The 57,671-nt window shown below is 36.6% G+C and carries 50 protein-coding genes (2 of these 50 cut by a window edge); 38 read left to right on the forward strand and 12 right to left on the reverse strand.

Features of this window, described 5'->3' with window-relative positions; all coding sequences use genetic code 11:
- From ACJJVZ_RS05535 to ACJJVZ_RS05610, 16 genes are all read left to right on the forward strand, one after another.
- Nucleotides 1–1,221 carry the 3' portion of a GspE/PulE family protein gene (locus ACJJVZ_RS05535; protein WP_405599098.1) on the forward strand. The gene continues 426 nt to the left of window position 1, outside the view, so only the last 1,221 of its 1,647 coding nucleotides appear in the window; its start codon lies beyond the left edge, outside the window; the stop codon is at nucleotides 1,219–1,221.
- A gap of 2 nt (nucleotides 1,222–1,223) precedes the next feature.
- The gene (locus ACJJVZ_RS05540) at nucleotides 1,224–2,420 is read left to right on the forward strand and encodes a type II secretion system F family protein (protein WP_405598784.1); all 1,197 of its coding nucleotides are present in this window, start codon (nucleotides 1,224–1,226) and stop codon (nucleotides 2,418–2,420) included.
- Nucleotides 2,420–2,854: a type II secretion system protein gene (locus ACJJVZ_RS05545; protein WP_405598786.1), complete on the forward strand. Its 435-nt coding sequence runs from the start codon at nucleotides 2,420–2,422 to the stop codon at nucleotides 2,852–2,854. The genes ACJJVZ_RS05540 and ACJJVZ_RS05545 overlap by 1 nt, the downstream gene beginning before the upstream one ends.
- Nucleotides 2,854–3,291 (forward strand): prepilin-type N-terminal cleavage/methylation domain-containing protein, encoded by a 438-nt coding sequence (locus ACJJVZ_RS05550; RefSeq protein WP_405598788.1) that lies wholly within the window; start codon nucleotides 2,854–2,856, stop codon nucleotides 3,289–3,291. Before ACJJVZ_RS05545 ends, ACJJVZ_RS05550 begins: the two co-directional genes overlap by 1 nt.
- Nucleotides 3,284–3,976: a Tfp pilus assembly protein FimT/FimU gene (locus ACJJVZ_RS05555; RefSeq protein WP_405598791.1), complete on the forward strand. Its 693-nt coding sequence runs from the start codon at nucleotides 3,284–3,286 to the stop codon at nucleotides 3,974–3,976. Before ACJJVZ_RS05550 ends, ACJJVZ_RS05555 begins: the two co-directional genes overlap by 8 nt.
- Nucleotides 3,973–4,872: a general secretion pathway protein GspK gene (locus ACJJVZ_RS05560; protein WP_405598793.1), complete on the forward strand. Its 900-nt coding sequence runs from the start codon at nucleotides 3,973–3,975 to the stop codon at nucleotides 4,870–4,872. The genes ACJJVZ_RS05555 and ACJJVZ_RS05560 overlap by 4 nt, the downstream gene beginning before the upstream one ends.
- Nucleotides 4,873–4,877: 5 nt before the next feature.
- Nucleotides 4,878–6,026 carry a hypothetical protein gene (locus ACJJVZ_RS05565; RefSeq protein WP_405598795.1) on the forward strand — a complete coding sequence of 383 codons (1,149 nt, stop codon included), beginning with the start codon at nucleotides 4,878–4,880 and terminating at the stop codon, nucleotides 6,024–6,026.
- Nucleotides 6,019–6,588, forward strand: coding sequence for a hypothetical protein (locus ACJJVZ_RS05570; protein WP_405598796.1), 570 nt, complete (start codon nucleotides 6,019–6,021; stop codon nucleotides 6,586–6,588). Before ACJJVZ_RS05565 ends, ACJJVZ_RS05570 begins: the two co-directional genes overlap by 8 nt.
- A complete protein-coding gene (locus ACJJVZ_RS05575) occupies nucleotides 6,578–7,156 on the forward strand; it encodes a hypothetical protein (protein ID WP_405598798.1) in 579 nt (192 codons plus the stop codon). Before ACJJVZ_RS05570 ends, ACJJVZ_RS05575 begins: the two co-directional genes overlap by 11 nt.
- A gap of 9 nt (nucleotides 7,157–7,165) precedes the next feature.
- Nucleotides 7,166–9,223 carry a secretin N-terminal domain-containing protein gene (locus ACJJVZ_RS05580; RefSeq protein WP_405598800.1) on the forward strand — a complete coding sequence of 686 codons (2,058 nt, stop codon included), beginning with the start codon at nucleotides 7,166–7,168 and terminating at the stop codon, nucleotides 9,221–9,223.
- Between the two features lie 427 nt (nucleotides 9,224–9,650).
- A complete protein-coding gene (locus ACJJVZ_RS05585) occupies nucleotides 9,651–11,348 on the forward strand; it encodes a hypothetical protein (protein WP_405598802.1) in 1,698 nt (565 codons plus the stop codon).
- Nucleotides 11,349–11,426: 78 nt separating this feature from the next.
- Nucleotides 11,427–13,328 carry a hypothetical protein gene (locus ACJJVZ_RS05590; protein WP_405598804.1) on the forward strand — a complete coding sequence of 634 codons (1,902 nt, stop codon included), beginning with the start codon at nucleotides 11,427–11,429 and terminating at the stop codon, nucleotides 13,326–13,328.
- A gap of 144 nt (nucleotides 13,329–13,472) precedes the next feature.
- Nucleotides 13,473–14,357, forward strand: a complete 885-nt coding sequence (locus ACJJVZ_RS05595) for a glycosyltransferase family A protein (protein WP_405598807.1) — start codon at nucleotides 13,473–13,475, stop codon at nucleotides 14,355–14,357.
- Between the two features lie 73 nt (nucleotides 14,358–14,430).
- Nucleotides 14,431–15,015 carry a sulfotransferase family 2 domain-containing protein gene (locus tag ACJJVZ_RS05600; RefSeq protein WP_405598809.1) on the forward strand — a complete coding sequence of 195 codons (585 nt, stop codon included), beginning with the start codon at nucleotides 14,431–14,433 and terminating at the stop codon, nucleotides 15,013–15,015.
- On the forward strand, nucleotides 15,005–16,261 hold the full coding sequence (locus ACJJVZ_RS05605) for a lipopolysaccharide biosynthesis protein (RefSeq protein ID WP_405598812.1): 1,257 nt from the start codon (nucleotides 15,005–15,007) through the stop codon (nucleotides 16,259–16,261). The genes ACJJVZ_RS05600 and ACJJVZ_RS05605 overlap by 11 nt, the downstream gene beginning before the upstream one ends.
- Nucleotides 16,251–16,916 (forward strand): sulfotransferase family 2 domain-containing protein, encoded by a 666-nt coding sequence (locus ACJJVZ_RS05610; protein ID WP_405598814.1) that lies wholly within the window; start codon nucleotides 16,251–16,253, stop codon nucleotides 16,914–16,916. Before ACJJVZ_RS05605 ends, ACJJVZ_RS05610 begins: the two co-directional genes overlap by 11 nt.
- Here the strand turns inward: ACJJVZ_RS05610 and ACJJVZ_RS05615 are convergent.
- Nucleotides 16,890–17,996, reverse strand: coding sequence for an acyltransferase family protein (locus ACJJVZ_RS05615; RefSeq protein WP_405598816.1), 1,107 nt, complete (start codon nucleotides 17,994–17,996; stop codon nucleotides 16,890–16,892). The genes ACJJVZ_RS05610 and ACJJVZ_RS05615 overlap by 27 nt on opposite strands.
- A gap of 449 nt (nucleotides 17,997–18,445) precedes the next feature.
- On the opposite strand from ACJJVZ_RS05615, the gene wecA reads away from it, so the two are divergent.
- The 15 genes from wecA (at nucleotide 18,446) to ACJJVZ_RS05690 (ending at nucleotide 38,359) form a co-directional block, all read left to right on the forward strand.
- A complete protein-coding gene (wecA, locus tag ACJJVZ_RS05620) occupies nucleotides 18,446–19,504 on the forward strand; it encodes a UDP-N-acetylglucosamine--undecaprenyl-phosphate N-acetylglucosaminephosphotransferase (RefSeq protein WP_405598818.1) in 1,059 nt (352 codons plus the stop codon).
- A gap of 15 nt (nucleotides 19,505–19,519) precedes the next feature.
- Complete coding sequence (locus ACJJVZ_RS05625; protein ID WP_405598820.1) at nucleotides 19,520–20,260, forward strand: WecB/TagA/CpsF family glycosyltransferase; 741 nt, start codon at nucleotides 19,520–19,522, stop codon at nucleotides 20,258–20,260.
- Nucleotides 20,261–21,310 carry a glycosyltransferase family 4 protein gene (locus tag ACJJVZ_RS05630; protein ID WP_405598822.1) on the forward strand — a complete coding sequence of 350 codons (1,050 nt, stop codon included), beginning with the start codon at nucleotides 20,261–20,263 and terminating at the stop codon, nucleotides 21,308–21,310.
- Complete coding sequence (locus tag ACJJVZ_RS05635) at nucleotides 21,307–23,355, forward strand: glycosyltransferase (protein ID WP_405598824.1); 2,049 nt, start codon at nucleotides 21,307–21,309, stop codon at nucleotides 23,353–23,355. The genes ACJJVZ_RS05630 and ACJJVZ_RS05635 overlap by 4 nt, the downstream gene beginning before the upstream one ends.
- A gap of 32 nt (nucleotides 23,356–23,387) precedes the next feature.
- Entirely contained in the window at nucleotides 23,388–24,356 is a 969-nt protein-coding gene (locus ACJJVZ_RS05640; RefSeq protein WP_405598826.1) for a hypothetical protein, read from the forward strand.
- A complete protein-coding gene (locus ACJJVZ_RS05645; RefSeq protein ID WP_405598829.1) occupies nucleotides 24,349–25,557 on the forward strand; it encodes a hypothetical protein in 1,209 nt (402 codons plus the stop codon). The genes ACJJVZ_RS05640 and ACJJVZ_RS05645 overlap by 8 nt, the downstream gene beginning before the upstream one ends.
- A 10-nt stretch (nucleotides 25,558–25,567) precedes the next feature.
- Nucleotides 25,568–27,985 carry a heparinase II/III family protein gene (locus tag ACJJVZ_RS05650; protein ID WP_405598832.1) on the forward strand — a complete coding sequence of 806 codons (2,418 nt, stop codon included), beginning with the start codon at nucleotides 25,568–25,570 and terminating at the stop codon, nucleotides 27,983–27,985.
- Nucleotides 27,986–28,302: 317 nt separating this feature from the next.
- Complete coding sequence (locus tag ACJJVZ_RS05655; RefSeq protein WP_405598835.1) at nucleotides 28,303–29,235, forward strand: LPS O-antigen length regulator; 933 nt, start codon at nucleotides 28,303–28,305, stop codon at nucleotides 29,233–29,235.
- On the forward strand, nucleotides 29,235–30,530 hold the full coding sequence (locus tag ACJJVZ_RS05660; RefSeq protein ID WP_405598838.1) for a WzyE family oligosaccharide polymerase: 1,296 nt from the start codon (nucleotides 29,235–29,237) through the stop codon (nucleotides 30,528–30,530). The genes ACJJVZ_RS05655 and ACJJVZ_RS05660 overlap by 1 nt, the downstream gene beginning before the upstream one ends.
- A 2-nt stretch (nucleotides 30,531–30,532) precedes the next feature.
- Nucleotides 30,533–31,771, forward strand: coding sequence for a UDP-N-acetyl-D-mannosamine dehydrogenase (wecC, locus tag ACJJVZ_RS05665; protein WP_405598840.1), 1,239 nt, complete (start codon nucleotides 30,533–30,535; stop codon nucleotides 31,769–31,771).
- 59 nt (nucleotides 31,772–31,830) lie between these two features.
- The gene (gene wecB / locus ACJJVZ_RS05670; protein ID WP_405598843.1) at nucleotides 31,831–32,943 is read left to right on the forward strand and encodes a non-hydrolyzing UDP-N-acetylglucosamine 2-epimerase; all 1,113 of its coding nucleotides are present in this window, start codon (nucleotides 31,831–31,833) and stop codon (nucleotides 32,941–32,943) included.
- A gap of 120 nt (nucleotides 32,944–33,063) precedes the next feature.
- The gene (locus tag ACJJVZ_RS05675; RefSeq protein ID WP_405598845.1) at nucleotides 33,064–34,230 is read left to right on the forward strand and encodes a nucleotide sugar dehydrogenase; all 1,167 of its coding nucleotides are present in this window, start codon (nucleotides 33,064–33,066) and stop codon (nucleotides 34,228–34,230) included.
- A 228-nt stretch (nucleotides 34,231–34,458) separates the two neighbouring features.
- The gene (gene galU / locus ACJJVZ_RS05680) at nucleotides 34,459–35,367 is read left to right on the forward strand and encodes a UTP--glucose-1-phosphate uridylyltransferase GalU (RefSeq protein ID WP_405598848.1); all 909 of its coding nucleotides are present in this window, start codon (nucleotides 34,459–34,461) and stop codon (nucleotides 35,365–35,367) included.
- Between the two features lie 248 nt (nucleotides 35,368–35,615).
- Nucleotides 35,616–37,541, forward strand: coding sequence for a methyl-accepting chemotaxis protein (locus tag ACJJVZ_RS05685; RefSeq protein WP_405598850.1), 1,926 nt, complete (start codon nucleotides 35,616–35,618; stop codon nucleotides 37,539–37,541).
- A gap of 344 nt (nucleotides 37,542–37,885) precedes the next feature.
- Nucleotides 37,886–38,359, forward strand: a complete 474-nt coding sequence (locus tag ACJJVZ_RS05690; RefSeq protein WP_405599100.1) for a peroxiredoxin — start codon at nucleotides 37,886–37,888, stop codon at nucleotides 38,357–38,359.
- An 85-nt stretch (nucleotides 38,360–38,444) separates the two neighbouring features.
- Here the strand turns inward: ACJJVZ_RS05690 and ACJJVZ_RS05695 are convergent, their stop codons facing one another.
- A complete protein-coding gene (locus ACJJVZ_RS05695) occupies nucleotides 38,445–40,232 on the reverse strand; it encodes a S8 family peptidase (RefSeq protein WP_405598852.1) in 1,788 nt (595 codons plus the stop codon).
- Nucleotides 40,233–40,555: 323 nt separating this feature from the next.
- On the opposite strand from ACJJVZ_RS05695, the gene ACJJVZ_RS05700 reads away from it, so the two are divergent.
- On the forward strand, nucleotides 40,556–41,740 hold the full coding sequence (locus ACJJVZ_RS05700; protein ID WP_405598854.1) for an NAD(P)/FAD-dependent oxidoreductase: 1,185 nt from the start codon (nucleotides 40,556–40,558) through the stop codon (nucleotides 41,738–41,740).
- Between the two features lie 108 nt (nucleotides 41,741–41,848).
- On the opposite strand, the gene ACJJVZ_RS05705 is transcribed toward ACJJVZ_RS05700, so the two are convergent.
- The 5 genes from ACJJVZ_RS05705 to coaBC all read right to left on the reverse strand — a co-directional run bounded on the left by ACJJVZ_RS05705 (nucleotide 41,849) and on the right by coaBC (nucleotide 49,532).
- A complete protein-coding gene (locus ACJJVZ_RS05705) occupies nucleotides 41,849–42,475 on the reverse strand; it encodes a hypothetical protein (protein WP_405598856.1) in 627 nt (208 codons plus the stop codon).
- A gap of 948 nt (nucleotides 42,476–43,423) precedes the next feature.
- On the reverse strand, nucleotides 43,424–44,434 hold the full coding sequence (locus ACJJVZ_RS05710; protein ID WP_405598858.1) for a Fic family protein: 1,011 nt from the start codon (nucleotides 44,432–44,434) through the stop codon (nucleotides 43,424–43,426).
- A gap of 257 nt (nucleotides 44,435–44,691) precedes the next feature.
- Nucleotides 44,692–47,466 carry a prolyl oligopeptidase family serine peptidase gene (locus ACJJVZ_RS05715; protein ID WP_405598860.1) on the reverse strand — a complete coding sequence of 925 codons (2,775 nt, stop codon included), beginning with the start codon at nucleotides 47,464–47,466 and terminating at the stop codon, nucleotides 44,692–44,694.
- 173 nt (nucleotides 47,467–47,639) lie between these two features.
- Complete coding sequence (gene slmA / locus ACJJVZ_RS05720; RefSeq protein ID WP_077536070.1) at nucleotides 47,640–48,227, reverse strand: nucleoid occlusion factor SlmA; 588 nt, start codon at nucleotides 48,225–48,227, stop codon at nucleotides 47,640–47,642.
- A gap of 111 nt (nucleotides 48,228–48,338) precedes the next feature.
- Nucleotides 48,339–49,532 carry a bifunctional phosphopantothenoylcysteine decarboxylase/phosphopantothenate--cysteine ligase CoaBC gene (gene coaBC, locus ACJJVZ_RS05725; RefSeq protein WP_138584437.1) on the reverse strand — a complete coding sequence of 398 codons (1,194 nt, stop codon included), beginning with the start codon at nucleotides 49,530–49,532 and terminating at the stop codon, nucleotides 48,339–48,341.
- A gap of 143 nt (nucleotides 49,533–49,675) precedes the next feature.
- Between coaBC and radC the strand changes: the two genes are divergently transcribed.
- From radC to rpmG, 3 genes are all read left to right on the forward strand, one after another.
- The gene (gene radC / locus ACJJVZ_RS05730; RefSeq protein WP_077536068.1) at nucleotides 49,676–50,350 is read left to right on the forward strand and encodes a DNA repair protein RadC; all 675 of its coding nucleotides are present in this window, start codon (nucleotides 49,676–49,678) and stop codon (nucleotides 50,348–50,350) included.
- 274 nt (nucleotides 50,351–50,624) lie between these two features.
- Complete coding sequence (gene rpmB, locus ACJJVZ_RS05735; RefSeq protein WP_004335549.1) at nucleotides 50,625–50,861, forward strand: 50S ribosomal protein L28; 237 nt, start codon at nucleotides 50,625–50,627, stop codon at nucleotides 50,859–50,861.
- An 11-nt stretch (nucleotides 50,862–50,872) separates the two neighbouring features.
- Entirely contained in the window at nucleotides 50,873–51,028 is a 156-nt protein-coding gene (gene rpmG / locus ACJJVZ_RS05740) for a 50S ribosomal protein L33 (RefSeq protein ID WP_004335545.1), read from the forward strand.
- A gap of 286 nt (nucleotides 51,029–51,314) precedes the next feature.
- On the opposite strand, the gene ACJJVZ_RS05745 is transcribed toward rpmG, so the two are convergent.
- On the reverse strand, nucleotides 51,315–52,241 hold the full coding sequence (locus ACJJVZ_RS05745) for a manganese-dependent inorganic pyrophosphatase (protein ID WP_077536067.1): 927 nt from the start codon (nucleotides 52,239–52,241) through the stop codon (nucleotides 51,315–51,317).
- A 118-nt stretch (nucleotides 52,242–52,359) separates the two neighbouring features.
- Between ACJJVZ_RS05745 and ACJJVZ_RS05750 the strand changes: the two genes are divergently transcribed.
- Both ACJJVZ_RS05750 and mutM read left to right on the forward strand, forming a co-directional pair.
- Complete coding sequence (locus ACJJVZ_RS05750; RefSeq protein ID WP_405598864.1) at nucleotides 52,360–52,875, forward strand: hypothetical protein; 516 nt, start codon at nucleotides 52,360–52,362, stop codon at nucleotides 52,873–52,875.
- Nucleotides 52,875–53,684 (forward strand): bifunctional DNA-formamidopyrimidine glycosylase/DNA-(apurinic or apyrimidinic site) lyase, encoded by an 810-nt coding sequence (gene mutM, locus ACJJVZ_RS05755; RefSeq protein WP_193156245.1) that lies wholly within the window; start codon nucleotides 52,875–52,877, stop codon nucleotides 53,682–53,684. The genes ACJJVZ_RS05750 and mutM overlap by 1 nt, the downstream gene beginning before the upstream one ends.
- A gap of 51 nt (nucleotides 53,685–53,735) precedes the next feature.
- Here mutM and ACJJVZ_RS05760 read toward each other — a convergent pair whose 3' ends face one another.
- The 4 genes from ACJJVZ_RS05760 to ACJJVZ_RS05775 are packed head-to-tail and all read right to left on the reverse strand — an operon-like array spanning nucleotide 53,736 to nucleotide 57,252.
- Nucleotides 53,736–54,236 (reverse strand): DUF3299 domain-containing protein, encoded by a 501-nt coding sequence (locus ACJJVZ_RS05760; RefSeq protein WP_182701518.1) that lies wholly within the window; start codon nucleotides 54,234–54,236, stop codon nucleotides 53,736–53,738.
- Nucleotides 54,237–54,250: 14 nt separating this feature from the next.
- Complete coding sequence (locus tag ACJJVZ_RS05765; protein ID WP_405598869.1) at nucleotides 54,251–55,486, reverse strand: ABC transporter permease; 1,236 nt, start codon at nucleotides 55,484–55,486, stop codon at nucleotides 54,251–54,253.
- Nucleotides 55,483–56,169: an ABC transporter ATP-binding protein gene (locus ACJJVZ_RS05770; protein ID WP_405598871.1), complete on the reverse strand. Its 687-nt coding sequence runs from the start codon at nucleotides 56,167–56,169 to the stop codon at nucleotides 55,483–55,485. Before ACJJVZ_RS05770 ends, ACJJVZ_RS05765 begins: the two co-directional genes overlap by 4 nt.
- A gap of 9 nt (nucleotides 56,170–56,178) precedes the next feature.
- Nucleotides 56,179–57,252: a CDP-glycerol--glycerophosphate glycerophosphotransferase gene (locus tag ACJJVZ_RS05775; protein ID WP_405598874.1), complete on the reverse strand. Its 1,074-nt coding sequence runs from the start codon at nucleotides 57,250–57,252 to the stop codon at nucleotides 56,179–56,181.
- A 178-nt stretch (nucleotides 57,253–57,430) separates the two neighbouring features.
- Between ACJJVZ_RS05775 and ACJJVZ_RS05780 the strand changes: the two genes are divergently transcribed.
- Nucleotides 57,431–57,671 carry the start of a phosphoribosylaminoimidazolesuccinocarboxamide synthase gene (locus ACJJVZ_RS05780; protein WP_405598876.1) on the forward strand. The gene runs 872 nt beyond the window's last position, so 241 of the gene's 1,113 nt are visible here — the first part of the coding sequence; the start codon lies at nucleotides 57,431–57,433; the stop codon falls past the right edge of the window.

Consider the following 57,671-nt stretch of genomic DNA (forward strand, 5'->3'; position numbering starts at 1 on the left):
GATGACCTTGTCTCATCAGATGAAGAAGAAAAACTCCGAGAACTTGCTTCTGAAGCCCCTACAGTTAATTTACTAAATTCTTTAATTGGTAAGGCTTTAAGGCAAGGTGCGTCAGATATGCACTTAGAGCCATTTGAAGGAACTTACAGGGTTAGGTATCGAGTCGATGGTGTACTGCATGAAGTTGAGCGGTTAGCTCCTAAAATGCAATTGCCAATTGTAACTAGGCTTAAAATACTCTCAGGCATGGATATTGCCGAAAAACGCCGTCCGCAAGATGGCAAAATAGAGTTAAAAATTTCAAATCAAGAAGTTGACATTCGAGTATCTGCCTTGCCTCTTAATGATGGTGAATCCGTTGTTATGCGCTTTCTTCGTAAAGATAATGTACGTTATGACATGTCAGTTCTTGGATTATCTGATGATATAGCTGCATGTATTAAGGAAGATATTAAAACAACGTCAGGAGTTGTGCTTTTAACTGGACCTACTGGTTCAGGTAAAACAACAACGTTATACACGTTTCTTAATGCATTAAATAACGACGACGTAAAAATTATTACCCTTGAAGATCCCGTGGAGTATCAACTAGCAGGAATTAATCAAGTACAAGTTAACAGTGATATTGGTTTTGACTTTTCAACGGGCTTAAGATCTATTGTTCGTCAAGATCCCGATATTATAATGCTCGGTGAAATACGTGATAAAGAAACAGCACAAATAGCACTGCAGTCAGCTTTAACTGGTCATTTAGTATTTAGTACAGTTCATACAAATGACGCGGCAAGTGCATATACACGGCTACTTGATTTAGGCGTCGAAGAGTTTTTACTAAATGCAGCGCTTGTATCAATTGTTGCTCAGCGATTAGCGCGCAAAATATGTAGCCATTGCTCAGAACCTGATGAAGATGCAGCAATATTGATCGAAAAATATAAGCTTGATGATTTTATAAAGCGTTTTGATTTAGAAGGTATTAGTTTACAAAAAGGAAAAGGTTGTCAACATTGCTCTAATACAGGTTACAAGGGTCGAATGGCGGTAACTGAATATTTAGCATGTGATGATACTATCAAATCATTACCTAAAAATGCTGATTTTATCAATAAAGCCAAAGAGCATAACTATTCGCAAAAACGTAGGACTCTTTTAGAAGATGGACTTTATAAAGCGGTTCTCGGGCATACTACAATAGCTGAAGTATTAAGAGTTGCAGGTTAATAATGCTATACGAATATAAAGCATATGATAGTTCCGGCGCTAAAAGCGAAGGGCAAATAGAAGCTGAGAGTAAGCAATTAGCCATAGTTGCAATTCAGGCCCTAGGTCTATTCCCATCAGATATAAAAGAAGTAAGCTCAGATGGCGTTACTTTTTTTAAAGGAAATAGCATAACGTTAGCTGATTTAGAGTTTTTAACAGCAGAGCTGAGCTTGTTGTTAGAGTCAGGTGTCAGAATAGATAAAGGGATAGATATAATAAGGCGCACTAAAGCAAAGCCTATATTAGCCAAGTTGTTAGGTGATTTAAATAAAAAAATAAAAAAGGGTAATAATTTATCGACAGCCTGTCGAGACTATCCTGACGTTTTTGACGAGTTGTATTGTAACCTTATAGAGCTAGGTGAAGCATCAGGTACTTTAAGTGAAGTATTTGCAGATTTAGCTAAAGATCTTAAATTTAAACGTGACTTACGCAGTAAAATCATTGGTTCACTCACTTATCCTTGTGTTATTTTCGCAGTGTGTATTTTGAGCATTATCTTCATTTTTAATTTCATAATTCCTAAAATGTCTAGTATGTTTGTTGGGGCTGATAATCTTCCTTGGTACACATCGTTTATGTTAAGCACAAGTGAGTGGATGATACAGTATCAAACATTTTTATTGGTTGGCTTTATCGCATTTATATTTGCTTGTAGTTACGGTCTAAAGCAACCCAAAATACTCAAATGGTGGCAAGGTATATCACTAAAGCTGCCTATAGTAGCTAAAGCAATAATCACAATTGAAAGGATACGTTTTAACAGTGGTTTAACTATGATGCTTAAGTCGGGAATACCTATAGATAAAGCATTAGGACTTTCTGCTGGTAATATTCGCAATTCTCATTTACGTAGAGAGATTGAAATAGCTAAGCAGAAAGTAAAGCGCGGTAGTTCTTTGTCGCCAGCACTTCAGCAAACATCATTGTACCCTGCATTTTATGTATCTCTATTGGAAGTCGGTGAAGAATCAGGAAACTTAGAAAGAGTGTTTGACGAGATAGCGAACCGTTCCAGAATAGACTTTGAAAGCTGGACTCACAAAATGACGACGTTATTAGAGCCCCTAATGATCTTAATTATGGGAGGAATTGTGGGCGGTGTTGTTGTTGTAATGCTTTTAAGCATGGTATCTATGAATGATGTTGGTTTGTAATGTTCAAGTTTAAAGGCTTTACACTAATAGAATTAATGGTTGTAATGACAATTGTTGCCTTATTAATTGGTTTGGTAGGGCCAATGACAATTCAGCAGCTAGATAAGGCGCAAGCTAAAGCTGAGTTGTTGAATCTAAAGCGAGAATTAGTTGCGGTGAGTCAGCGCGCTTTTTTTTCTGGACAGCAATTAACGGCAAAATTATCAGGTAAAGAGTTTAAAGTTTATAAAACTGCTTTAGATTCAGCCCCTGTTATATACAGTAAAACCTTTAAATATATTTTTTTTCAACCACAAGAAGTTAACTTTCAAAAATCAGGGCTCATAAACGTATCTCTGATAAGAGTCAAATACAGAGATACCCCATTAAATATAGAATTAGACACGTTAATTAATAAACCTTATATATTCAATGAACTTATAGTTGAACCCTAATGTCTTACCCTAATCTGAAAAAACAAGCTGGCTTTACCTTAATTGAAGTATTAGTCGCAAGTGTTATTTTGTTCTCTTCGATTGCGATCGTTGGTGTTATTTATAAAGGAGTCATAATTGCTACTGTAAAATCTGAAAAGCAAGTTCATATAGCATCAGTTGTCCCAGAAAGTATAAAAAAAATACAAAAAGAACTGAGAAGTCAAAAAAATCAACAAGCGACAGAAAGCCAAGGCAGTCTAAGTCTATTAGATGTTAATGCTAAGTGGCATGCGGCACTCGTTAAGTCTAAGTTGCCTCCAGAAGCATATGACCCAGACTCAGGAAAAATGACTCAAATAGATAAAAAATATTACTTTTGGAAAGTTAACGTGCAGTTTGAGTTTAAAAATACAGTTCAAGAGTATAATTTTAATGAGTTCACTTGGGATGAGTAGAAATAAGCATGCTGGTTTCACTTTAATAGAGTTGTTAATTACGATGTCAATCCTAAGTGCGTTAATGTTTACTGGAACATTCAGCTATCAATTACTTGCAAGTAAATGGCAAAAAGAAGTGGGTACTTTTAACCAGACTCTAGAGCACGCGAAAGGGATTAGCTTGTTATCTCAAATTCTAAATGGGATATACCCGTATGTGGTAATGGACAATAAATTGCAAATAAAGAAACCAGGTTTTCTTTTTATAGGTACTAATTCGCGGTTACTCTCAGTTACACAACAAGGCTTATTTTCAGAGCACTACCCTGAGATATTTAGATTAACCCTTCAGCCAAATAAAGATAAATTTAACCTTGTATATCAGTCGGTAAGTACCAAAAGTGTCACCGTACTTACAGCAGATCAAAAAATAGAGTTTAAACATAGTTATTTATTACTTGAAAACATAGATTCGTTCAATCTTTCTTATGTTGGCTGGACAAATGTCAATACAATGTCAGACGAAAAAGAAAACAACCAAGCACCAAAGTTAAGTAGTAATTTTTCTGGTTTAGATAGGCAGATATTACCAGTAAATTTAACCGCAACGTTAAGTATTAACTCTAAAGTAATGTCAATTGAAGCAAACACTGAAAGAAGTGCGCTCCAACATATGACTTTATATTTAGGGTCGCCCCAATGAATAAAGTTAGAGGTGTTGCGTTAATTCAGGTATTACTTATAACTGCGCTACTTACAGTATTCGCACTTTTTTTGAACCAAGGAGCGCAAAGGCATGTTCACATCGCTTCACTAGCTAAACAAAGAGCTGAGGCTGAAGTGTTGATGCATTCAGCTCAAAGTAATTTATTTTATTTGTTACTAACAGAATCCCAGAGATATCCGACTCAGAATGAGATGCTGGAAAATGAAAGCAAGAGTGTAAAAGAAATTAAAAATCGCTGGAATTATCACAACCAGTTATTTGATGTTTCTGACTATGTATCAGCTAAAATTCAAGATCAGTCCGGCTTAATTAACGTAAACTTTATGTACTCATCTCAAGTGGAGGATCTTTTAACTTCCAATGGCGTACCTCCAAAGCGAGCTAAGCAAATTATTGATACCTTGTTAGATTGGCTTGATGCTGATAATATCGCCAGGGATTTAGGTCGAGACAGTTTTTTAGCGAATGATATACGAAACGGAAAAATAGCAGACATTACTGAAATAGAAAAAGTAATTCCCTTATCTGAAGATGAGAAAAAGCTTCTTTACACTAATTTAAATGTATTTTCTCGCGGTGATTTAAACATAATGTCAGCCAGCAAAGAGTTGATAGCATCTATGAGCTCTTTTGAAAAAGCACAATATGTTACTAAATTAAGAGATGAAGGTAAGCTTACTGTCAATGTATTTAAAGAGTTTACTGATATTACTGACCAAGATGGACTTAGGTTTTTTCCTTCACGTAGGCTTGCTATCAAAATATATGTTAATTACTACGATGTATCCTTAAGCAAAGAGTTTATTGTAAAGTTTTCACCTTACGCAAAATACCCAATCCTACCTTATGATTTATTATTAGAGCGCAATTAATAATTATGTTTTTTAAAGTTAACCTATTAAAGCAACAATTACGTCGTTTTCTACATTCATTATGGCGCTATGTTGGTTATTATGATGGGCGTTATTACCGTTTTGTTCATATTGAAAACAAGCTCACAATAGAGCCTATTGTTAATGGTAAAATCCCCAAAATACTAGTGATTGCGAGCAATGTTTATTCAGAGCAAAACTCTGCATTACCCGTTGTCGACAGCAAAGAGCTACGTAAATTATTAAAGTTGCAATCCCAGCCTAATCAGGCCGCGTTAGTTTGCGATGTTCAAACAGATAAAAGCGTTATTAATAAATGGCAATTTCCAGAGTTGGAGAGCAATCCTCTATTTATTTTTCCAGAGTCAATTCTACTAACAAAACAATGCATCAATACAGAAGTGTTAATCACTAAAAGTGATGCTGTTGACTCAATTTATGCAAAAGTTGGTTCGGTTACTTACAGTGGGCAGTTAAAAGGAGTTATTAATACAGAAAAACGTTTTGCAATGTCAATTGGTATGCAAATAGATAAAGTAACCACACTGAACAAAGATGAAAAACTAGCAAAAATAGAAAATGGGCTAAAGTATCTCACAGCGAAAGAAATTGCGGCATTTACATTTATGGACACCAACTGTAATTGGGGCCAATTACTTATTAAATTCTCAATGCCAGGAATAGCTGTTATTAGCGCATACTTACTAATAACGTCTTTACTTTTAACGAGTAAAACATATTATTTGGATTACCAAAACGAAAGTATTAAAGAACAAGCCAGTGACATACTTTTTTCTCAAACAAAAACAGAAAAAAAAGAGCAGCAATATTTAACGTACTTAAATATATTGCAAGAACAAACTGATTACAGTGGTTTACTGGTATCACTTGTGCCTGTATTTGAGCAAGTAAGGTTAACAAGTGTGATCTCTGAAAATGGCCGTTTTATAGTCCGCGGCGAGATAGAAAAAGCGTCGGCGATATTAGAGCAATTAGCCAATCAGCCAAATATACAAGATGCAAAGTTTGACTTCCCTGTGTTGCAAAGTAGAGCAAGAGAACGTTTTGCAATTAGTTTTGTATTAGAAGATAAATTAACTATTCCCAAAGTAGAAAAAAATACAAAGAGTGAGGAGCAAAAACAAAATGGCTGATTTAAAAAAGCATGCTTTGGCTTTGTACTTTGTAGGTGTACTCATTTTACTGAAATTTATATTTATTCCAATTATTGATTGGCAAGATACTGTTATTTCCGAGCAGCAACTCGAGCAAAGAAAACTAAATAAAACGTTAGCTTTGTTAAAAAATGAAAGTGCGATTACGATACAATTGAATAACCTCGATATGCTTTTAAAAGAGATTTCTCCACTTTTTTATCAGTGGCAAAGTGAGGCTGAATTTAAGCGTGAAGAACAGCAAAAAATAGAAGCTCAACTTATAAAATACGATTTAAAAAGTAAGCGTATCGGTTGGAAAGAGAGTTTTCCTGGCGAAGGTGCACCAGTTCTAAAGTACACTATTGAATACTCTTTTGAGGGCAAAGGTTATCAAGTTTTAAACTATTTAATTGATTTGAAAGCAGATAAACATCTAGTTGATACACCGCAAATCAACTTTTCATTTCGAGGTCAAAAGGCGGGTTCTTTAGGCATTGTGTCAATATTTATGCGCCGCAATTACTATATGCGATTAAAGGATGATACCGATGCCGAGTAAGCAACAATTTATTATGCAAATTAAGCACCCTGTCGCCATTATTGGATTTGTTGTCGCGTTGGTGTGGATAGTGCAAGATGTTAGCGAAAGGGTTTTTAAAGCCGTACCTGTCACAAAGTCTCAAAAAATAGCGGACATGCAGGGCATTAAAACACAAAACCTTAACTTAAGAGACGATCAAATAGCAGACATACTTTCTCTGTTTGAAGTATATAAACCGTCTTTAGAAGTAGAGAAAGAAGAAAAGCCCATCGGGCTCACTAAAGAAGAGCAATTAAAGCAATCGGGTGTGTTAACAGAAGTATTTATAGATAACAAAAAGTTAGTACTTAAAGCGATTATACAACCAAATGAAACACAAAATAGGGTTGCATTAATAAACGTTTTAAATACCGACAGTAGTGAGACAACGTTAGAACGCTTTGACGACAAAACACAAGTATTTGGTTTTGAGCTTCAAGTTTTAAATAATACACAAGTTAAACTTACGGCCAATAGAGAACTGCAAAAGCAGGAAATTATTTTATCTATGTTTAAAAACATTGAGCCATCAATTGAGAGTCAATAAAGGTCTATTATGAAGAATGCTTCCCTTTCTAGCGTGTGTATCATTACAAGCCTATTTTTAGTTGCTTGTACAAGTACACCTGAAAACAAAAAACATATTTTTAAACCAGCGAGTTCGTACCTTTTAGAAAACGAAAACGTTACAGTGGAAGGTGGGGAATTAGTTAGTCAAACTAAAAAAAATCAACTAAACAAGCAAGCGAGTGTTTTTAATTACGTTGACGCATTTAAGGTACAACAACAAAGAGCTGAAGTTACCGATGATGTAGTTGATCTGTTTAGTGATACACGTGAATTAAAAATAGCTTCTGATGGCTTAGGTTTAAGTGATTACTTACACCAAGTGCTTGGAGAGCAATTAAAAGTAAGCTACATTTTAGCTGACGAAATTAAAGATGATACACAAACGGTTACATTAAATATTCAGCAATCGTTAACGGAGCGCAAACTGTATTTGCTAACTGAGCAACTTCTTAGTGAGCGCGGCTATACAGTTCGTTTTAACGACAATATTTTTTATATACATAAGCAAGATAACAACACAGGTCAAAAAGATGTTACCTATGGTTATGGTAACCAAGTGTCGGATGTACCTGAAACATCTGGCGAAATAATACAGATGATCCCATATGAATACGGCTTGCAAATATCAATGAGCAACACGTTAAGACAAATGATAGGGGTCAAATCTACTACGGATACAGATCGTAATGGGATAAATGTATTTGGCAAACGAAACGAAGTGATTAAAGCCCTGGAACTTATACAGTTGCTTGATCGCCCTGCATTTGTGAATAGACGTATTGGCATTTATGAATCTACCTACATAAGCGGAAAGGACTTATTAGATAAATTAAGTGAACTTTTAAAACAAGAAGGCATTAAGTTTGGCACAGGTAACGATACCTCAAGTGCAATTACAGCCGTAAATATTGAAAAACAAGGCAAATTAGTTTTTTTTGCAAGCAGTAATGCATTAATAGAGCGTGCCGTTTACTGGGCAAAACAAATAGATAAGCCAATTGACAGTGCCGAAAAGCAATATTTTATATACCAACCACAATATTCTCGTGCTATTGATATGGGGGAAAGTTTAGAGGCGCTAATTGGTGGAGGAACATCTCGCATTAGTAGCTCAACGTCTGCATCATCTGAAAATAATGAAACGTCATCGCGTCGAGGGGCATTAAGTGCAAGCTCTGAAGATCTTAAAATGGTAATAGATGAACGCTCAAATGCTGTAATATTCTATACTACTGGCGAAAAGTACCAGCAATTATTACCCTTAGTAAGACGTTTAGACATTCTACCAAAACAGGTCATGTTAGAAGTGGTCATTGCTGAGGTATCGTTAACCGATGAATTTAAACAAGGCGTAGAGTTTAGTTTTAATAATGGCAGTTATGGTTTATCAACGAAAGGCGCCTTTATGGATGGCGGCTTTGGCGGGCTTTCTTATTTATTGAGCGGCCCTAGAGGCGATTTAGCCGTAAACTTATTTGAAAGTAACTCATTAGTTAATATCCTATCTAGACCATCGTTAGTTGTGCGTGATGGTGTAAATGCAACAATAACAGTAGGTACTGATATACCAATTGTAAGTTCAACTACAAACGATCCTTTAGATTTATCTGGACGTCAAACAACTAACGTAGAGTATCGTAAAACAGGGGTTGAGTTGGGCGTAACACCAACGGTAAATGCGCAGGGTGTTGTACTAATGGAAATAAAACAAAAAATATCAAATGAAGTTAAAAATGGTTCTACGCTTTCGGGTAATCCAAGTGTGTTTGAGCGTACTATTGATACAGAAGTGGTTGCTCAAAACGGACAGACAATTATTTTAGGTGGCTTAATTAGCGAAAATCGCACAACACAAGCGTCATCAGTGCCGTTCTTTTCGAGCTTGCCCATTATTGGGAACTTATTTAAAGCTGACACCAGAGATGGTGATAAAACTGAACTTGTTGTTTTAGTAACACCACGGGTAATAGAAAGTTCGTCTGAATGGGATGATATAAAAGAAAAATTTGAGAGTATGTTCGAAAACCTAAAGGTACAACCATAATTTATATTATCGTAAGTTAACCTTTAATTTTAATAACTTCTTTTTTATCAAGTGTTTGAGTTGGTTTTTGATGTAATGTTAGTGCAATATATTTAATGTAAGCTTTTATTTAGGCACGTAAATAAAGTATGAAATTAATTTAAACATTTATGTTTTATTTACTTAACACAAAGCTTGATAAGTTTATAAAAGTTAAGTAAAATCGCTAGGCTTATATAAGCATATAAGCCTACTTTGTTTTTTGTTGTTAAACATTTTAGTTGATCTAAAATTAACAGTGAATAATAATGAATTGACATTAAAGGGTTAATCTCTATACACTTTAATTGTTCGGTTGTTGCTTAGGTGACGGCCTAAGTATAATAATATTTGAGGTGGTGATAAGGTTATCTCACCTCGGTTTCATGAAACTTGGAGAATGGAAAAAATGTTTAAAAAAACTCTATTAGCACTTGCAGTAGCTGGTGTATCTATCACTGCTAATGCAGCTGTAGTTAAAACAACATCTGTAGTTGACACTACTTTACAAACTGCACTTGAGACTTCATTAAAAACTCAGCTAGGCGATGGCAAATCAGGCCTTGGCGCTGATAACGTTTTTGGTGGCGGTAATGATAACTGTGAAGACCTAGCTACAGAACTTAGCGCTGTAACTGAAGTTGCTACTTTCACTCCAGCAAATGGTGGTATTGATACTGCTACTTTCGGTACTGGTAACGATGGACTTGCTAAAAACTTAGTTCAGTACACTGCTGCTGATGCATGTACAGTATACTTAGCAGCTGACACTGGTGTTGCAGTAGCTAAAGACGGCGTTGAGTATTCAACTGTTAAAGCTATCGAAATCAAGCCAGTAGTTGTTGCTGGTATTGGTGGTTACAAAGACGAAGATACACTTACGTTCCAAATCTCTGGTGCTAAGCTTGATACTGCGTTAACTACAGCGCCTACTATTAGTGTTGGTGCTCTTGGCCAAGCCGGTGCTGGTGTAACATTTGACGTGTTAGACATTACTGATAGCCAAGTTCGTTTCACTGTACAAGGTGCTACAAGCCAAACTGATTTCGTTAAAGGTAACGCTGTACTTAAGCTTGCTGGTTTATTCTTAGATTCAACAGGCCTAGCTTCATCTACTTCTGTTAACGTAAACTCTTTTGCAACAAATACGTCAGGTACTAAATTTGACGAAGCATCTGCTGCAACAATCGTGACATTAGTACCACAGTACACTGCTGAAGTTACTAACGCGTTTGACGAAATGATTGATGTTGGTAAAGATCGTCAAGAATTTGCTAACGGCCCTTCAGATACACTTAACTTAAAAGTTGAGCAAAACACAAGCACTACTCCAGCTGGTTTAGCACTTGTACCAGACGTTGCTACTTTTGTAGTTACTGGTGATTTCTCTTGGATGCTTGATGACGACATCGACTTAAATGAAGATGGCGCATTAACAACTACTGAACTAGCAAAAGCTGTTACATACGCAGGTTCTGCTTCAGTAACTAAACTTGCACTTAATGCAGCTAAAACTCAACTTACTATCACTACTAAAGTAGCTGGTGGCGCTGTTGATGCTGCTCCTTCAATCACTTTCACAACTGCTGGTTTCGACCAAGGTAAGCTTGAAAATGCATTGATTGCAGTTCAAAGCTTCTCTGTTAGCCTTAACGTGTTAAGCGACAAGTCTGTTGGCGGCAAAACTGCTAACATGCAAGCTCTAGATACGTCTGCAGCTGGTGAATGGGAACTTAACGGTTCTGTAGTTGTTTTACCATACATCCCATTTGGTCCTAACACGCAACCAATCATCCGTCATACTAATGCTGGTACTCGCGTTGGCGACGTAACTATGCGTTACATGATCGAAGGCGAAGACGTAACATGGAAAGCACTTCCAGGTGGCGCAATTGCTGATGTTAAACCAGGTGTACGTAACTTACTTACTACAGTAACTAATGCTCTTAAAGCTGAAGGCTACGATGCTACTGATGCTGGCTTTAAAGCTGCAGTAGAAATCGTAACTAACGTACCTTCACGTGACGTTCACGTGTTCTCTGGTGCTAAAGTAACAAGTTCTGATTCTTCACGTATGAATCTTACAGCTGTAAAAACTAACAACTAATATTAGTTAATAGTTTAAATAAAAAGCGAGCTTAGGCTCGCTTTTTTTATGTAAAGTATTTAATTACAGAGTGTTGAAATGGCTATGAATTTAATTGATAATTTAATTACTAAAAAAAAATATAAAAAAGCACACCAGTTAATTAAGAAACAGGCCAAACAAGGTGAGTCGCTAAAGTTATTAGAGCAAGAAGTAATATGCTGCTTTTATTTAAAACAGCTGAAACAAAGCGTACTAATATATAAAAGGTTGCTGGGCTATAACATTGAAGCCAGCAAAAAAGTAGGGTTTCTAAATAATCTAGCCATTACTTATAATCGACTAAAACAACCAAACTTAGTTCAGGCAACTTACTTACAATCAATTAATTTAGATGCCAGTGCACACAATGCTTTTGCAAGAGAGCAGTATTGTATTGCTGCGATCCAAAATAGTGACTTTAGCCAAGTGCTTGAGCATGTAGAGCCTTTATTGGGTTTAGCTGCTTATTCAGATAATGCTCATGTAATGCAATTGGATGCCGCCATTTATCAGCAAAAACGACCACTGATAGATGCCTTGTTAAAAACACTAGCAGCAACATTGAGTCAGTTTAAAGATAAGCATGTAGCAATATTAATAAATGTATTAATAAAGCATAATTACAAAACACAATTAAAAACGTTATTTATTGCTAATGAAAATCGTTTTAAAGCTACAGTTTGGTATGACGAGCTTGTTAACCAATCCTCTGAAAAAACTCTTATTACAAACAATAATACACTGCCTGGTAAATGTGGCGTTGAGGGGAGTAATAAGGCGCTTGTAAACTCAATTAAGAAGTTGATAGATAGCAGTGAGCAAGCAGGAGCTTTTTTTAGTCCACTAATTAAAATAATGGCTAGTGATGCTGGTTTGTCTATTATCACGACTCAGCCTGTGGTGAAAAATACCCTATTACTTGATATACCTATCAGTTGCATGCCTTTATTATGTGATTACAGTTTATCAGTTGAAAACAATATACTGGTATGTAAAGCACACAAGCAGCAACATAATCCAAATGCCAATACGACAATGTCGCTTATGATAGACATATACAACCAAACAAATAAGCTAAAAGAATGGCAAGTTAGCTCGCCATTCTTTAGTTTAAGTGATTACCCAATGTTATTAAGTGCTCTTGTTGAAGGTAAGAAAAACACGTCTAAAGTAATAGATTTTTATAGACTTTCACAAGAGGGGAGAAAAGACAAACTACTTATAGAGAGCTTCTTTGGAGCCCGTGTATTTAGCTATAAGAACGAAAAGCTAAAGAACCAAGGAATTAAAAGCGTAAGTGAAACCGAGAAAGGGCTACTCTCTGTAATTGACTTTGTTAACCATAGAATAGGCTCAACCTACTATCGAAGTACTGAAAATGGCATAGGTCTAACTGCTCCGGCTAACCAGCTTATTGATAGTGAGTTGTTTGTTCAGTACAACTATTTTGATCCATTGGGGACTTTATTAATTTATGGCTTTGTTGATTTAAGTTCTCCATACCTGTTTAGCGTGCCTGTTAACATGCAATTGTCCGATGGGCGAGAAGCGCAGGTTTTGGGTAATAACCCGTTTGGCAATGAGACGGTGTCTGATAGCGGAAAACACCTAGCCAAATATGTGCCCAATATTACAAAAATAAACAACGGCATTACACTTGATAGTTTATCTATTCCGGATATAACGAATATAAACCAATTGCGGGATGTACTAACAACGGTAGCCAAAAGTGTAACCTTAAATGATAACTTAACAGACACTGCGTTGATGGCTGAGGTATATTCACTTGAAAAGCAATTATTGCAGTTAAACTTAAAATATTGGTATCATTTAGAGTGGCTATTTGAACAGCAAAATAATGTGCCTGTAATAGCAAGTGAGCAACTAGAGTCATTAATTGGTTTTGCTAAAAAACATATAAGCCAATATGCTAATCATTTTGGAGTCGCCCTGTTTTAAAAAGTAAGAAGTTGTTTAAGGCTGTGGCTTGTTTGCTATTTATAATAAACAAGCCCTAACCTTTATATTCGCTGCTCTTTAGTTTGTAGGCTGTATTGCTAAAGAGTATTTGATAATATACTGCTTTTGAGTAGGATAAAAAAAGTGTGGCAACGAGTTAAAAATTGGCTTTTCTCCAATCGGCATTTAAAACAGCAATTGACGTTCTTACATCAGCAGCTATTAATAAGTCAGCAGCGCTTACTAATTCAACAAAGTCTGACGCTTAACGGTAAAGGTTGCGAGGCTACTAATGTCGATTGTGTTGTTTCTTTAACAAGTTATGGAAAACGAATAGAAACACTGCATTACACCTTATATAGTCTACTGAACCAAACGGTTAAGCCAAAGCAAATTATTGTATGGTTAACACATGGTGAAGTGCTTACACTTGAGTTGAAAAAACTAGAAAAAAATATTTCATTTAAGTGGTGCGAGGATTTACGCTCTTATAAAAAGTTAATCCCTAGTTTACGTTTGCAGCTTAATGTACCCATTATTACTTTTGATGACGATATCATTTATCCCATTGATCAAATTGAGCAACTTTACAAACAGCACTTAGCTTACCCGAACTCTATTATTTGTCACAGAGCCCATAAAATTATCTTTTCCCCTGCGGGCCATATTGCCCCTTATGTGCAATGGCAGTTTGATAGCGATGAGCAACTACCGAGCCATCTACTTATGCCTATTGGTATTGGTGGTGTTCTGTACCCTGTTAATTGTTTTGACGATGAGGTAACTAATACTGAACTATTTATGGCATTATGCCCCACAGCAGATGATATTTGGTTTAAATTTATGGCTTTAAAATGCGGGTTTAATACTAAGCTTGTAACAGCTCGATTATCTTATGAGTCATATTTGCATGTTGAAAACATCGAGCAGGACAGCTTATGGCAGCTTAATCGCGTTGAAAACGATAAACAATTAAAAGCTTTATTTGATCACGATGCGAACCTACTTACACTTTTACCTAATGATTAAAAAAACGGCTAAGATGAAATTTAAAAGGCTCTTAAAGCGCTTTCCTTTTTGCGTATATCCCTATAAACCTTACATGCACAAACATAAATGTATTTTTATTCATATTCCAAAGAATGCTGGCTCAAGTGTCATGAAAGCGTTAGGTGATAGCGGAGGGCGTTTTCATGTTGAGTCTGGATATTACAGTGAGGTGAATGATTACTTTTATAAAAAGTATCATCGCTTTGCCATTGTAAGGCACCCATTAGAGCGATTATTTTCAGCATATAAATACAGCCTCCAAGGTGGGAATGGCTCGCAGAGTGATAAGCAGTTGGCAGATAAAATTAAAAGCAATAGCCATGACTTTGCCAGTTTCGTAGATGCATTATTAGATATGCATTTTATAATGCAGCACTTACTGTTTAGGCCTCAGTATTTATTTGTATGCAAAAGCGATTTAACCTCAAATATAAATACCGTTTTGCATTTTGAAACGCTAGGTGAGCAGTGGCCTGATTTTGCAAAAAAACATAGCTTGCCACAAAGTTTAGAGTTTATTAATCGCTCTCAAAAAATAAAATTGCCTAAATTAACAATTGCTCAGTATGAAAAAGTTAACCAATTGTATTCTTTTGATTTTGAGCTCTTCGGTTATACCCCAATTGATGTTAGTTAAATCTTTAAGGGTATTTATTGCCGGTTCTTTTTTTATTAAGTTACTTACTGCGCTTTCTAGCTTAGGGGTGTTTGCTCTTTTTGCGCAACAACTTGGCGTTAACGAATTTGGTTTGCTTGTTTTGTGCCTGAGTGTGTCGTTGTTAATGTCGGGCTTGGCAAAGTTAGGCTTAGAAAATTTAATTGTTCGTTTTGGTGCACAGTTCGATGATTTAAATTTGGGTAGACTATACGCATTAAGTCACATAATCGCTTTATCAAGCAGCGGCTTATTAACGCTTCTGGTTTTATCTTTTGATACGCAGATAGCTTTATGGTTTTCAGTAGAAATGCTAAGTGATTTACTGCCCTTTATTTGTATGCAAACCTTACTTTTAGCGTTACAAAGTATTAATTCGTCAATTTTAAATGCACGACACAAAATTATTCATAGCGTTTGTTTTTCTGGTTTTATTAGTAACCTGTTAATTCTATTAATCGCGCTGTTTTTAAAGCCAGATACAGCGTTACATGCATTTAATATAGTACTTGGTTGTACTGCTGTTAGTTTAATTTTTTCCTACGTGGCCTCTCTCTTTTATTGCACTCCAAGCTTTGATGGCCTAAAAGCGCTTCCGCTTAAAAAATTAAGAAAAGCGAATAAACATTATTTTGTAATTGCATTTTCAGCATTGCTCACTCAGCAACTTGCTAATTTATTGGTTGCCAAATATGCTAGTTTGGCTGATGTTGCAATGCTATCCATTGCTTTAAAAGTGGCAGTACTGTTTAGTTACCCCTTACAAGCTGTTAATGCCGTATGCAGCCCATACTATGCACGCTTTTTTAGTACCGGTAAATTTAGTAATATCAAACAGCTAGCAAGAGAAACACGTATTTTACTGACCATTATAGCGACGGCTGGAATACTCGTTGTTTATTTTTGTATTGATTTTATGCTTTCACTAATAGGTGAAGAGTATGTGCAAGCTGCAACGTACATAAAAATATTAGCCATTGGCCAATGGGTTAATTTAAGTTGTGGTTCAGCGGTTGTTATTTTATTAATGACAGGGCATGAGAGAATACACCAATATCAAAATTTATTTATAACCATTTTATTTTTATTAATGTTGTGGGTATTAACGCCTATTTATGGCGGTATTGCTGCGGCGTGCCTTGTTGCAGCTTCAATGATTGCGAAAAACCTAGTGAGTTTATTCGTTGTTTATAAACGAGTATTTAAGATGAGTACCGATGATTTCTAAATTTGATAAATGTTTATTTGTTCATATTCCAAAAGTAGCAGGGCAAAGTATTGAAAGTGTGTTTTTAAAGCGTGCTGGGTTTGAGTGGCATGAACGTGCTCCATTCTTACTAAAGGCTAATGCTAATAAGGAGTTAGGTCCTCCTAGGTTGGCCCATTTAACAGCAAATGAATTTGTTGAACTCGGATATTTGACTGAGGAGCGCTTTTCTGAATTGTATCGGTTTAGTTTTGTGCGTAATCCTTGGGAGCGTATTTTGTCTGAATATAAATACAGAGGCTATAAGTGCTCTTTTAAAGATTTTTTATTGAAGTCTTTCCCAACCGAGAACGATGATAACTATGCCTCTGGTGATGATCTGTATAGGCATGTGATACCGCAGGCTGAGTTTGTCTGTAATCGTCAGGGAGAGCTTTTGGTCGATTTTATTGGTCGTTTTGAGACGCTATCAAGTGACTTTGCTAAAGTGAGTGAGTCAATTACCGGCATGCCTCTTGCTCTGCCTCATAAAAATAAAACAACATCAAAATTCAAAAGTGTTTTTCAGCCTAAAGCAAAACATTATACGGACTATTATTGTGATATTACCGAGCGTTTTGTAGAGCGTTATTATGCGCAAGATATAGAGCTATTTAACTACTCTTTTGGTGCTTAGCTTTTGTTGAAATGGCTGCTCTATAAATTTATAGGTAATAGCCGAAATTAAGCATGTGATTAATATTATTGCCGTATTTAAAAAAGGTGCAGCAGATGTGTTGTATATATCCGCTAAAGGTGTATTGATGGGTAGGCCTTTTTTTGCAAAAAAGTATTGCCATATATTTATAATGATATTAATGATTAAGTAGTGGGTGAGGTATATTGAGTAGGATATTTTGCCTAAATGTTGCATAGTTTTTGTTTTAAGAAGCGTTGAAACGACTCCGTTTGATACGCTAAAGTAATAAATACTTGATGCAAAAACTAAAAATGTAGTTAGTTGGCCTAGTTTATATTTTGCTAAATAAGTGATGCAGCTTATTACTGCCAGTAACAGCAGAGCCTCTATTATCGAAACTTTAAGCTTTGAACTGTAGTTTAGTTCGGTTTTCTCTTTAATAATAAACACACTAACACCAAGAAAAAATCCTCCAACAGCCCTTATAAACCCTAGGTCAAATGTTCTTAAAAGTGTGATGGGTTTTAGAATATAAAGAGTTGTATATGCAAGAACAATTAAAAAAATTGCCCAGTGAAATAAGTTTTTAATTCTTATGCTCTTTGCGACTACAAAAAAAAGGAAATAAGTATAAAATTCGGCACCTATGCTCCAAGAAGGAGCATTCCATGTTAGCTGCTCATCTAAATTATGTGCGTTGAGGAGTAATAAATTAAGAATAAAAGAGGTGAAATCGTTATTTATAAAAGGGTCTGTATTTCCCAAGTTTAATTGGGTATAAAGTAAGTGTTTTAGAAACAGAAACATTAACCAGACTAATAATAACGTTAAATGTAACGGGTAAATTCGTGCAAAGCGATTTTGCATATAAGTTTGAAAGTTTAAACTATCGATTTTACTTTTGTATGCATGGGCAATGACAAACCCTGATAGTATAAAGAAAAAATCAACGAATATGTCGCTATTAGATATAAACGTTGTTTTGTGTCCGTAAAAAAAGGGGGAGTGGAATAATAAAACCAATAATGCAGCCAACCCTCTAAATGCATCTAAGTTAGTATATCTTTGCTTTTCCACTGGTATCCTTGTTGTAAAACTGATTAAGCTTTTTAGCAATATAAATTGGTAATTTAATTTCCTCCTATTCTAATTTAAAACTGAAATTAATAGTAGTGGACTTTGGTTTGCTAAGTATTAATTAAAATTTTCAAGTTTAAAAGGGGTTAGCTAATCTAGTGCTCATAAGTTACTTTTTAGATAAAAAATTAATGATTCATAGAAATTGATATAACCCTAATCAATTTATATTAGGTATAGCTTTTTTGTAATTTAGTAATAAAAAGTGTGTTTTTTTGTTTTTACTTATTCATCCCTATGAATTTGTTGGCCTTTTTGTTTGTTTTTGAATTTCTAATACTTATACAAAGCTATTTTTATTTATGTCTTAATCAACTATAATACATCGCCTGTTTGCTAGGTTATTATAAAAATGCGTCAAAAGCCCATGTATAAAAGGTTGAAAAATTGTGATTGTAAATAATTTAGGGTTGTTTTTATGCTCATTTTTGAGCCTCTTTATTTTTAGGAAAATTGCAATTTTTATCAACCTAGTTGATGAGCCTAACTCTCGAAAACACCACGCAGGTTCTGTTCCTTTAGTCGGTGGGTTGGCGGTTTTTGTTGTTGTTTTTTCTTATTTATTTGTTTTTCCCGAAACAATTTCCTCTTCAATGCTTTACTTAATTTGTGCGAGTATTTTGCTATTCATTGGTGTATTAGACGATTTATACGATATTAGTTTTAGATTTCGTTTGATCTTACAGATTTTTATATCCGCGTTAATGATGTGTTTTGGCGGATTAATTTTCAATGATATTGGTGCCTTGTTTGGTGGGACGAATATCAACTTGTCTTACTTTGGCTACATTATGACTGTTATTGTCGTTGTTGGCGCTATTAATGCTTTTAATATGGTCGATGGTATTGATGGGCTGCTTGGGGCTTTGGCAACAATAACATTTACCTCGTTGGGTATTTTATTTTATTTTAATGGGCAAAATGAGTTAATGGCCTTTTGTGCAGCCATTGTTGTTGCAACTGTTCCTTATATTTTAATGAACTTAGGTATCCCTTTAGGGCAGCGCTTTAAAATTTTTATGGGTGACGCAGGAAGCACAGTTATTGGTTTTACTGTTGTTTGGTTGTTACTTGAAGGGTCTCAATCTCAAGAGAAAAGTGCATTTAGTCCAGTAACCGCACTTTGGTTAGCGGCCGTTCCTATAATAGATGCAATTTCTACCATTGCCCGTAGGATTAAAAAAGGCCAGTCACCTTTTAAGCCTGATCGAGAGCATCTACACCACATTTTACTTAGACTGGGCTTTTCCAGTAGGCAAGCTTTAGTTGTAATTTGCTTTATATCGACGGTGTTTGCAACGATAGGTATTGTTACTGACATTTATAATGTACCTGACTACATTATGTTTTATTCATTTCTTTTGTGCACAATTATGTATTACTTTTTTATGCTAAGAATTTGGCGTATTAGTGTACATATTCGTCGTTTTTTTGGTACAAACCGCTAGAGTATTTGATGTTTTATGGAAGAAAGTAGTGTAGTAAATCAAATTTCCCCTATTCAGATAGGCGGTGTGAATGTTTTACCATTTGAATCAATGGAGCATGTCTTAACAACCATCTTTTCAGATGATGGCCTTATAAAGCCAGGTATGGCTGTTGCTGTAAATCCAGAAAAGGTACTTAAGGCTATTGATGATAGTGAAACAAAAAAAATTATTAATGAAGCGCAATTCCCATATGCAGATGGTATTGGTGTTGTAAAAGCTTTACAACAAAAAACAGGTAAAAAACTGTGTCGTATAGCCGGTTGTGAGTTATGGCTTAAGGTATTAAAACGCTCATCTCAGTTTAACTCTAGGGTTTTGTTAGTTGGTGCAAAACCTGAAGTGGTTGAAAAAACGAATACTTATCTAACTACTAATGGAGTAAATGTCGTAGGTTACATGAGTGGATACTTTAAAAACACGCAGGAAGTATTTGATTTGGCTAGTTCTGTTAAGCCAGATATCGTCATTGCTGCTTTAGGTTCACCCAAACAGGAAAAATTAATAAAAATGCTGATGTTAGAATACCCAAATACTTTTTTTATGGGGGTAGGCGGAAGCTTTGATGTACTTACTGGTAATGTTAATAGGGCACCTAAAGGCTGGCAAAAGCTAAATTTAGAATGGCTATATAGAATGCTGAAAGAGCCGAGAAGAATATTTAGACAAGCCAAGTTACTTAAATTCCTACAATTATATTTGTTGAAGAAGCTCTAAATGAAAGTGCTTGTTTTATCTAATATGTCTTTTAAACAGTCGGCTCCAATGCAAGGCGTTTTTGTTGATAATCAAGTTGATAGGTTGAAAGAAAAGGACTTAGACTTAGATTACTGTAAAATGAAATGGAACACAGATAGCTTTTTATGTAGGACTTTAAAGTATCCTGCTTTTCTAATGCAGTTTATTTTTCAATGTGTGTTTCGTTTTAAATGTTATGACGTGATCCACGTTCATTATTACTTTCCTACTATTATACTTGCCGCTGTTTATAAGTTCTTACGTAATCGCGATGTTAAAATAATTGTTACCTGTCATGGGAGTGATATTTATTTATATGATCCTCCTCGTTATTTATATCGAACGCTATCTAATGTAGTTAGCCATTGGGTTTTCACCTCTGAGCAATTACATAAAAAGTTTTATCGTCCAGTAAGCTCTTATTCAATATTATGTGCAGGCTACAATGATAATATTTTTCATACCAAAAATAAGCAATTGACAAAAAAGTATGATTTTCTTCAGATTTGCAGTTTAGATAAAAATAAAGGTATAGATCGCTTTTTATCTTTAGTTGCAATGCTGCCAGAGCAGCAGTTTGCGTTAGTTGGTGAAGGGCCTATGAAACAGAAAGTGCTCGCTGCCCAAGCGCAATTTTCAAACTTTAGCTATCTTGGAAAACAAAATCCTGAAGAGTTAGTCGATATCATCTATCAAGCGAAATTCATACTCTCTTTATCAAGAAATGAATCTTTTGGGTTAACACTTAGTGAGGCCCAAGCCTGCGGTATACCAGTAATTGCAACCTCTACAGATGGATCAAAAGCCCAAATCGATGATGTTAGCCGTTTCATTGAACAAAAGAATATCTCAGAAGAGCAGCTTTTAGCTAACCTCAAAGATTCAATGACTTTTAACTTAGAGCTCTCGTCAAAACAGTATGATTGTTTAAGTGTTACTGTTAGCAAAAAAGCTGAGTCATTCTCTTTGACACGTGTTATTGAGCAAATTGTAATTATTTACAATGCAGCATTTAAAGGTAACTTATGATTAAAGAGAGCCTGAGTGTTGGTATTTATATGCCAACCAAAAACCGCGTTGAGCTATTAAAAAAAGCGGTTAGTTCTGTACTGTCGCAAACATACCCTAATTTTAAGTTACTTATTATTGATGATGGTTCAAGTGATGGAACACATGAATATTTGAAGACGATTTCAGATCCTAGAGTCTCATTTATTCGAAACGAAATTTCAGAAAAAGCATGTAAAGCACGAAACAAAGCCATTAAAGCACTTGATACAGATTTAGTAACAGGGCTAGATGATGATGACGTGTTTTTACCTGAGCGCTTAGAGTGTTTGGTAAAAGCTTATGACCCTAAGTACTCTTTTGTTTGCAGTGGTTATTTTTGGGATTATGGAGCCCATAAAAAATCTTTATTTAATAAAGAAAAGATAATTTCATTATCTGCTGCACTCGATCTTAATCAGTGTTCAAATCAGATTTTAGTAAGTCGTGAACGTGTGCTTGAGGTGGGAGGCTTTGACCCTGACTTGCCTGCACTGCAAGATCATGACTTGTGGGTTCGGTTAATCGCTAAATATGGCGATGCTTATAGAATAAGTAAAGAGCTATATATAGTTAACGATGATCAAGAACTTGAACGAATCTCTTCAGTTAATAATAAGCTGCGTGCAATTGACCTGTTTGAAGCTAAACATAAAAAAATAATGAGTGTGCGAAATAAAGAAAACTTTGCTTTTTATCGTAAAAAGATAATGGGTGAAAAAGTGTCTTTTATGGAGCTGCTCAGCTCAAGTAAGCATGGCTTATTTACTATTAAAGCAAGGCACACCTTAGCGCAATCATTATCAAAGTTAGCCAAATACCGTTTGGATTATATGCACAATAAGAAAGTTGACCAACCACTGGTTAACTGGTTATTAAATGTGTTCGTTCCTTTATTGGCTACGGGTGGGCCAGGGGCATCTCGCGTTATTTTATTGTCATCCTGTATTTATTTTTTAGGTGCAATGGATACAGCTTCGTTTGGTAGCGATTTTTTTATCTTAATGCTGCTAAATACGATGTTTAGCCAAAGCTTTGGGTTTTTTATTTTAAAGCAAGACTATAGAGACTCTTTTACGAGTATATCTAAACAATCGTTAAGTGGATTGATTTGTGGGTTATGTATTCTAAGTGGTTTATTTTGGATGGGTGTCATAACCAATTTGCTCTACTGCATACCGCTGTTTGTTGTATTGCATTTTTATTACCTATTTAGATTTAACCGTGTTGCAAAACAAGGTTTTTTTCTACTCGCTATGGCTGAGTGCTTAATATCTATTATTTGTTTAGTGGCACCTGTTCTTATAAGTAGTTATTCAGGTGCTAAGCTTGATGCACCCTACATTATTTACTTAGTCGCTCTGTTATCAGGTTTGTTTTTTATTGCTCTTTTCGATTGGCAAAGCCTAAAAGCAAAAGCAACGGAAAAAATCCCAAATAGAAAAGTATTTAATATTGCAATATCAACCACTGCCAGTGTTTTTGCTTTATTTTGTTTTCCTTATACAGCAAAACTAATTTTTGAACCTGAGGTTTCGTCATATGTGGCTTTAACTATTTCATGTTTTTCTATAGCTATGCTAATTCCAAGGACTCAAGCTAATAAAAATATGCCTTTATTGGGAAGCCATAATCTTTCTCTCGACAATATAGTTTTAGTGAATAATAAATATTGCAAGTTGATTTTAGTAAGCTGCTTGGCCAGCTCAGTTATCTCGTTTATGTATCTTTATATATTGGGTGCTCCCAAGGTGACAGCATTTATGGCATCAATTGCAATTACATCTATTTTTATATCTTCACAGTATGGCTTTATTTTTTTAACGTCTTTGAGCTTGCGTGGAAAAGAAGATATTGTTGCTAAGCTCAACCTGCTAGTATTGGGCGCAACGCTGATAGCTATTAGTTTATTGGTATTTAAAGTTGTAAATTTAAACTCAATTGCCTATTTGTTACCATTTATTTGTATTGTATTTGCTTATAGAAATATCAAAGCAAAACAAGCTGTGGCACAATTCATACCATAGGTGCGTTAAATAATGATTAAGAGTAGTGTGTAATGGCAGATGTCAAAATTAATGTTGAAAAAGCTGAAGATAACCTTTCTGTAGAAAAGCTTGTGAATAGTAACAATAGTGACTTTTTTGCGTTTGTTGATTTAATCAAACAAAATTTCTTAAGTGTTTTTATTATAACATTTGTGTTTGGGTTGGGCTCTATTGCTTATTCATTAAGTTTATCTAATGAATACCGTTCGTTTTCAAAAATTGCTGCGGTTAGTGAAGATAAAACCTCAGGTTTAGGAGCTTTAGCTAGTCAGTTTGGTGGTTTAGCGAGTATGGCAGGTGTTTCTATCGGAGGTGGTGGAGATGTTAACGTTATTACAGAAACATTAGAATCTCGGGATTTCATCAAGCTCTTTATTGACCAGCAAAAAATTGCTGTTCCCTTATTTGCCGTCAAAGACTGGGATAGAGAAACTAATACGTTAATTATTGACGAGGATATTTACGATGAGTCGAATAAAAAGTGGGTCAGAGAGGTAGAGCCCCACCAATCACAAGAACCTTCATCAGAAGAGCTGTTTTTAAAGTTCAAAGAGATAATGAGTTTTTCTAAAAATAAGAAAACTGATTTGTTAACTATATCAATTACTTTCTATTCACCAGAAATCTCTAAGCAATGGGTAGAATCTTTATTAGTAACTTTAAGTGAATACCTTCGTAATAAAGAGCGTTTGGATGCTGAACAAAGTATTGAATTTATAGAAAGTCAATACACTAATTTAAATAATAGTGAATTAAGAATAACACTATCTCAGCTGCTTCAAGAGCAATATCAAAAATTAACCCTAGTTAATATAAAAAAGAATTTTGGCTTTGAAGTTAGGGATAGTGCATTTTTGCCAGAGGAAAAGTCTGGGCCCAAAAGAGTACTTATTGTTCTAGGAATTACTTTCATAGGCGGAGTAATTGCATTGTTTTTTATTTTCTTTAAAACATATTTAAGAATGCGCAATAATGATTGAAAAGTGTTCAGCATTAGCAGTAATGCTTGTTTTAATTTTTATTATGATCAAGCAAAACAGGTTGGTACAAGTTTACGTATCAAGCTTTGCCGTTTATTTCTTCTTGGGCTGGGTTTTTGCTAAACATGTTGGCCTATGGCAATTAACTTTTTATTCGCTTTCGGTAGTATCACTGCTGACAGCTGTGATTCTAAGTCGCTTATTTATTTCGATAAGTGAAAATCAAAACCAACCGCAACTAGAATCTATTCATATCCCGTCAGAGGGTGTGAGCTTTAACCCTATAGTAAACTTTACTCTTATACTGCTTGTTGTTGTTTCATTAGTGAGCTATGTAGTTCTTATTGTTATGCATGGCATACCTGTTTTAAATATTTCTGACAGAAAAGATGTGTCAGGCTTTTTTACATACCTAATCGGTCTTATTTGGATTTTATATCCATTTATGTATGTGTGGTTTTCTAAAAAAAAACTGCTGTACTTTACCGCTCTTGCCAGTATCATCATGTTAACTATGGGTTATAGAACTCCTTTAGTAGTTACTATTTTGATGTTTGTTTTTCTAAATGTAAAATACAACCGATTCTATATTTCTAAAAAGACAAAGGCATTTGGTTCTATTATACTCTTATCAATAATGACCTTATATCCTTTACTCCGATTTCAAGATGATCCTGAAGCTATCATTAAACTTTTAGCCAATTTAGACATGCCTCCAGAGCTATTTATTTTTGCACCATTTATTTTAGTCTTTGCCGAGGGTTCTATTGTTATAAAAGGTATAAACGCTATTTTACCCGATATCGGGCTTCAATATGGTCAGTTCACTCTAGCTGGATTCTCGACAATATTACCAGGGGAGCAAACTCATAGTAGGACTTTGCTGTCTTATTGGTTAGGACGCACAAACTGGCAAGAGTCTACAACTACCTCCTCGATATTGGGTCAATTTTATTTAGAATTTGGAACATATGGTGCGTACATTCTAAGTTTTTTTGTTGGTGTATTTATTACATTAGGAAGTCATCGTTTCTTGACTCAGAATAGGCCTATTGAGAGTGCTCCATTTTTAATTTGTTTTATACTGTTAACAATATCTATACACACAGGTATGCTAGACCCTTTAGTGTTGTATGTGTTGTTTATATATATAACAATGATAATTATAAAAAAAATGGGCGATGTGATTTTTAAAAAATAAGGATTTATGGATGAGAAACCTATTAATGGAAAAAATCTTTTTTATAGTGTTTATTTCAAGCTTTCTTTTTGCATGCAATGATAAATCAGGGAGTGGAAGTACCGATAATGAAACTGATGAAGTCAATATTAAAATTGCTCAAGATAATTTTAATATAAAAACAAATTCAAAATCTAAACTAAATGTTCTATCTAATGATGAAAACCTACCAGTAGTTTATCAGATGTCGGTAGATGAGCGCTCAAACGAAGGCGCAAAATTAACTATTGAGCAAAATAATATTGCTTACACCTCAGAAAACTCTTTTACAGGAGCTGATTTTTTTGAATATCACGTAACCATCGGTGACGATGTTTTAAGTGCACGCGTTGATGTTCTCGTTGAACCTGTAAATATCGTAAAGATAGAGCAGAGTTCTGACATAGCCATTGAAGGTGAAACAATAACTTTAAAGGTCGAATTTGATTCAATTATTTCACAAGAGCCTGAAATTGAGGTGTCCAATATAGCTCCAGCTTCAATTGATATTGAAAAGCTGAGTTCTACTTTTCATGGAAACCAGGTTATTTATGAATTTAAAGTGTTTGATGAAGAAGACTTTCTGAGAGGGGAAAGCTTAAAATTTAACTTTTTATTACCGACTTGGCTTGAGGGGAATAGTTTAATCAATTTTGATTATTATTCAAAACCTGACATGACTAAGCTAAATTGGCCTCAACGCTCTATATTTACTCGAGATTCATTAAAAGAGCTGCTAATAACAAAAAATGAAATTGACTTTTATTGGTTGAACTTTGGTTCATGGGAGGTTCCTGAAGACCCAACTTGGCATGAAAACCCAGTAGATAATGTCAGTTGGCAACTTTTTTATCATAGCTTAGGTTGGCTAACTACATATGGAGAAGTTTACAAAGATACTAATGAACAAGTGTGGCTAGATAAAATAAGCACTTATTTAGTAGACTATAACTCTACGTACCCTTACATTGAAAACGCGTTACCCTCAGTTGCATACAGAGAAGATGCTGTAGCTTTAAGAGTAAACCACTTACTGTATTTTTATTTAAATTTTTTTGAAGTGTTTAACAAGGACACACAAGTTGCATTATTAAGCTTATTAGATAAAGACTGGAAAATGCTACAGTTTTATATAAATGATCCTATTTACGATGATGAAAATCATGGTTTGATTCAAGCCAAATCTGCATTAAATCTATTTAGTGTTTTCGCCTATAAATCAAAAGCAGAAGAATTATTCAATACAACGATTTCGAGACTGCAAAATGCATCAAAATTGATGTTTGATGAGCAAAGTGGACAGAGCGTGGAGCAAGCATTTGAATATCACTTTACTGGTATATCAATGTTACTTGAAGCAAAAATACAGTTAGATAACTTGCAAATTTCTTCACCCAATATATTAGTGAAAACTTTATCAAAAGCAATTTCTAAAGGTCCTTATTTATTAAATGAAGATGGGACATCTCCTGCAATAGGTGACTCTTATAACAATAAATATTGGTTAGGTTATTTGAAAGGGTATTATGCACACTTTAAAGTGCGAATTCCTGAATTCGAAGCTTTTTTGGAGCGAGGGCAGATAGCTTTAGATGCATTAAATGTTAGTGAGGTTGAAGGTTTAGTAATAGCTAAAAGTGATAGTCCTAAAGGTGCGAGTAAAGTGTATTTTGACGCAGGACCTATCAGGATTGTCCATGGGCACTTTGATAATTTGAATATTGTTTATAATTTACATGGCGAAAATGTTTTGGTCGATTCTGGTGGCCCTTTTTCTTATAACAATCCAGGAAGACGAAATTTTTGGTCTTTATCAAATCACAATACTTTAGTCCTTGATGAATTAGAATCTAATTTGCAGTCAGCGCAATTAAATCAAGCTGAGCAACAGGGGAACTTACTCCTATTTGCAGGGAATCAGCCTATATCAAATACTCAAAAACATAGTAGGGCAATTGCGTTTAGTACAAATGAAAATCCTACGCTAGTTGTTATTGACAATGCAGTTGGCGCAAAAAAATATGAAGAAAACTGGCACTATGCCCACAGTAGTAATATTTATATGGAGTCTGATACTGAAACAAAAATAGCTCTTAAAAGTGGGAAAACAGTTTTTCAAAAAAGATGGTCTACGAGCTCACCAACGTGCAAAGTTGAAAAGGGTGTATTTGATGAAACAGGCACTCCCCTCCAGGGCTGGATCACTGAAGGATATAATACAGGTGTGGAAGCACCAGTTAAGGAGTGTACCACTCTATCAAATAGCTACTATACTGTTAATGTTTTCTCATTGGATAAAGAGCTTAAAATAGAGTTAAAAGATGTTAGTGAAAATACAGTTAAGATAACGGCCGGAGAAATAAAAATAATTTATGATAAAGTGAATAATATATTATCAATAACTCAATAACGGCCATAGATTTTTTATCGAAAATATAAACATAAGTTTTTAATATATTGTAAGTTTTAGCCTAAGTTCAAATAACAATCTGAGCTTAGGCTTTTTTATGAGTAAATATTTCATAATGCAAACGAGATGAGGAATGAACTCTTTTTTTGATGATATTACTTGCATATTAATTTTGACATTTAATCCTATAGTTAGGTTATACTGCCCAGCAATTTACCAGTTTGTATTGCATTCGTTTATAGAAATATCAAAGCAAAACAAGCTGTGTCATAATTCATGCCATAGGTGTATTAAATAATGATTAAGAGTAGTGTGAAATGACGGATGTTAAAGTTAATGTAGTAAAAGCTGAATATAATGATTTTTTTGAAATTGTTATAGGTTCAATCTTAAAGTATAAAATTTTTAACATATTGTTTGTTTTATCAATTGCTATTTTTAGTGTTTTTTTCGCACTTTCGATACCAAACCAATATCGCAGTGAATCTTTACTAACCTCTACAGAGTCATCTGGTGGAGGCGTTGCTGGTATGCTCGGTCAATTGAGTGGTGTTGCTTCATTAGCTGGTATTAGCTTAGGCGGAGGTGATGAAAAAGCGGTTTTTCATTTAGAAGAAAAATTAAAGTCTAGAGACTTTTTAATCCCTTTCCTGAAAAAGCATAATATTAAAATCCCTCTTTTTGCTGCTGAAGATTGGACACAAAGTTCGAATACGCTTGTTTATGATAGTTCTATATATGATTTTAATAATAATAAATGGCTTCGAGATGTAGATTATCCTCTATTACCAGAACCGACAAATGAAGAAGCATATAAGAAGTTTAGAGAAATATTTAAGGTAAGTTTCGATAGAAAAAAAGCGGTATTCAAGTTGTCTGTCGACTTTTATAGTCCTGAAATTGCAAAGCAATGGCTATCTTTACTCATTGAAGAGTTTAATGAGTACGAAAGAGAGCTTCAATTGCTAGAAGTAAACAATAATTTAAAGTTTTTAAATGGGTATTTGCAACAAGCAGAATATACGGAAGTAAGAGCTTCTTTGTATGATTTAATAGAAGATCAATTAAAAAAGATGATGGTATCAAAAACCAAAAAAGACTTTGCATTAAATGTTATTCAAGCACCTTATATACCAGAAGAAAAGCAAAGCCCTAAACGAGCTCTCATATGTTTAGGAATAACATTTTTAGGTGTGTGTATTGCATTACTAATTTCTATTATTAGGTTTGTGAATGCCAGGAATAAATAATGCAGTTTGAAATAGCAATAGTTTTTGTTGTCAGCGTTTCTCTGCTTCTTTTATCTTTAAAGCTTTCAAATAATAGGGTCGGCTTTTACCTCTTAGTAAGTTGCTTTATATATTTAACGAACTTTTCTTGGATCCCATTGAACTTAGCAGCTGGCTACTTTTTAGGCTACGAGATGTTGCCTGATGATATATTAACTGAGGGGTTGTGGTGGAGTACGTTTTTCTATAGCACATTTGTGATTCTTGGTTATTTTGGAGTTAGAAAAATATCGCCGGTGCCCTTAACTATATATGATGATAAATCACGACAGGTACTGATTACATCTAGTTTAGCTTTTTTTCTTATTTCAATTTTTGGGTATGTTTTTTTAAATGGAATGAGTTTTAGTGCCGGTAATTATGGGCATAGGTTATCTTCTAGCGCAGGTAACGGTATTTTCATGATTTTCTTTTTTCTATTTATTCCTGCCGCAATGTTAATTTTAATGGATAGAAAAAATTTTAAAGGTCTTTTTTTAGCCTTGGCGGTGAGCGTGGTTGGTGGGATGTTAGTCTACTTTACGTTAGGTGGTTCTAGAAATATTTTAGCTGCTGGTATAATAGGTGTAATAATTATAGGGCAAAGGCTAAGTTTAGTCTCTTTAAAAAGCATTTTCTTTGCGGCACTTTTACTTATTGGATTTATAAATTATTTAGCGTTTGTTAGATATGGACAAGGAATGAGTGACGATGTTATTGAACTCGGATTCAGGTACCTAATTGACAGTCTTTCGCCTTATGATTCATTTAATAAAATATTAGAATACTTTGGAAGTGGTGATGAGTATTACAAAGGCTTTGATTATGTTATGGCGCAATTTAACCCTCTTATCCCTAGAGCTTTCTGGCCAGAGAAACCCGTTATTCCATTAACAAATGCATTATTTTTTACAGAGTCGATTCTTGGAATCCACAGAGGAACTTACATTATCTCACCTACTCTCCTTGGTGGTGTTTATATAATGGGTGGCGGATTGGGAATATTTCTTGGATGCTTAGTTGTGGTATTTATAACCTGCGCTCTTGAGAGGATGATGTTTTGTAATAAGCCATTTTTAGTGCTTTTTTCATATACAATTTTACCCTTCTCGTTTTTTATGGTGCGGGAGTCTATTGAGTTATTTTTTAATAAGGCAATCCTGATTTTTTGTACATTTTTGTTTATTTGGCTAGCTTCAATGATGATCTTGTTCATATTTGAGCGAATGTCACAAGCCAATAAGCTTGATAAGTTAACCAAAGTTATTTCGGAGTAATAATGGAGTTTAAAAAAGTATCAGTAGTAGGCCTTGGTTATATAGGTTTGCCAACAGCTGCGGTAATTGCATCACGTGGTATCAAAGTGATTGGTGTAGATGTTAGCCAGCACGCTGTAGATACGATAAATGCGGGTAATGTACATATTGTTGAACCCGATCTCGATATGGTTGTACGCAGCGCTGTACAAGCTGGTAACTTAAAAGCGACTACCATAGCTGAAAAAGCAGATGCGTTCATGGTGGCAGTACCTACTCCTTTTAAAGAAAATTACGAAGCCGATTTAAGCTATATAGAGTCTGCCGCGAAAGCAATTGCGCCTGTACTTGAAAAGGGAAACCTAGTTATATTGGAATCAACTTCTCCTGTAGGTGCTACTGAAGAGCTTGCAAATTGGTTAGCAGAGTCACGACCAGATTTAACATTTCCACAAACACATGGCAGTGAAGCTTACATAAACGTAGCACATTGCCCAGAGCGCGTTTTACCTGGTCATGTTCTACGTGAATTAGTTGAAAATGATCGCGTTATTGGCGGCATGTCTGAGATATGCTCAAAAAAAGCGGTTGCTTTATATAAAACTTTTGTTAAGGGTGAATGTTTACTTACAAATGCGCGTACAGCTGAAATGGCTAAACTAACTGAAAACTCGTTTCGTGATGTCAACATTGCTTTTGCTAATGAACTTTCGATGATTTGCGATAAATTAAGCATTGATGTGTGGGAGCTTATTAAACTGGCTAACCGCCACCCACGTGTTAATATTTTAAATCCAGGTCCTGGTGTAGGTGGTCACTGTATTGCAGTTGATCCTTGGTTTATTGTAAGCTCAGCGCCTGATACAGCAAAGTTGATACGCCAAGCTCGTGAAGTAAATGATAGTAAGCCTCTCTATGTACTACAGCAAATAATCGATGCTGCTGATCAGTTTAAAAAGCCTGTAATTGCTTGTATGGGGATTGCGTTTAAAGCAGATATTGACGATTTACGTGAAAGCCCTGCACTTGATATAACAAAAATGTTAGCGCAAAAAAGCGATGCTGAAGTACTTGTTGTAGAGCCTAATATTAAGACTCTACCTAAAGTGTTAAGTGATTTAGGGGTCAAGTTAGTAACTGTAGAAGAGGCTTTAGAGCGCTGCAATACGCTTGCCGTATTAGTTGACCATAAAGAATTTAAAAATATTGCTCCTGAGCAAATTGCTAAAAAAGTAATTGTTGATAGCCGCGGTATTTTTTAAACCCAATATTAGTTTTTAAAGCCTGCCAATATGGTGGGCTTTTGTATATGGATACATAAATGAAAGTTTTAACAGTATTTGGTACTCGCCCTGAAGCGATTAAAATGGCTCCTCTTGTATTAGCTTTGGAAAATACCCCTGAGATAGAAGCTAAAGTATGTGTAACAGCGCAGCATCGTGAAATGCTTGATCAAGTGTTAGCTCTTTTTGAAATAAAGCCATATTATGATTTAAATATAATGAAGTCAGGTCAGGATTTATACGATATTACCAGTAAGATACTATTAGGCTTTCGCGATGTTTTAGAGGAATTTAAGCCTGATTGGGTTTTAGTTCACGGTGATACTACAACGACGTTTGCGGCATCAATGGCGGCCTTTTACAAACAAATTAAAGTAGGACATGTTGAAGCAGGTTTAAGAACCGGCGATTTGTATAGCCCATGGCCAGAAGAAGCAAACCGCACCTTAACCGGCGTAATTACCGCTAAACACTTTGCACCCACTCAAGCATCAGCAGATAACTTACTACGCGAACATGTATCTAAATCAGACATCGTTATTACTGGTAATACGGTTATAGATGCTTTATTGCAAATTAAAAATACTGTACTACCAATGAAGAGTACGCAAAAAATAATGACAGAAAGGTTTGCTAATATTATTACCAAGCCGTATGTATTAATAACAGGGCATCGACGCGAAAGCTTTGGTGGTGGTTTTGAACGAATTTGTGAATCTATTTCGCAATTAGCAGTTAAATACTCAGATTTTAATTTTGTTTATCCGGTGCATTTAAACCCTAATGTACAGGAACCAGTAAATAGGTTACTTGCCGATAAACCAAATGTAATGCTTATTGAACCGCAAGATTACTTACCATTTGTATTTTTAATGGATCGTTCATATTTAATTTTAACCGACTCTGGCGGAGTGCAGGAAGAAGCGCCAAGCTTAGGTAAACCTGTACTTGTAATGCGAGATACAACAGAACGCCCTGAAGCAGTAGCAGCAGGCACGGTTAAGCTTGTTGGTACCAATGTCGAAAAAATAGTTAGTTCAGTTAGCGAATTAATAGATAATGACAAAGTGTATAAAGCCATGAGTAAAGCGCATAATCCATATGGTGATGGCTTAGCTTGTGCGCGTATTATTAAAGGCTTACTAGAATAAGCTTTTTTGTAGACTTAATGAAACAATTAACTCTATTACTAAAAATGGACTAATATGGATGTTAACGAGGTTATTAGCCCTTGTGTACTCATTTATTTTATATTCTCCTAAAGGAAGCCTATGAAAATTGTTGTTGTAGGTACTGGGTTTGTTGGATTGTCAAACGCCATGTTATTAGCCCAAAATAACGAAGTGGTTGGTTTAGATATTGATGAATGTAAAATTAAATTGTTAAACAACAAGTCTTCTACCGTTTTAGATCCATTAATAAGCGAATACTTACTTCGCAATGATATTAACTTTATTGCTACCTCTGACAAAGTACATGCATACAATAATGCCGGTTTTATTATTGTTGCAACGCCTACTGATTACGATAGTGATACAAATAATTTTGATACTAGCTCTGTAGAAAGAGTAATTGAAGAAGTATTAGAAATAAACTCCGATGCAACGATAGTTATTAAATCTACTGTTCCTGTTGGTTTCACTACATCTATAAAAGATAAGTTTAAATGTAATAATATTATCTTTTCGCCTGAGTTTTTACGTGAAGGCAAGGCGCTTTACGATAACCTGTATCCGTCACGTATTGTAGTGGGTGAGCAAAGTGAGCGTGCTAAAGTCTTTGCTAAACTACTAGAGCAAGGTGCTATTAAGCAAAATATAGACATTTTATTTACTGGTTCAACCGAAGCTGAGGCGATTAAACTTTTTTCAAATACCTATTTGGCTATGCGGGTCGCCTATTTTAATGAGTTAGACAGCTATGCAGAGTCTCATGGTTTGGATAGTAAGCAAATAATTCAAGGTGTAGGATTAGATCCTCGAATTGGCACACATTATAATAACCCCTCATTTGGCTACGGCGGATATTGCCTTCCAAAAGATACTAAACAACTTCGTGCTAATTATGAAAATGTACCCAATAATATTATTGGTGCAATTGTTGATGCAAATACAACACGTAAAGATTTTATTGCCAACTCCATAATAAAACGTAACCCTCGCGTTGTGGGTATATACCGACTAGTGATGAAAACGGGCTCAGATAATTTTAGAGCTTCAGCTATTCAAGGTATTATGAAGCGTATAAAAGCAAAGGGAATTGAAGTTGTAGTGTATGAACCAACACTCAACGAAAATGAATTTTACCATTCTCGTGTGATTAAAGATTTAAACGAGTTTAAAAAAATATCCGATGTGGTTGTTGCAAACCGAATGGTTGAGGCGCTCAGTGATATTGTTGATAAAGTTTACACCCGAGATTTATTTGGTAGCGATTAAGCTTTAGGCGAGGTTTTATACCTCGCTTTTTAATGATTTATGCCATATCACAGGAGCAATGAATAAAGTGCTCCTGTAAGTCATATCAAACTCAATACTTAAATCACTCAGCGCTTTTGGCCTCGTAATCTGCTTTTAAACTCTCATTTACTCCCATTCAGCTTAGATCTATCTCACAACTGGTAACTTAATTTAATTGCTTATTTATTTTAAATCAAAGGACTACCTATGAAAGCTGTCATCCCCGTTGCAGGCCTTGGCACGCGAATGTTGCCAATGACTAAAGCGATTCCAAAAGAGATGTTGCCAATTGTTGATAAACCGCTTATCCAATACATAGTAAATGAATGCGTTGCTGCAGGGGTAAAAGAGATTGTGTTGGTAACGCACAGCTCAAAAAATGCTATTGAGAATCACTTTGATACGAGTTTCGAGCTTGAAGCAACACTCGAAAAGCGCGTTAAGCGCGTACTACTCGATGAAGTTCGCTCTATTTGTCCGCCGGATGTAACCATTATGAGTGTGCGACAAGGCGAAGCTAAAGGGTTAGGGCATGCTATTTTATGTGCTAAGCCAATTGTAGGTAATGATGATTTTGTTGTACTTTTACCCGATGTCATTCTTGATGCTTATACGGCAGATCAAAAAACTGAAAACTTGGCCGCTATGATCAAGCGATTTAGCGAAACTAAGGCGAGTCAGATAATGCTGGAGCCAGTCGCGAGCGATGAGGTTAGTAAATACGGTATTGCAGATATTAACGGTGTACAGCTTAGCCCAGGTGAAAGCGCTGCTATTATGGCAATGGTTGAAAAGCCAAGGGTTGAGCTCGCTCCTTCAAACTTAGCGGTGGTTGGGCGTTATGTGCTTAGCAAAAACATTTGGCCACTGTTAGCTAAAACACCGATTGGCGCTGGTGATGAAATACAACTGACTGACGCGATTGACTCACTCATGGCACAAGAAACCGTAGAGGCATTTCATATGAGCGGGCGTTCACATGATTGTGGAGACAAACTTGGTTATTTAAAAGCGATAGTTGAGTACAGTATGCGTGACGATAAGTTAGGTGAGGAGTTTTCTCAATTTTTATATAATACCAAACTGCATAAATCTTTGAGCAATTTAACGAATTAAATTGCACTATAACGTCGTTAAAAATTTTTTATTTAGAACAACTAGATACAAAAACTTTTGCCTAGTTCTAGCGTAATTTTCTTAACGTTAAATAGACCCCATATATAAGCAGATTGGTATAACCAAGTAAAATAAGCTTACAACACACTACTTTTGTTTTGTTTATTTTTCAGTTACAGACAAATGTCATTAAGTTGTCATAAATAGTTAATATTCTATGCGCGCATTCACTATAGGAACTTAGATTTATGCGCGTTTCATCCTTTACTCGGTTATTAGCAATATTGCTGGCTTCAGCAAGCGTTTTATTAGGTTCTACACTGTTTTGGGCGAGCCAAACATTACTTAAACTAGAGCAACAAGATACGGCCTACAGCCAGCTTAAAAATACTATTTTGGTCGATTTAGCTGGGCAGTTAGGTAACTACTTAGACCAAGGTGATAGTCAATATTTAAATTCCGCATCAAATTCAATTGAGTTAATAAAAACCAATCAGTTATCTATACTCCCCAATGACCTAAGCATTAAGCTTGAGCAGCAGCTAACTACACTCAACGATGATATAAACGGTAAGTATCGAGCGCTTGGCAAGCTTTCAGGCAACGAAACGGCCTTACTTGATAATGCATTGAGGCAAATGACGGGCTCTGCGTCAGCGCTTATCAGTTACGCTACAAAAGCACCACCGCAAAATAGTGATGCACTCAATTACTATACACTGGCCAGTGATTACTATAGCGAAGCTGTTAATTTATCTTTGTTTACTTATCAATTAATCCTTCAGTATGATGAAAGTACTTATCAAAGTTTGCAGCAAAGTGTTAATAATTTAAACCAAGTTGCCAAGTCTATCGAGCAACTACCTAACTTAGGTGTAATGAGTGATGTTGATGAGGATGCTTTATTTGTTGACGAAGAGGCCGAAGATTTAGCCGACGAAATAAAGTCAGAACTGCTGAGTTGGCCAAGTCGTTATCCGCGTGATTTATCAAGTACTCTAAAACAAACGCAGCAACGCGAAAGTGGTTTTAATAATCTGCGCGCACAAATTAGTACACTTTCAAGCACGGTTATAAATGCAGAGCAATTGTTAAAAGTAGAGCAGGGCACTTTAAAACAGCGTGTTTTTTGGGTGTTTTGTGTTGCTATAGGCACACTTGTTATATTGGCTGCAGGTGTTTATTTTGTGCAACGAAATCAAGTGCTCACACCATTGAGGCAGTTGCGTGATGGCTTTGCTTTTTTAATTGAGAGCAATGAACTTAAAAATATTGAATGCAAAAATGAAAAAACGGAAGTGGGCGAAATAGCGCAATATTTTAACCTATTAATTGATCGTCAGCGAAATGAAGCACAAGATCGTGCAAAAATGCTCGAAGTCGTTAACGATTTTATGCAGCAGATGAGTAATCATCTGCAAACGATCAGTCAGCAAACCTCATTAAGTCATGGGCAAGTTGAGCAAAACCAAAATTTGCTAAGCGATATTCAACACATAGGTGAGCAGGTTAATCATATTAACTCCCAAGTTGCTGATAACGCAAAAAGTACCTTTTCAGCAATGGAGCAAAGCCTAGGGTTTTCTCAAAATATGCTCAATGCCAGCTCTGAGACTCAAGAGCGTGTAGAGCATGGCATGCAAAGTATTCAAGAGTTATTAAATGGTGTTGATGGTGTAGGAAAAATAATTGAAATTATTCGAAATATTGCGGATCAAACTAACTTATTAGCACTAAATGCAGCGATAGAGTCAGCAAGAGCTGGCGAGCATGGCCGTGGTTTTGCCGTAGTAGCTGATGAGGTGAGGCAATTAGCGCGTCAAACTCAAGGATCGCTAAGTGACATAAACGATCAGCTCAATTTATTAACTGAAAACTCTCGGGTTGTCTCTGCACAAATATCGGCCTTAGCCGAAGGGGCTCAATCACAAACACAAAATGCTCAGGAGCTAAAGCTAAACTCTGAAGGGGTGGCTGATAATGCGCAAAGTGCAAATAGTGTTGCTTTTGAGGCTATGGCATTGGCTAAGCAGCAAAATAGTTTATTGGATAATTTTAGCCAATCGATGGAGAGTATGAAAGGCCAAGTAAGCGAGTCAAGTTTACTCGTTAACGATATTCAAAACCAACTGCAGCAACAAATGCAAACGATTAAAGGCAGCCTCAAATTTTAATTATGGAGACTATCTTTTGAGGTTAAATTTACAGCCGTGTATGTTGTTTTTAGGCAAAGCCTGTATGCTAGGCGTGTTGACCTTTCGAGGTTAAATTTGCAGCGAGTTGTTTGTTTTTCAGGCAAAGTAGAGACCATATAGTGTGGTTATTCCCCATACATAAGCGATAACGCAGCATAAATGTCAAACATGCGCAGTCCCTAGATAGAACAAATTTTAATCCACAAAGGTCAATAGACCCTGGTTACTCCTATCCCAAGTGTATTAAATTGGTGATTTATTTTACTTGTTAAAATGATCATATTTTTAATGAAGTGGGTACTACAATTTTTTAAGGATTTATGATGATTGAACAAGGCCAAGTACTCCCTGTAATTACTCTGTCGCAGTTAACCGATGGTGGTATGAAAACGCTGACTAATAATGATTTATTTGAAGGTAAAAAAGTAGTGTTATTTGCGGTGCCAGGTGCATTTACACCCACTTGTTCTAATGCCCACCTACCTGAATTTATAACGCTTGCAGATGAAATTAAAGCAAAGGGCGTTGATGCCATTTATTGTGTATCAGTAAACGACGCGTTTGTAATGAAAGCATGGGGGGATTCTCAAAATGCAGAAGAAATTTTAATGCTGGGTGATGGCGATGCTAGTTTTACTAAGGCATTAGGACTTGATAAAGATACTGCTGGTTTTGGTGGGATCCGTTCGATGCGTTACGCTATGATAGTTGAAAATAGTGTCGTAACGGGTTTGTTTGTAGAGCAAGACAAAGAATTTGCTATTAGCCGTGCAGAAACTATTCTAGAAAAACTATAAATTTAAATATTTCATGTGTTTGAGTAATATAAAACCCCGACTTTAACAATCGGGGTTTTCTTTTTATAATATTATTTTTAATTATTTATGGCTTATATTGGCCGCTAATTGTTAAACCAGAAACGCGACTGTATGCGTTAATGCTGATATGCCATTTACCGGCTTGCGGGCTGCTAAATGTGCATGTTTCTTCATTACCATCTTCATACGGGCGACAGTCATAATTTGAGGCTGTTGGCTGGCTAGCAAATTTAACATGTAAATCAGCATCTCCACTACCGCCTGAGGTTGTCACTGTAAATGTAGACATGTTAGCAGGGACATCTAATGTGTAATGTTTCCATTGACCTGCACTAATATTTACATCACTTACAGAACCACCACCTGCTTCCGGTTTAGTCGTATCTGTTCCGCCCGCAGCTGCAACGGCGGCGGCCGCATCAACAATACCTGTACCACAGTTAGTACAGCTTGCAGGGAATGAGCGGGTTGTTGATTTTAAAATATTTTCTATTTCATCAGGCGTCGCATTAGGCTTAGCTTGTTTAATAAGTGCAGCAACACCCGCTACATGTGGTGCAGCCATTGATGTGCCTTGCGAATAACTATAGCTGTCACGTGAAGGGCTTGATGAACCTGTATTGTAGGTAGATAAAACACCTTCTGAGTCGTTTGCAAAACTTTGCGCGCCGCCAGGTGCTGCAACATCAATATTGCTTCCGTAATTAGAGTAATATGCACGACCACCGCTGCGACCTACAGCAGCAACATTTATTACACCATTACAGTTACCTGGGTTGTAGTTTGCTGAATTATCATTGTCGTTACCTGCGGCAATAACAACCACTGCGCCGTTGCTTCGTGCCGCATTAATTGCGCTTTGAGTCGTAGAGCTACATGACCCGCTGCCACCTAAACTCATGTTAATAACATCGGCAGGGTTAGCGTTTGCTGGCACGCCAGATAGATTACCGCCAGCTGCCCAAATAATACCATCAGCAATATCAGAAGTTAAACCACCACATTTACCTAATACACGCACTGGTACTACTTTGGCGTCGTAAGCAACACCTGCAACACCTTCACCATTATTAGTAACTGCGGCAACGGTGCCGGCTACATGAGTACCATGCCAGCTAGAGCTCTTAGCATCATTAGTGCCACATTCATTTGTAGCAATCGCATCACCAGGATCGCGAGCATCGCTATCACGACCACCACCGTCATTTGCGACCGATAGATTTGAAATCATATCGTAACCTTGTAAAAGGTTTGCGTTTAAATCAGCATGAGGGCGATAGCCGGTATCAAGTACTGCCACAACCACACCATTACCCGTTGCGCTATCCCAAGCGGTAGGTAAATTTAGGCCACCTGCTTGCTCATAATAATGCCATTGATCATCAAAACGCGGATCATTAGGTGTTGAAAACGGCTGTAACATTTGGTCAACTTCAATATACTCAACATTACCTGAGCCAACGAGATCTTGCATAAACTCTTGTGCTTCTTCTGCGTTAAGCTTTTTATCTGCACGTACTACATGGTGGTTACTAAGTGCCATAGCGCGTACATATTTACCCTTTACTTTCCCATTTTTGGAAGAGAAGCTTTTAACAAAATTTTGTGCTCGCTTATTCATGCTTACAGAATCGGTATTTTCAGATGAAATATTTATCATGTCATTAGTGTTATGTTGATATTTAATAATGAACTGTGTTTCAGCGCTATTTTGGTTTTGTAACTTTGCTGATGTTTCAGCCATTGAAGGCGCAAGCGCTTGAGCAGGATTAGCCATACTTGATGTTGCTGTAAAGATTGTACTTACTGTTAATGCAATAACGCATTTTTTAAAGATTTTAGTTGTTGTCATAATTATCCCTAGTGTTATTAACTTTTACGCAGACTAAACCTGCGAGAAGGGAATTAAAGTAAACGATCTGTTAATTAAGTTAAAATATCATTTCATTATGTACCTGTTTAATTTGGTTATAACGAGAGTTTACAGTGCTTTTATAGTCATTTTGTTGTTTTAATACTCTTTTTAATAGTTTAAAAGTGCTGTTTATTTATACTTTTTTGCTTTTAGTGAGTTAAATACATTTAATTTGTTGTGTAATTACTAATAATTAATTCGATACGTTGGACATGTTTAAATTTGCTATAATCGAAAAAAATTTTTAGTGAGATAAATTAATGGCCCAAGTAGATGTAATAGTAATAGGCGCGGGAGCTGCCGGATTAATGTGTGCGGCACAAGCTGGGTACCGAGGTCGAAGCGTTACTGTACTTGATATGGGTAAAAAACCAGGCCGTAAAATTTTAATAAGTGGTGGTGGGCGTTGTAATTTTACAAACGAAAATGCGAGTCCAGATAACTACTTATGCAGTAACGCACATTTTGTTAAATCGTGTTTAAGTCGCTATACCCAGCATGACTTTATTGAGCTGGTGGACAGACATGGTTTGGCTTATCACCACAAAACTCTTGGCCAGCTGTTTTGTGATAATAACGCACAAGACATTGTTAATATTTTACTGACCGAATGTGACTGGGCTGGGGTAAATATCAAGCTACGTAGCGAAGTGATCAGCGTATCAAAAACTGATAATGGTTACTGCGTAGTGACCGAGCAAGAAACGCTTTACTGTGAGTCGTTAGTCATTGCATCGGGTGGTTTAACGATGCCTAAACTAGGTGCAACCCCCATTGGCTATAAAGTTGCTGAGCAGTTTGGGTTAAATGTATTGCCAACAATGGCTGCACTTGTGCCATTTACTTTGCATCAGCACGATAAAGATCGCTTTGAAGGGCTTTCGGGAATTAGTATCCCATGTGACGTTTCAAGCGAAGACGGCACTGTATTTAAAGAAAATATTCTTTTTACGCATCGTGGATTATCGGGACCTGCAATACTACAAATCAGCTCATTTTGGCGAGCAGGGCAAGCTGTAACTATAAACTTACTACCTGAAATAGACTTAAGACAGCAACTTGCCAATTGGCGTGAAACGCAATCTCAAAAGTCGTTAAAAAATAGCCTTGCGACTATTCTACCAAAGCGTTTTATAGAAATTCTTCATGAGAGTAAAGCTATTCCTGATTGTAATATTAACCAGCTTACACACGCTCAAATAGATGAGTTAGTAAATTACATTCACGCTTGGCAAATTAAACCCAATGGCACAGAAGGGTATAGAACAGCAGAAGTTACACTCGGTGGTGTAAACACTGACGAGCTAAGCTCAAAAACGTTTGAAGCTAAAAAAGCCAAAGGCCTATACTTTATAGGCGAAGTAACCGATGTAACGGGTTGGTTAGGCGGTTATAACTTTCAGTATGCGTGGAGCTGTGGTTTCGCAGCAGGGCAGTATTGTTAGCGGTTAAGCCATCATTCTAAAGTTACAAACTTTATTGTCGATGCACATAAGTGTAAAAATAAAAATGTTGAGGCTAAATAAATAGCCTGCAACATTTGGATGATGTTGCTATTTATTAATGTTTTCTAAATGAAAGCTAAATGCCGCTGCATTAGGTCCTGAACCACCGCCAGTCATCACAATGTCAGCATTTTGAATACCAAAGAGGTTAATTTCGGTATTTATTTGTTGAATAATTGCTGAATTTATTACTTCACCTTCTTCGACATGAGAGGCAACACCAATAAAAATACTTGGCTTAAATTGGAATCCCCCTTTTCGACTAGGTACAAGATTAGTTTTTGTCGCGAGTAATTTACCATCGCGATAGATGTTGCCACTGATTGCACCAGTACTTAAATTGTTTTTAATTTCAACTTCCTGTGGAGATACTGCAGGTGTTGACGATAACTGCAACACATCACCAGAGGTATTTTTGACCATTTCAAAGGATTGACCTTCATAGGCATTCAATTCTGGTGAATAGTTACCATATGAATCACTTGCACAAACTTGAAATTGCAACGAATAATTAAAAGGGTGGTTATCGTTACGGCCACAATTTTGAATAACTCGCCAAGCAACAGTTAGTTCGTCAAAAGTTGCCGCGATGTTTTTTTGGAAAATAACCACTTCACTGTTATTTATATCGCTAGAGCGGTTGATAAAGTTTAATTTAATTATTTCTTGAGACATTTTGTATTTTCTCTTTTTGAGTTCTAGTATTAAGCACTATTGTTTTGCAGCAGTACGTTTGGTATTTAGATAAGGCAGAGCCTATGTCGTGTGGTTATTCCCCATAAGCAGGCGATAACGCAGTATAAATGTCAAACATACGCAGCCCTTTGGGTTCTTTCTAGGGGCGATTAACTCTTTGTTGCTCGGCTTTTACTTAGCCCACTAGGTGGCAAGCCTCGCGCCGCGATTAAATCGCCCCTAGATTGAACAAATTTCAATCCACAAAGGTCAACACGCCCTAGCACTTCTGATTACCCCGTAATTCATGAGTTGTTTTATATATTCTTCTTTTTTAGGAAGGATTATCGCTATAATTCCACACTGCTCTTCCTATCGTTATGTTGAATTATAAGTCCGTTTAGTTTCACGGAAATAAACACTCTATAGAAGGAATTTTTGTGATGGTATTACAGAGTATTACAGCAAGGGAGATCATGAATAGTAAGACTAGTTTGAGTTAAAATTTAGAAACGTTTATTTTTACATTACCCTTAGTATTATGGGGTTTATAAAATTCACAGTGGCTGTGAGGTATTCTTATACATATTGTTACGGGTTAATTTTATTGTCGCTGAACATATGTGTACTTTTATAAAAGGTAAGCGGCTTAACTTTGTTTGATTATCATTCAACATATCGAAGTCATAATATAGTCAGCCTGAGTGAAATTAGGTCTATTGTAAGCATATTTATCTTTGTATCTTAGCGTATTTTTGTTGTTATTTTTACCGCCAGTAATGCGATTTTTATTAAACTATCGGTTGTACTGGCGGGTTAAATTATTCATTACTTCCTCATTTAATACCTTAGTATATGCTATAAATCATCTTTGTTCTTTCACGTTTTATCATTTAAAAAAAACTACTGCTGGCGCTTATGGCTGCATTATTTAAATGCTTATTTTTATTAAACTAACCTGTATTTTTGCAATTTGCTGTTTGGCTTATCAGGTATTGTCATTTCAATTAGCGCGGCATCTATAGCTGGTTTTAGGTAGCGTTCTCTAAAATGCTTTCTGTCTTTTAAATTTAGTTTTACTTGTAATTGCTTTCGATTTAAAGAATCACCCGCTTGGGAAAGTACGTTTATTAAGGCTTTAACTTGTGGGGTTTGTTGGGGATTTGCTGTTGTGGGGTTTTGTTGGGGGGTTGGTTTTTTGTCTAATAATGAATCATCAAATGTTAAAACTGCACATAAAACGTTTTCTAGTATGTATTCTATAAAGGCGCAAGAGTCACCTGTTTCGGTACTGTTACTTATTGCTGTGCGGTATTGTTCTTCACTTGTCGCGACGATGCCCTCTATTGGCATTAGAGCAAATAATGGGTTCCATTGCTTTAGCATTTGAGTTTGCCAAATACACCCAATCCGGCTATTACCATCAACAAAGGGATGTATAAATTTAAGCTCATAGTGAAACACCGAGCTTTTTATAAGAGGATGCTGGTTTGAGCTAGCAAGCCAACTAAACAGCTCTTCCATCATTTGTGGAATATGCAGAGCTTGTGGAGCCATTTGCAATCTTTTACCTTTATCGACATTGCTGGTTCGATAATGACCCGCATTACTTCCTCGCGATAGCATGAGGATTTTATGCGCACTTAAAAAGTCATTGCAAAGGTTTGTATCCCAATTATCTAATTGATTATAGGTGTTAGCTATGTCGTTTTTTTCTTGGGCGATTTCAGCCACTAAGGAGTCGTCATCACGATGTGGCGTATTTATATGCGGGCGGGTTAAATCACTGTCTTCAATTGCAAGAGTGTTTTGAATCTGATTTTTGACAATGTTTTCGCGGTCTTGATGTATATCGTTTTTATTATAAAAAACAGACAACTTACCAAGAGCTTCGGCAATATCAGAAATATAATGAATAATTTTTGCTGTAATCGTAAAGGGAGGTTGAAAATGACTCATGAAATAATAAATTTTAAGCTTAAACTCGATCTATAAGATACGCTAATCAAGCTTAAAAGTCAGCGCTATTGGTATAATTTAAAATTATTAATAAAGAGTAAAGCCTTACATCTATCCTATGTTTTTATTAAGTATTTGTAAGGTAAACAGCCCTCTTTACAAAGAGGGCTCAAAATGGCGTGTTTTTATGATTGTTAATAACAATACAAAATTACTTTAAAACCAAACACACGATTGCTAACAATAAGTAACTGCATTTATTCTTCAATAAATGCTTCTCCTTCAGTTATCCATTTGGCGGCAGGCTTGCCTTTTAAATGATGATCAAAGTACTGCATCATACGCACTGAAAAGTCGACCTGATTAGGGAATTTTTTCAAGTGGTGCGGTTCACCTTCATATTGTAAAAAGGTGGCGTCTTTGCCTGCGCGGCGTAGTGCTAAATAATACTGTACGCCTTCGTGCCATGGAACAGCATCATCTTTATCACCAAACATAATTAAGATGGGAGTGTTTACCTTATCTGCAAAAAACACCGGTGAGTTTTCAATGTAAAGCTCTGGTGCTTCAAATAAGTTTTTGCCAATACGGCTTTGCCCTGTTTCGTATTGAAATTGGCGTGCAAGGCCCGATTTAAGGCGAATACCACTGTAAGCACTGGTCATGTTAGATACAGGAGCCCCAGACACAACGGCTTTAAACATATCAGTTTGGGTGATCATAAAGGCGCTTTGATAACCCGCCCATGAGTGGCCTTGTAAACCTATTTTATTTGGATCAGCAATCCCTAAGTCGATTAGCTTTTGGGTGGCATTTATCATGGTTTGTGTTGATGATTTGCCTGGGTGGCCTATTTCAAAACGAATATCAGGTAAAAATATTGCATAACCGTTTGATGTGAACATAGGGAAGTTAGGGCGATGGTTTAATTCCATTTTTGGAAAATCAAACATGCGCTGGCTCATATAACGGTAAAAGTACACAACAACAGGGACTTTATCACCTTTTTTATAGCCTGCTGGTTTTATAAGCACGCCTTGCAAGTCTTCGCCATCAAAGCCTTTGTAGCTTATTAGTTCTGGCTTTTCACCCCAAGCAAAATCATTAATTTGTGGGTTTAATGTCGTTACTTTTTTTGGTGCACTAAAACTAAAGTCAGTGTGATAGAAATCAGGAAATTGACTGTAAGTTTGCGAGGTAAACACGTACTTGTCGGCATTTTTAGCTTTTTTGACCAGCTCAAAGCGTTTTTGTCCACTCAGTACTTTGGTGATCGTATTTGTAGTTAAGTCGAGTTTTGCAACTTCGCTTTGCTTAGTCTGTAGGTTTATAGCAGATAAAAGCAGGGTGTCTGCTTTTTTAAAGCCAATTTGGTCTTTATCAAGCTTAACAACGCGATATTGCGCATTACTTTGTTTTCCATCGGTTAAACGGGTTGCTTGCTTAGTTTGTACGTCAAATGCCCAGATATCGTATTTGCTGTAAGCAAGTACTTGGCTGCTGTCTTGCATCCAGCCGGCAAAGCCATAGCCTGGCTGAGTTGAAGGGTAGTCATGTTTATCGTCAGCAAAGGTGGCCTGAATTGCTTTAGTCAGTGGGGTTACTTGATTGTTTTTTAAATCTTTAAGCTGTATTTGGCTATTGCTAAAGTAAGCGGCAAACTCACCATTAGGTGCAAGGCTTGGCCTAAATGGGTAGTCATTAATAATAGCTGTTTGCTTGCCTGTATTTATATTTACAGCAAAGTAGTCTGCAAAAAAACCGCCGTACATTATTTTTTCTAGGTAGGGGATGTTAGATGAGCCAAGTAAAGACACATCTCGCTCAGAGTTTAGTGCAACCTCAGGCATATTAGTGGTACTTAGCTGTACCGCTTTTTGTGAATTAACGTGGTACACCGCGCTGTAATGGCGAGTTTTATTAACTTCGTCCCATTGTTGCTCTTCGCGCGGCTTTATTTGTGCATCGTTGTTATGCCATACATTTAAACCTTTGTGTTCACGTATGGTATCAAAATCGTAAAGTGATGCTTCGTCAGTGTATTCTTTTGCTTTTACTTTCGCTGCGAGTTTTGGCTGGTTCTCAAAGTATAAGCGCTCGCCGTTTTCAGACCATGTTAGCGTGGCTGTTTTACCTATTGTCCAATCTTTATTTGGCGAGCTTATTGTTGAAAGAAGTTCGTTTTTCCATAGCTGTAAACTGTAGTTGCGGCGGCGTGTATCGTCATTGACGTAATTTCCTACAGTAAACGCAACACTCGTATTTGTTGGATGCCAAGCTATTTTACTGGCTACTACGCCAGGCTCATCTATTAAGGTTGTGCTTTGAAAGTTATTTAAGTTTATAAGCGCTATTTGATTATTATTGCCATCACTGTAACTTTGGCTAACCAGTAATTGATCGTTAGTCGCGCTAATATCATAGCTAAATACGTTTTCTATTGTGTGGCTGCGTTTATCGGCTAAATTTATAATAACGAGTGAGTAAGTTTTATCTTTTTTATCTGGTGAAATTGCGCTCTCGTCTTTAATGTCGCCAGTGCTTTCACTTTTTTCTTTTTCGTCATCTTTTTTATCAGCGGCTTTATTTAAACGATAAGCAAGCCAAGCACCGTCATCTGACAGTTTATAATCTTTAACGTCAGCAAAGCTTTGTTGTTCGCCTGATAGCGTGTTTACGAGTACGACATTATTTTTTAGTGTGTCTTTTTTCTTGCTGGTTTCTTTTTCAAGCAAAGTAGGTACTTGCGTAAATGCGACCCAATTTGCAGCTTTATTTATAACGGGTTTAGTACCTCGCTCAACTTCGCTAATTAAACTATTACTGCTCAGTGAGTAAACTTGGCCAGTGGCATTACCACGATAAGGCGTTGCACTGAGTGACAAAATACTCCCGTCTTCAGATAACTGAGTACTTTTAGCTGATTTAAAATTAAATATATCTTTAAATTGCAATGCGTCTTTGGCGTTTATAGCTGTGCTCGTTAAGCTAATAATAAGCGCAGAACTTAATAAGGTGAGCTTTATTTTCATTATAGGTTCTCATTTTTTAACATTTATTTAGTGTAACGAGTTTGATTAATATTTCGAGTAGATCAGATAAATAGCAAGCAGGGACGATGAGTAACATGCAGATACAAAAAAACGACCAAAAGGTCGCTTTTTGTATCTGCTAATTATAAATTCAATTTGGCAAAGAGTCGCAGTTAAAGCCAGATTTTTTGTAACTCAGGCCATTGCTTTTCAAATTGAGTGCTTGGTTTTGCTTTAAAGTCACTGCGTACAAATTGGTTCATTTTACCTTCAACATAAGCAAGTAAAAAATTTGCAAGCGTCAGTTCATCGCTTTGAAAATTTCTACCTTCGCGTAGTTTTCGCTCACGCAATACTTGCTTAAACTGGGTTTCGAGTTTTTCAAAAAAGCTCTGCACACGTTCGCGTAAACGCTCTTGCTCACCTTGCAAAGCATCGCCCGTTAAAATACGGGTTATGCCTGGATTTTTTTCAGCGAATGTTAAAAGTAATAACAAAATATTATAAATGCGAGTTTGGCTTTCTTTTTCATTTTCTAAAATAAGGTTTATGCGCGATAAAAGAGTGTCTTCAATAAACTCTATCAGGCCTTCAAACATACGTGCTTTGCTAGGAAAATGACGGTACAGCGCGGCTTCCGATACGCCCACTTCAGCGGCTAACTTAGCTGTGGTGATACGTTGTCCTAGGCTGGTTTCTAACATTTGTGCGAGTGCTTGCAGTATTTGCTCTTTGCGATTGCTTTTTTTTGTCGCAGGCATGAACATTCCTTTTTTTAGTTATTTCTTAGTGGCACAGTTAAGGACCCTAGTCATTTTTTGTTCAAATGAATGGCTTATGTTAATGTTTTATTCAGTTTGTTTCCAGCCTTTTTATAGGTGTTTAGCGAGTTGCTCGATCACTTTGCGGGCAATTTCTACTTTACTGCTTTGCGCTAATTCTAACTGCTCATTATGCCAATAAAGCGTTAGCGCATTTTGATCAGAATTAAACCCCAAGCCACTTTGCGATACATCGTTAGCACAAATCATGTCGAGATTTTTGTTTTTGAGTTTGCCTTTAGCGTAGTTTTCTACATTTTGTGTTTCAGCGGCAAAGCCGACCGTGTAAGGGCGATTTTGAGTAAGGCCTGCAACTGCTGCAATCACATCAGGGTTTTTTACTAAGGTGAGGGTAAGTTCGTCACCTTGTTTTTTCATTTTTTGAGTCGCAACATTCGCAGCCCGGTAATCGGCAACGGCAGCGCAGCCAATAAATGCATCTGATTGTGGAGCGTAAGTAAGTGACTCTGCGAGTAGTTGCTCAGCGCTTTGTATATTAATTAAGTTTACGCCAGTTGGCGGCTTAATATTAACGGGGCCTGAAATTAAATTCACTTTTGCACCAAGCAATAAAGCGGCTTGTGCGAGTGCATAGCCCATTTTTCCTGAGCTGTGATTTGATATAAAACGAACCGGATCAAGTGGCTCACGTGTTGGCCCTGCTGTTATGGTAATTGTTTTACCTAAAAGTAACTGTGGTCGCTCTTTCGCAATGCATAACTCAACAAGTTCATGAGGTTCTAGCATACGACCAGCGCCTACATCACCACAGGCTTGTTCTCCTTTACCTGGGCCCCAAATAAGTATGTTACGTGCTTTTAACGTTGCTAAATTAGCTTGCGTTGCAGGGTGTGCATACATTTGTTGGTTCATAGCTGGCGCAACGGCTACTTTAGCTGGTGTAGCTAGCAGTAACGTTGTTAATAAGTCATCGGCAATACCGGTCGCCATTTTAGCAATAATGTTACAGGTTGCGGGTGCGACTAAAATTAGATCAGCCCATTTTGCAAACTCTATATGGCCCATTGCCGCTTCAGCAGAGGGGTCAAGCAATGAGTCTGATACCATTTCACCACTTACCGCTTGCATTGTTAAGGGGGTAATAAAGTGCTTGGCCGATTCGGTCATTACCACTTTAACTTCACAACCATGGTCTTTTAATCGTCTAACTAATTCGGCGCATTTATAAGCTGCAATACCGCCGGTAATACCCAGTACAATTTTTTTATTGGTTAAATCAATCATGGTTGTCTATAAGCCTTATTTAATATTGTGGCTAAAATAACAAATCTTTACCTGTACAGCTAAGTTTTTAATTTGAAATTATCAGGCTAATTTAAAAATTTGCATTACAGTTAAAAGACACTTTTGCTCAGCAAGGATGAATAATGCAATTAACATCGCTACCAAATTCACTTCGCCCACGTGAAAAGCTCATTGCCAAAGGAGCCAAAGCATTAACGGATGCTGAGTTGCTGGCTATTTTTTTACGCACTGGCTTACCTGGTATGAACGTAATAGAGTTGGCTCAGCATTTACTTAATGAAAATAAAACACTGCATAACTTGTTTAATGCCAGTATTGAGGAGTTTTGTTCTCAAAAGGGGTTAGGGACCGCAAAGTATGTGCAGCTACAAGCAGTTCTTGAATTAAGCCAGCGATATATGCAGGAACGTTGCCAGCGAGACGCTGTGTTTAATTCGCCAAACTCGGTTTACGACTATCTCACTCTTCAAATGCGTGGCTTGCAACAAGAAGTGTTTATGGTGTTATACCTCGACAGCCAAAATAGATTAGTGAAAGATGAAATTCTTTTTTACGGTACGATTAATTCAGCCAGTGTTTATCCGCGCGAGGTGGTAAAGGCGGCGCTTAAAAATAATGCTGCGGCAGTTATTTTTGCACATAATCACCCAAGCGGTATTGCAGAACCTAGCCAAGCTGACAAACTTATAACCAATAAATTACAACAAGCACTGCAATTGGTAGACATAAGTGTGCTTGATCACATCATTGTGGGTGGGGAAACCTGTGTTTCTTTTGCTGAGCGAGGCCTTATTTAGCTTTGTTAGGCACAGAAGTGTGTTAAAAATGAGCTGTTTAACGCGTTTTAGCAAATTAGTTTAATTTAAATGCAGTTTTTACTTTCCCTAAGGGCATTCGATCTTTATAATTAGCCGCTATCAAATTTACATATATGAGCTGATTGGATAGATCAGTGTTTGATCTTTGCCTGTAAAAGCTGTATAAAGAGCGCCCTTCGATTTATCTCTAGGGCGAAAATACACGGCCTTAGATTAAATTAAGCTCGAGCGAAGTTATTGGAGATATATAGACATGTCTAAAGTATGTCAAGTTACAGGTAAGCGTCCAGCGGTTGGTAATCACCGTTCACACGCGAGAAACGCGACTAGACGTCGTTTCCTACCTAACCTACAAACACACCGTTTTTGGGTTGAAAGTGAAAAACGTTTTGTAACATTACGCACTACTACTAAAGGTATGCGTATTATCGATAAAAAAGGCATCGACACGGTTCTTACAGAAATCCGTGCTCGCGGCGTTAAAGTTTAAGGATCTGAATCATGCGCGATAAAATCCGTTTAGTTTCAACTGCCGGTACTGGTTTTTTCTACACTACTGACAAAAACAAACGTAACATGCCTGAGAAGATGGAAATCAAAAAGTTTGATCCAAAGATTCGTAAACATGTTCTTTTTAAAGAAGCTAAAATTAAGTAATTTTAGTTCTTTTAGAATTTAAAAACCCAGCCTAGGCTGGGTTTTTTATTATTTAAAATATGGTTAATACCAAACTGCATAAATCTTTGAACAATTTAACGAATTAAATTGCACTATAAGGTCCTTAAAAACTTTCATTTAGAACAACTAGATACAAAAATTTTGCCTAGTTCTAGCGTGATTTTCTTAACGCTAAATAGACCCCATATATAAGCAGATCGATATAATATAAAAAACCTCGTTGGTATAACCAACAAGGCTTTTAAATCAATTAATGAAAACATTATTAGATTTTTGTGAACGCATCTTGTAATGGTGGCACAACTTGCTTTTTACGACTCAGTACACCATCTAACCATACTTTATCATTTTCTGGTTTTACACCATAAGCTTGCTCAACTAAGTTTGCATCGTCAGATACAATTAGCATTTCTGAGCCTTCTTTCATGATATCGGTAAGCAGTAAAAATACAGAATGGCGGTTGCCCTCTTGCTTTAGCTTAGCAATATCAGCAGCAAGATCTGCTTTAATATCATCAAAAACAGCAAGGTCGATTACTTCTAGCTGGCCAATGCCGACTAAATTACCGTTCATGTTGAAATCTTTAAAGTCACGCATTACTAAGTCACGCGCTGGTGTGTTTTCTACAGCAGACTTAACGCGGAACATATCCATGCCAAGCTCTTTAAAATCCTCAATGCCTGCAATTTCTGCTAGGGCTTCAACGCATTTAATGTCGGCAGTGGTACATGTTGGCGATTTAAATATTACGGTGTCGCTTAAAATAGCGCATAGCATAATACCAGCGATGTCTTTTGGGATTTCTACACTGTAAAAGTCGTACATCATTTTAATAATGGTGTTTGAACAACCAACAGGGCGGATCCAACATTCAAGCGGAGTCGATGATGTTAAGTCACCTAGCTTATGGTGATCTACCACGCCAACAACACGAGCTTGGTCGATATCATCGGGTGCTTGTGTTTTTTCTGTGTGATCCACAATGTAAACATCTTCACCAGCGTAGCTTAATTTTAGCTCTGGTGCTTCGAAACCAAATTTATCAAGGATAAACTGCGTTTCTGGTGAAATTTCACCAAGACGTGTTGGAATCGCTGGCTCATCGATTTGGTTTTTTAAATACGCGAGTGCAATTGCACCACAAATAGAATCTGAATCTGGGATTTTATGGCCCACTACATACATAGACATTGACGGAACTCCTATAAATTTGCCGATATTCTAACAAAGTATGTAGGGTTTAACATATAGACAGTGCAATTAAGTTTTAGTTACACTTTAAATTCTTGAATTAATTGGGTGTGTAAATATGCGACTGGGCCGCAAAGGTTGGAACAACGTTATTATATTTTCGATGTTGATTATGATCTTCTTTTTAAATGGCTGGCATAAACAACTTTTTAGTAATATCGATGCGCCTTCAATGCAGCCGGTATTGCCAGTACAGAGTTTTGTTTTGACCCTTGAGTTTGTCGATCAAAAAATTGAACGAATTGGCACTAGTTGGCGTACAACTGCGTTACAAAATGACCTACCTCTTCGTTGGCTGCCGTCTGAGCAGCAGCTTGGTGAGCTTATCAACCGTTGGCAAAGTATTGAGCTTATAAATATTAATGAGTCGGTTGTGTTTAGTCCTAGAGCGCCTTTATATGTCGCTACATTTGAGTTAGCAGGGGAGAGTTTGCCATGGATTTATTTGTTGTATAAAGATAATGCGCATTATTACTTACTTGAAAAAAGTAGCCAACGAGTACTTAAGCTTGATTTAGCGACTGCGAAGCAGTTATTTCCTAGTTTTGATTTTTCACAAAGTGAGTCTAATTAATGCCTGAGTTACCAGAGGTAGAAGTGAGCCGAATGGGGATCACTCCCCATGTACAGAACCAAGTTGTTACCAAGGTAAACATTTACAATGCCAGTATGCGTTGGCCAGTGCCTGATGATGTTTATCAACTAGAAGGGTTAACTGTAACAAGCATTGAACGACGAGCTAAATACTTACTGTTACATTGCCAACTTGGTAGTACTATTTTGCATTTGGGAATGTCGGGTAATTTACGTGTAGTAGATAAAGCTGAGCCATTAAAAAAGCACGACCATGTTGAGTTTATTTTTGGTAATGGTAAGGCGCTGCGTTTAAACGATCCTCGTCGTTTTGGTTGCTGCTTATGGCAAGAGCCAGGAGAGGTACACAAGCTGCTCTCTAAGCTTGGTCCTGAGCCGCTTACCGATGATTTTTTTGCTAAACGCGTGTACGAACAATCGCGCAATAAAAAAGTGCCCGTAAAGCAGTTTATTATGGATAACGCTGTGGTTGTTGGAGTCGGTAATATTTACGCGAATGAATCACTCTTTAAAGCCGGTATTCATCCCAAACGAGAGGCTGGTAAAGTATCACTAAAGCGTTATCAGGCACTTATCCCTATTATAAAAGACACGCTTGCTGCGGCCATAAAACAAGGTGGAACAACGCTTAAAGATTTTGCACAAAGCGATGGAAAGCCAGGTTACTTTGCTCAAGAGTTATTAGTTTATGGACGCAAAGGAAAACCGTGCATGACGTGTGAAAACGAATTAGAAGAAATTAGATTGGGGCAGCGCAGTACTATTTTTTGCTCAAACTGCCAAAAGTAGATTACTTGAATTTAAAATATACGGTCAATTTAATTCGATTGACTGTATATTTTAAAGCTCGAATGGTGCAACACCTACAGCTTTGATTTTATAGCCTGTTTGGGCTATCTCTCCTGACCATGATTCAGTGCTTATTATTCCTGTGACCACAATTGCGTCGTATAGGCTTTCAATAGGCACACCGCCTTTAATTGTTACATGCACTATTTGATTAGGTGGTGGCGGCGGAACGTGTATGCAAGCGCCAAAGTACGGCACCAGTAAAAACTCGGTAATGACTTCACTGTCACCCTCAAGCGGCACAACAAAGCCCGGTAAGCTCACCGATTGTCCATTTAGCTCTTTTACAATGGGGGCATCTAAGTCGGGCTGCACCCAGTTTTGCTCACTACCGTCGTGATTAGCTTGAGTTTGTGTGTCTATTTGTACGTGATTTTTAGGGATTAAGTCCTCCCAAAAAATTTCTTTTGGTGGGTTCGCGTTACTTATAAAGCTGCTTATTAGTAAGCACACTAGCGCGCTGTAATAAAATGTTGTTTTAAAAAAAGTCATAAACTACCTAATAATTATGTTTTTATACTCATGCCATCGCTGAGCGAATAAAAGTAAGCGCGTGTAGCGGGTATTAAGCCAATAATAAAGCCAGCAATCATAATAACGCCGATAAGTGTGAGTTCATAGCTAGAAAGCATAGCTATGTTAACGCTAATGCCAGCGTGGCTTTGCAAATAAGAGCCACCTGTAAATAGTGCTAAGTAATATAATGCACAGCCCACTATGCAACCAAGTAATGTTGTAAATAATGATTCGATACTAATGAGCGTAAATAACTGCCATGGGCGAGCACCTACTGAGCGTAATATGGCAAGCTCACGTCGACGCTGACTTAAATTTGCAAGCAGCGAGGTTAGCATACCAAGTAAGCTTACCAACACAATTACGGCTGAAAACAACATCAGTACTTTTTCTACAATGGCGAGCATTTGCCATAATTCTTTAAGTGTGACCGTTGGCATAATGCCAAGCAGTGCTTCTTTTTTATATTGATTTATATTACGCCTAATTTGCAATGTGTATAAAGGCGATTTAAATCCCATTAAAAACGCAGTAATTTGCTTTGGATGGCCAATTAGGCTGTTATGTTCGTCATGGTCATCGCCAGAATTGTTGCCGTGGATTAAATCGATAGCTGCAAGCGGTATATGTAGCGTTTTATCAACGGGTGTCCCTGTGGGATTTAAAATTCCTACTACTTTAAACGGATTATCGTCGTGGTGATGAAAGCTTGTGTTGCCCATGCCGTGAGATATAACAATAGAGTCGTTAAGTTTATACCCTAATGCAGTTGCGACATCATTGCCGAGTACCACCTCGTTAATGGCATTAAAAGCGTGACCCTTGTTAAAGCTTAAGCTTTGCTTTTTTGCAAAACGATAATGGCTAAAGTAATCAAGAGTTGTACCCAGTACAGCTTGGCCTTTGTGACTGTCGCCTAGGCTTATAGGTATGCTCCATTTTACACCACGCTGGCTTGTTATATATTCATAGCTTTGCCAACTTACGTTATTGTTGGTGTGGCCAATTCTAAAGACAGAGGAAAGCAGTAATTGTATATCGCCAGTGCGTGCGCTGACAATTAAATCAGTGCCCGAAATTGTATTACTAAAGCTACTTTTGGCATCAATGCGTATACGCTCAACGCTAAGCAGTAACATAACACTAATGGCGATTGTAAAGAGCGTTAAAAGCACACTGGTACGACGATTTAATAGGCTTTTGTAAGCAAGTTTAGCAAGGATCATAGCTGCTCCTGCAAGCTGATAAGATCAACTGAGCGGTCGAATAACGGTTTTAAACTTTCATCATGGCTTACAAACATCAAAGTACTGTTTGAGTATTTGGCTTGTTCAAACAGTAATTTAATAAAGCTTTCACGGTTTTGGGTATCGAGTGCAGATGTAGGCTCGTCCGCTATTATTAGTTCTGGGCTGCCAATAAAAGCGCGGGCAGCGGCAACACGCTGCTGTTGACCTGTGCTTAGCTCTGCAACATTTTTATTATATTGTTGCTCGCTTAAGCCAAGTGCGTTTAGTAAGCGCTTGGCTTCTTTGGTTAAAGTAGTGGAGTGTTTTAATGCTTGGCGCTGACGTATTTTAGAAAATTGACACCCTAAAACCACGTTTTCGAGGGGTGTTAAATAAGGCAGTAAATTAAAGTTTTGAAAAATAGTGCCAATATGATCCGCTCTAAATGCATCTCGCTTGGTGTTACTTTGTGTATTTAAATTTTGACTTAATATTACAACATCGCCGCTGGTGGCGGTATTTATTCCCCCAAGTAGAGCAAGCAGCGTTGATTTACCAGAGCCACTAGGGCCATGTAAAAAAACATGTTGGCCTTTTTTTATAATTAATTCGCTGATGCTAAGCGTGGGGGCGTTATCGTTTTTATGCCATTTAAAAGTGACGTTTGTTAGGTTGATCATTGTTTGGCTTTACCATTTCCAATAATTAAGTTTTTTACGCATTTTAAATTGTCGAATAAAATTGAGCGGTTTAGATTTTAACTTTTCATTACTTAGTAAAAATTCATTGGTTGCGACAAGTACTCGTTCACTTGATTGCCCATCAGAGTATGGATGTAATTCTTGGCAATAGCTTTCAATATTTTCCATTAACTCTGGCGGGTAAGTTAACGCATTATCTATAGCACCTTCAACTTTGTTCGCATCAGTTACATTGAGTAAATGTTTTTTAGGGTCTTGATTGCAAAATGTGACGACAGGTTTTCGCTGTAACAAAAACATTAATAATATAGACGAGGTGTCGCATAGCATAACGTCGGCAGATTTTAATAAAGGAATGACATCATCTGTTTCTATAAAGGTTAAATTATTATTGCTCAATGCTTTATATTTATTTACCCACTCAAGCGGCATTTTTGGATGGAACTGCATCAAAATGCGCCATTTTCCTGTTTCACTAAATTGTTTTATTTGTTTATAAAGCTTAGGCGCAAGTGAAAGTCGTTTAGAAAAAGTAGAGCATATTAATACGGTTGGCCTTGAATCTAATTCGTCTACGTAAGAGCGAGTAGGTTCATTTTTAAATAGACGATCTAAAGCAGGCCAGCCTGTTTGTGTTACTTTAAAGTAGCCCAGCCTTTTTTGTAAAGCACTGAATGGGATTGTGGTATTAGGGCCTTGAGTACAATAAAGATCAAAACATCCTCTGGCTTTAAGATGATCGTTTTCACCTTTTCTATTTAATTTACCAGCATCAAAGCCATGAAACACTGCAACCTTTTTGCCTGGTAAAAAGGTTGGTATTAAATTGGCTGGAGCAAAAATAGCATCGGGCGACCACTTATGAATGTCTTCAATAGAATAAAGCTGCTTTTCACTATCGGTCAAAAAATCTGGATTGACATCTTTGCCTTCTAAAAACCAACTTACCTGACCACCATGCGCTAATATTTGCTGCTGTAATGGCCTCAAAATAGCGTATGAATAATTTTGAGAAATATACATTAGGTATTTTTTATTTTTTGTGGCGGTTAGGTAGTTCAAGGTATCTCCTTAGGCTAGTTAGCATGCTAAGTTTACCCTATTATTACAGCTATATAAATATTCACCGTTTTTTGTTTTCAGTGCAAGATTGAGCTTTTTCATGGGGTGGATTATTATACCGCCCATATAACCCCAAACCATACTTTGCTCTTTGAGCACCCCTAACCCCGGAGATAGCATGACTAGCTATAAAGTTTTAGACGTAAACGATGATTTACCCATTCGTACCAAAGGTGAAGTACATAGCGGTAAGGTTCGTTCAGTTTATTGGTTAACTGATGACGATAGCGCGCGATTAATTAAAGAAAAAAGCTATAAAGTACCTGCGGGGACTGAATTAGCTATTATGGTTATTTCCGATAGAATTTCTGCATTTGATTGTATTTGGCAGGGCGAAAATGGCTTAAACGGTGTGCCAG

It is taken from the genome of Pseudoalteromonas sp. Ld19, assembly GCF_045064135.1.
Taxonomy (GTDB): Bacteria; Pseudomonadota; Gammaproteobacteria; order Enterobacterales; family Alteromonadaceae; genus Pseudoalteromonas; species Pseudoalteromonas aliena.

Bases quoted from the DNA above. Each gene is read 5' to 3' on its own strand.
- ACJJVZ_RS05540 (WP_405598784.1), top strand. From the start codon at position 1,224: ATGCTATACGAATATAAAGCATATGATAGTTCCGGCGCTAAAAGCGAA.
- ACJJVZ_RS05545 (WP_405598786.1), top strand. From the start codon at position 2,420: ATGTTCAAGTTTAAAGGCTTTACACTAATAGAATTAATGGTTGTAATG.
- ACJJVZ_RS05550 (WP_405598788.1), top strand. From the start codon at position 2,854: ATGTCTTACCCTAATCTGAAAAAACAAGCTGGCTTTACCTTAATTGAA.
- ACJJVZ_RS05555 (WP_405598791.1), top strand. From the start codon at position 3,284: ATGAGTAGAAATAAGCATGCTGGTTTCACTTTAATAGAGTTGTTAATT.
- ACJJVZ_RS05560 (WP_405598793.1), top strand. From the start codon at position 3,973: ATGAATAAAGTTAGAGGTGTTGCGTTAATTCAGGTATTACTTATAACT.
- ACJJVZ_RS05565 (WP_405598795.1), top strand. From the start codon at position 4,878: ATGTTTTTTAAAGTTAACCTATTAAAGCAACAATTACGTCGTTTTCTA.
- ACJJVZ_RS05570 (WP_405598796.1), top strand. From the start codon at position 6,019: ATGGCTGATTTAAAAAAGCATGCTTTGGCTTTGTACTTTGTAGGTGTA.
- ACJJVZ_RS05575 (WP_405598798.1), top strand. From the start codon at position 6,578: ATGCCGAGTAAGCAACAATTTATTATGCAAATTAAGCACCCTGTCGCC.
- ACJJVZ_RS05580 (WP_405598800.1), top strand. From the start codon at position 7,166: ATGAAGAATGCTTCCCTTTCTAGCGTGTGTATCATTACAAGCCTATTT.
- ACJJVZ_RS05585 (WP_405598802.1), top strand. From the start codon at position 9,651: ATGTTTAAAAAAACTCTATTAGCACTTGCAGTAGCTGGTGTATCTATC.
- ACJJVZ_RS05590 (WP_405598804.1), top strand. From the start codon at position 11,427: ATGGCTATGAATTTAATTGATAATTTAATTACTAAAAAAAAATATAAA.
- ACJJVZ_RS05600 (WP_405598809.1), top strand. From the start codon at position 14,431: ATGCACAAACATAAATGTATTTTTATTCATATTCCAAAGAATGCTGGC.
- ACJJVZ_RS05605 (WP_405598812.1), top strand. From the start codon at position 15,005: ATGTTAGTTAAATCTTTAAGGGTATTTATTGCCGGTTCTTTTTTTATT.
- ACJJVZ_RS05610 (WP_405598814.1), top strand. From the start codon at position 16,251: ATGATTTCTAAATTTGATAAATGTTTATTTGTTCATATTCCAAAAGTA.
- ACJJVZ_RS05625 (WP_405598820.1), top strand. From the start codon at position 19,520: ATGGAAGAAAGTAGTGTAGTAAATCAAATTTCCCCTATTCAGATAGGC.
- ACJJVZ_RS05630 (WP_405598822.1), top strand. From the start codon at position 20,261: ATGAAAGTGCTTGTTTTATCTAATATGTCTTTTAAACAGTCGGCTCCA.
- ACJJVZ_RS05635 (WP_405598824.1), top strand. From the start codon at position 21,307: ATGATTAAAGAGAGCCTGAGTGTTGGTATTTATATGCCAACCAAAAAC.
- ACJJVZ_RS05640 (WP_405598826.1), top strand. From the start codon at position 23,388: ATGGCAGATGTCAAAATTAATGTTGAAAAAGCTGAAGATAACCTTTCT.
- ACJJVZ_RS05645 (WP_405598829.1), top strand. From the start codon at position 24,349: ATGATTGAAAAGTGTTCAGCATTAGCAGTAATGCTTGTTTTAATTTTT.
- ACJJVZ_RS05650 (WP_405598832.1), top strand. From the start codon at position 25,568: ATGAGAAACCTATTAATGGAAAAAATCTTTTTTATAGTGTTTATTTCA.
- ACJJVZ_RS05655 (WP_405598835.1), top strand. From the start codon at position 28,303: ATGACGGATGTTAAAGTTAATGTAGTAAAAGCTGAATATAATGATTTT.
- ACJJVZ_RS05660 (WP_405598838.1), top strand. From the start codon at position 29,235: ATGCAGTTTGAAATAGCAATAGTTTTTGTTGTCAGCGTTTCTCTGCTT.
- wecC (WP_405598840.1), top strand. From the start codon at position 30,533: ATGGAGTTTAAAAAAGTATCAGTAGTAGGCCTTGGTTATATAGGTTTG.
- wecB (WP_405598843.1), top strand. From the start codon at position 31,831: ATGAAAGTTTTAACAGTATTTGGTACTCGCCCTGAAGCGATTAAAATG.
- ACJJVZ_RS05675 (WP_405598845.1), top strand. From the start codon at position 33,064: ATGAAAATTGTTGTTGTAGGTACTGGGTTTGTTGGATTGTCAAACGCC.
- galU (WP_405598848.1), top strand. From the start codon at position 34,459: ATGAAAGCTGTCATCCCCGTTGCAGGCCTTGGCACGCGAATGTTGCCA.
- ACJJVZ_RS05685 (WP_405598850.1), top strand. From the start codon at position 35,616: ATGCGCGTTTCATCCTTTACTCGGTTATTAGCAATATTGCTGGCTTCA.
- ACJJVZ_RS05690 (WP_405599100.1), top strand. From the start codon at position 37,886: ATGATTGAACAAGGCCAAGTACTCCCTGTAATTACTCTGTCGCAGTTA.
- ACJJVZ_RS05695 (WP_405598852.1), bottom strand. From the start codon at position 40,232: ATGACAACAACTAAAATCTTTAAAAAATGCGTTATTGCATTAACAGTA.
- ACJJVZ_RS05700 (WP_405598854.1), top strand. From the start codon at position 40,556: ATGGCCCAAGTAGATGTAATAGTAATAGGCGCGGGAGCTGCCGGATTA.
- ACJJVZ_RS05705 (WP_405598856.1), bottom strand. From the start codon at position 42,475: ATGTCTCAAGAAATAATTAAATTAAACTTTATCAACCGCTCTAGCGAT.
- ACJJVZ_RS05710 (WP_405598858.1), bottom strand. From the start codon at position 44,434: ATGAGTCATTTTCAACCTCCCTTTACGATTACAGCAAAAATTATTCAT.
- ACJJVZ_RS05715 (WP_405598860.1), bottom strand. From the start codon at position 47,466: ATGAAAATAAAGCTCACCTTATTAAGTTCTGCGCTTATTATTAGCTTA.
- slmA (WP_077536070.1), bottom strand. From the start codon at position 48,227: ATGCCTGCGACAAAAAAAAGCAATCGCAAAGAGCAAATACTGCAAGCA.
- coaBC (WP_138584437.1), bottom strand. From the start codon at position 49,532: ATGATTGATTTAACCAATAAAAAAATTGTACTGGGTATTACCGGCGGT.
- radC (WP_077536068.1), top strand. From the start codon at position 49,676: ATGCAATTAACATCGCTACCAAATTCACTTCGCCCACGTGAAAAGCTC.
- rpmB (WP_004335549.1), top strand. From the start codon at position 50,625: ATGTCTAAAGTATGTCAAGTTACAGGTAAGCGTCCAGCGGTTGGTAAT.
- rpmG (WP_004335545.1), top strand. From the start codon at position 50,873: ATGCGCGATAAAATCCGTTTAGTTTCAACTGCCGGTACTGGTTTTTTC.
- ACJJVZ_RS05745 (WP_077536067.1), bottom strand. From the start codon at position 52,241: ATGTCTATGTATGTAGTGGGCCATAAAATCCCAGATTCAGATTCTATT.
- ACJJVZ_RS05750 (WP_405598864.1), top strand. From the start codon at position 52,360: ATGCGACTGGGCCGCAAAGGTTGGAACAACGTTATTATATTTTCGATG.
- mutM (WP_193156245.1), top strand. From the start codon at position 52,875: ATGCCTGAGTTACCAGAGGTAGAAGTGAGCCGAATGGGGATCACTCCC.
- ACJJVZ_RS05760 (WP_182701518.1), bottom strand. From the start codon at position 54,236: ATGACTTTTTTTAAAACAACATTTTATTACAGCGCGCTAGTGTGCTTA.
- ACJJVZ_RS05765 (WP_405598869.1), bottom strand. From the start codon at position 55,486: ATGATCCTTGCTAAACTTGCTTACAAAAGCCTATTAAATCGTCGTACC.
- ACJJVZ_RS05770 (WP_405598871.1), bottom strand. From the start codon at position 56,169: ATGATCAACCTAACAAACGTCACTTTTAAATGGCATAAAAACGATAAC.